The sequence below is a fragment of the Limnohabitans sp. Rim28 genome (genome assembly GCF_000293865.2).
Lineage (GTDB): Bacteria > Pseudomonadota > Gammaproteobacteria > Burkholderiales > Burkholderiaceae_C > Limnohabitans_A.
The window spans coordinates 171,169-226,962 of the sequence record NZ_ALKN02000004.1 but is presented as its reverse complement, the minus strand read 5'-3'; the positions used below and the strand labels follow the sequence as shown (position 1 = coordinate 226,962).

The window sequence follows — 55,794 nt, the reverse complement described above, 5'->3', positions numbered from 1 at the left end:
CGGGCACTTGCGGGTGACGGGCGGTTTCGGCCTCGGTGGTCACACCACCGCCGTAATACGGCACAGCAGCACTCAAGCCCGACAAAGTGCAGGCCGCACGCCAGGTCAGCAAACCGCCCCAGCAATAACCGACGATGCCCACCTTGCCACCCGACACTTGGGCTGCATGGTCAACGGCAGACTGAATGTCTTGCATCACACCCGGCGCAGGCAAGGCCTCTGCCGCGGTTTTGTAGCCAAAACCCTCGCCCATGTCGGCGTCGGTGTAACCCAGCTCCACCCCGGGCTTGACGCGGTGAAAAGCGGCTGGGGCCACAGCCAAATAGCCCTCAGCAGCGTAACCATCGGCCACCTGGCGAATGTGGCTGTTCACCCCAAAAATCTCCTGAATCACCACCACGGCGCCCTTGGGCGCACCCACAGGGTGCGCCACGTAAGCAGGCACCATGGTGCCATCTGCCGCTTTGAGCTCGATCATCGTTCCCATGCACATCTCCTGGTTGGTCAACACGCTTCAACGGGCCAATGCACGCTCGACAAATTCGAGTCGGTCTTGGCCCCAAAAAATCTCGCCCTCCACCACATAGCTGGGGGCACCAAAAACACCCGCATCGATGGCCGCCTGGGTGTAGCTTTCATACCGCTCCTGCACCGCTTGGCTGCGCGAAGCATCCATCCACTGAACCGGTAAGCCCTGCTCGCTGAGCAGTTCAGCCAGGACCTTGTCATCGGCCATGTTGCGCTCTTGGGCCCAACAGGCGGTCAAAATCGCACCGGCGATTTTCAGGGCGGCCAATGGGCCTTGGGCCAGATCGGCGGCAATGATCAAACGGGCCGAATCGTCCCCCCCCACCGGGAAATACTTGGGCTTGAGGTTCAATGGCACATTCAGGTGCTGGCTAAACCGTTGCAACTCCACCAAGCGGTAGGCTTGGCGCTGCGGGGCTCGCTGACCCAAAGGCAACCCACCCGAAATCGGGAAGACCTTGCCCCCTAAGTCGATGGGCATGACGCGCACGGTGGCGCCGGTGCGGTGCACGATGTCGGCCAAGCGCTGGTGGCCCAAATAAGCCCAGGGGCTTTGCGGGGCGAGGTAATAGTCCACTGTGCGACCCATGGTGTCTCCTTGTGCGTTGTGTAATCTGGGCTGTGCGGTTTTAACCGCAACAAACCATTTTTGCAGGAGACACACGATGAACAAGGTCTTGTTGGTGACCGGTGGCAGTCGGGGAATCGGGGCCGCCACAGCCCTTTTGGCCGCCCAGCAGGGCTGGACGGTGGCCGTGAACTACACCGCCAACTCGCTCGCTGCCGATGAGGTGGTGCGCCAAATTCGCAGTGCAGGCGGCAATGCCATCGCGGTCCAGGCCGATGTGGCCGACGAAGCGCAGGTCATGCGCATGTACGAACACATCGACGCCAAGCTGGGCCGCCTGTCGGGCCTGGTCAACAACGCGGGCGTGGTCGACGTCTATGCCCGCGTGGCCGACATGAGTGTCGCGCGCTTGAAACGCATGTTCGACATCAACGTGATGGGCAGCCTGATTTGCGCCCGCGAAGCCGTGCGCCGCATGAGCACCCGCTACGGCGGTGAAGGCGGCAGCATCGTCAACGTTTCGAGTGCCGCCTCCCGTCTGGGATCGCCCGGCCAGTATGTGGACTACGCCTCGGCCAAAGGGGCGATTGACGCCTTCACCTTGGGCCTGGCCAAAGAGGTGGCGGCAGAAGGCGTGCGCGTCAACGCCGTGCGCCCGGGCTTGATCGACACCGAAATCCACGCCTCTGGCGGCCTGCCGGACCGCGTGAAAGACCTGCAGCACCTGGTGCCCATGCAACGCGGCGGCACCGCCGACGAGGTGGCGCAAAGCATTGTCTGGCTCTTGTCTGACGCCGCCAGCTACACCACCATGAGTTTGATTGACGTCTCCGGGGGCCGTTGATGGCCGGGATCAAATACTTTTGGGAAGACATGGCCGTGGGCCAAGTGCGCGATCTGGGCACCATCACGCCCACCCGCGAAGAGATCATTGCCTTTGCCACCCAGTTTGACCCTCAGCCCTTTCACCTGGACGACGAAGCGGCCAAAGCCTCGGTGTTTGGCGCCTTGTCGGCCAGCGGCTGGCACACCTGTTCGATGGCCATGCGGCTGATGGTGACCAACTTCCTGTGCGAAACCTCCAGCCTGGGCTCACCGGGGCTGGAGGGCATCAAGTGGCTCAAGCCGGTTTATCCGGGCGACATCCTGCGCCTGCAAAGCACCGTGCTGGAGACCAAGCCCATGGGCAAGCGCCCCGATGTGGGCATGACGCGCAACCTGTGGGAAATGTTCAACCAGCACGGCGACAAAGTGCTGCACATGGAAGGCTGGGGCATGTTCCGCCGCCGCACACCGGCCACCACGGCCCCACCCTGAAGCCTGCACAATGCGGTGATGGACTTCAAACCGCTCATCACCCTGCTGGCCATCGTCAACCCCTTGGCCATCGTCCCGTTTTTCATCCACTACACGCAGGGCTTTAGCCACGCGCAGCGGCAACGCACCATTTGGGTGTCGTCTTTCAGCGCTTTCGTGGTGATCGCCGCCAGCGCCCTGCTGGGTCTGCAAATACTGGCGTTTTTCGGCATCTCGCTGGCCAGCTTTCAAGTGGGCGGCGGCATGCTGTTGCTGACAGCGGCCTTGTCCATGCTCAACGCCCAGCCCGCCGAAGCCCGCGCCAACGCCGATGAGGTGCACGACGCCGAAGCCAAAGCCGCCATGGGGGCCAGCATCGCTGTGGTGCCGCTGACCATCCCCCTGCTGACGGGCCCGGCCACCATGTCCACCGTGGTGATTTACGCCGAAAAAGCCAAAGACTTTGCCCAACTGGCCACCCTGGTGGGCTACGGCGTGGTGATCGCGCTGGCCACGGCCTTGTGCTTCTCCTTGGCCACCCCGATTGCCCGCATTCTGGGCAAAACCGGCATCAACGTCATGACGCGGCTCATGGGTTTGATTTTGGCGGCACTGGCCGTGGAAGTGATGGCCGACGGGCTGCACAAGCTGTTTCCAGTGCTGGCCGGACACTGACCACTAAGCGAACCCCTGCACCAAGCCATTGCGCAAAGCGTCCACCAAGGCCGTCACGGCCCGGGGCACATGCGGTGCATAGGGCCGGATGGCGTAAATGGTTTCAGCGAAAGCACCCACCGGTTTCCACTGGGGCAACACCTGCGCCAGTTTGCCTTGTCGCAAGGCGGCTTGGGCACTGAAGTCGGGCAGCAGGGCAATGCCTGCGCCGGCCAAGGCGGCTTCGCGCAGCGCCTCACTGTTGTTGGCCGCCAAATTGCCCATGACCGGGACCGTGATGCGCTCATCACCCTCTGTGGGGTGTCGCGGCTCAAAGGTCCAAACGGGGGTGTCTTGTGAGCGGGGGTAATGCAGGCAATTGTGGGCCTGCAGGTCCGCAGGGGTTTGCGGTTCGCCCTGTTTGCGCAAATAGGCGCGGGTGGCCACCAGCACCGATTCGGTCGCGCACAGCGCCCAAGCCACATGGGTATCGGGCGGGCGGGCCGTGTGGCGGATCGCCAGATCGAAGCCCTCGGTGGTCAAGGCACTCAAACGGTCAGACATGTCCAACTCGATGCGCACGTCGGGATAGTCCTTCAAGAAGTCGGCGAGCAAAGGCACGAGTTGCTGGCGCGCAAAGGCGACCGGCGCGGTCACGCGCAACAAACCGCTGGGCTGCTCGGCCAGGTCGCGCACCTGGGCAAAACTCTGCTCGATTTGCTCAAACGAAGCACGGGTCTCGTCCACCAGTTTTTGCCCCGCTTCGGTCAGCCGCAGGCTGCGGGTGGTGCGCTGGACCAGGGTGACCTTGGCCGCACGCTCCAGCTCGGCAATGCGCTGGCTCATGGCGGCCTTGCTCACGCCCAGGCGGGCGGCGGCGGCCGTGTAGCTGCCTTGCTGTGCGAGCACGCTCAGCCAGTGCAGATGGGTCCAGAGGGTGTTGATCTTTTGCTCTTCCATGTACGCATTGTTCACTATTTTGAACAATCAATTCAGTTTTAGGATCTTGTGACGGGTGGCGAGGGTGCCTACACTTGCCACGCTGCACAAAACATTCGCGCCCAGACGCGCGCTCCCACATTCCCAACGAAAGTCCCCAATGAGCATTTCCCAAATCGGTCATTACATGGGCGGCCAAGTGGCCGCAGGCACTTCGGGCCGCAGCCAGAGCGTGACCAACCCCGCCACCGGTGCCGTGACCGGCAACGTGGCCTTGGCCAACACATCGGAAGTGGCCCGGGCCGTGGCCGCTGCCCAAGCCGCATTCCCCGCTTGGTCCGACACGCCGCCCCTTCGCCGCGCCCGCGTGATGTTCAAGTTTCTCGAGTTGCTGAACCTGCACAAGGACGAGCTGGCCCACATGATCACCGCCGAGCATGGCAAGGTCTTCACCGACGCGCAAGGCGAAGTGAGCCGCGGCATCGACATCGTGGAATTTGCCACAGGCATTCCGCAGTTGCTCAAGGGCGACTTCACCGACCAGGTGTCGACCGGCATCGACAATTGGACCCTGCGCCAGCCCCTGGGCGTGGTGGCGGGCATCACGCCGTTCAACTTCCCCGTGATGGTGCCCATGTGGATGTTCCCCGTCGCCATTGCCGCGGGCAACACCTTCATCCTCAAACCCAGCCCCACCGACCCGACGCCTTCGCTGTTCATGGCCGAGTTGCTGAAAAAAGCCGGTTTGCCCGACGGCGTGTTCAACGTGGTGCAAGGCGACAAAGAAGCCGTGGACGCCTTGCTGGAGCACCCCGATGTGAAAGCCATCAGCTTCGTCGGCTCCACCCCGATCGCCAACTACATTTATGAGACAGGCGCCCACCATGGCAAGCGCGTGCAGGCCTTGGGCGGCGCGAAAAACCATTTGGTGGTCATGCCCGACGCCGACATCGACCAGACCGTGGACGCCTTGATCGGTGCGGGTTACGGCTCAGCCGGTGAGCGTTGCATGGCGATTTCCGTGGCAGTGCTGGTGGGCGATGTGGCCGACAAAATCATCCCGAAACTGATCGAACGCACCAAGACCTTGAAGGTCCTCAACGGCGAAAACCTCGCCGCCGAAATGGGCCCCATCGTCACCGACGCAGCGCGTCAACGCATCAAGGGCTACATCGACGCCGGCGTGGCCGAAGGCGCCAAGCTCTTGATCGACGGCCGCGAGTTTGATGGCGCCAAGGCGGGTGCCGGTTGCGAGCAAGGTTTCTGGCTCGGCGGCACGCTGTTTGACCACGTCACCACCGACATGAAGATCTACAAAGAAGAAATCTTTGGCCCGGTCTTGAGTTGCGTGCGCGTGCCCGACTTTGCCACCGCGGTGCAGATCATCAACGACCACGAATTTGGCAACGGCGTCTCCTGCTTCACCCGCGATGGCAACGTGGCGCGTGAGTTTGCGCGCCGCATCCAAGTGGGCATGGTGGGCATCAACGTGCCCATCCCCGTGCCCATGGCCTGGCACGGCTTTGGCGGCTGGAAGCGCTCGCTGTTTGGCGACATGCACGCCTATGGCGAAGAGGGCGTGCGTTTTTACACCAAGCAAAAGTCCATCATGCAGCGCTGGCCCGAGAGCATTGGCAAAGGCGCGGAGTTTGTGATGCCCACGGCCAAGTGAAGTGACTTCAAGAGCCGCATTTCTGTTTTCCGCGAAGGTGACTGGCCGGGGTCGCAGGGCCTCATCAGTCGCTTTGCGCCAGCAAATCGGCCCTACGGCCCCGTCCAGTCACCCTTGCTGCACTTGCTGGGCCTCCATGGCTGGTTGGCGTGCACAATCGTGAACCGAGAAGTCAAGGTCAAAACCATGAACGACAACAGCTTCGACTACATCATCATCGGCGCGGGCACAGCGGGGTGTTTGCTGGCCAACCGGCTCAGCGCCGACCCCAGCAAGCGGGTCTTGCTGGTGGAGGCGGGCAAAAAAGACAACTACCACTGGATCCACATTCCGGTGGGTTATTTGTACTGCATTGGCAATCCGCGCACAGATTGGCTTTATCAAACCGAACCGGCCGAGGGCTTGAATGGTCGCAGCCTGCGCTACCCGCGCGGCAAAGCGCTGGGTGGTTGCAGCAGCATCAACGGCATGATTTACATGCGCGGTCAATCGCGCGACTACGACCATTGGGCCGAAGTCACGGGAGACGATGCTTGGCGTTGGCGGCAGTGTTTGCCTGATTTCAAGGCGCACGAAAACCACCACAAGCTCGACGCCACTTTGTCGCATGAATTTGCCCGTCAGCATGGCGGTGCGCGCGATGCCTTTGCCCAATTGCACGGCCATGGTGGCGAGTGGCGCATCGAAAAGCAACGACTGCGCTGGGATGTGCTGGATGCTTTTGCCCAAGCTGCGGTGCAGGCTGGCATCCCGGCCACGCCGGACTTCAACACCGGCAACAACGAAGGTGTGGGCTATTTTGAGGTGAACCAAAAAGACGGCTGGCGCTGGAACGCCTCCAAAGCATTTTTGCGACCCGCGCAGCAGCGCCCCAACCTGACGGTCTGGACCGAAACCCGGGTGCAAGCCCTGCAACTGGCGCCCCAGCCTGATGGTCGCATGCGCTGCGAAGGTGCCACGTTGTTGCGGCAAGGACAAACGCTCAACGCATCTGCCAAAGCCGAGGTGATCTTGAGCGCGGGCAGCATCGGTTCGGTGCAAATTTTGCAACTCTCGGGCATTGGCCCAGCAGCGTTGCTGCGGGCCAAAGGTGTCCCCGTGTTGGTCGATCTGCCGGGCGTGGGCGCTAACTTGCAAGACCATTTGCAAATTCGCACGGTTTACAAAGTGCGCAACACCACCACCCTCAACACCTTGGCCAGCAGCCTGTGGGGAAAAGCCAAAATCGGCCTGGAGTACGCCCTCAAGCGCACTGGCCCCATGAGCATGGCACCCAGCCAGTTGGGGGCCTTCACCCGCAGTGACCCGAGCCGTGCCTGGCCCAACATCCAGTACCACGTCCAGCCCCTGAGCTTGGACGCTTTTGGCGAACCCCTGCACAGCTTTCCAGCCATCACGGCCAGCGTGTGCAATTTGAATCCCACCAGCCGAGGCACCGTCCAGATCAAGACGCCTCACTTTGAAGACGCCCCCGCCATTGCACCCAATTACCTGGCCACCGACGAGGACCGCAAAGTGGCCGCCGACAGCCTGCGGGTGACGCGCCGCATCATGGCGCAAACAGCCATGGCGCCTTTTTCTCCCGAAGAATTCAAGCCCGGCGTGCAGTACCAAACCGACGAAGAGCTGGCCAAGCTGGCCGGTGACATTGCGAGCACCATCTTTCACCCGGTGGGCACCACCCGCATGGGCCGCGATGACGACCCGATGGCGGTGGTCAATGCGCGTTTGCAAGTGCGCGGGGTGACCGGCTTGCGCGTGGTCGACGCCGGTGTCATGCCCACCATCACCAGCGGCAACACCAACAGCCCGACGCTCATGGTGGCAGAGAAAGCCGCTCAGTGGATCGTGGCCGATGCCGCCCTGACGGCCTGAGCCAGCACGCCATCGGGTCCAAACAGGGATTTACCCCCGGATCGGGAAATCCCTGAGAAAAACCGCCACCGGCATCCCTTACATTGCAACAACTCGGTGCACAGCAGTATCTGCATCTTGAGGGCCGAGGAGACAACTCGAACCCCGAAGAACTCGAACATCACCCAACATCCGAACGAGATGTACTTTCCCAAGCGTCGCGCAAGCGGCGCTTTTTTTTGCCTGCTGATCAGCGACTGTGCGACAGGCCTTGCGCCCTTGGGGTGACACAATCCTTGCCATGGATTTATTGATTGTGACGCTGGCCTCGCTGCTGGCAGGCTTGGTGGACTCGATCGTGGGCGGCGGCGGCCTGATTTTGCTACCGGCCTTGTTTGCCACCTTTCCGGGCGCACCCCCCGCGACTTTGTTTGGCACCAACAAAAGCGCCTCTATTTGGGGCACTGCTTTTGCGACTCTCCAATACAGCCGCAAGGTGGTGATGCCTTGGCGCTCCTTGCTGCCTGCAGCAGGTGCGGGCCTGGTGGGCTCGGTGATCGGGGCATGGGTGGTCACGCAAGTCGACCCCGCCTTGTTTCGCAAGGCGCTGCCCGTCATGCTGGTCGCCTTGCTGGTCTACACACTGGCCAAAAAGGACATGGGCCGCGAGCACGCACCCCGCTTTACCGGCCGAAAAGAGATTTGGGTCGCCTCTGGCATTGGCTTGACGATCGGGTTTTACGATGGGTTTTTTGGTCCCGGAACGGGCAGTTTTTTGGTGTTTGCCTATGTGCGTTGGCTGGGCTATGACTTCTTGAACGCCTCTGCCTCGGCCAAATTCATCAATGTGGCGACCAATTTTTCAGCCCTCATGCTGTTCGCCTACCAAGGCCATGTCTGGTGGCATTTGGCGCTGGCCATGGCGGTGGCCAACATCGTGGGCAGCTTGATCGGCACGCGCTTGGCGCTCAAACACGGCTCGGGCTTTGTGCGCCAAGTCTTCATCTTCGTGGTCTTGGCCTTGATCTGCAAAACCGCCTACGACACTTGGTTCAAGTGATGACGACCACTCGGCTCAGCGCATGCGCCATTTGATTTGCCCGGCATATTGGGCCAAAGCCACGCCCAGCAAGGTCACGCCCGCCCCGGCAATCTTGATCCAGGTATAGTGCTCGCCAGACAGCGCCCAAGCAAAAAGGCCCGCCATCGGCGGCATGAGGTACATGAGGGGCGCAGACCGGGCCACCCCCCGCACCGTGTTGATCCAACCCCAGGCCAGCCAGCCCAAAAAGGCCGACACCAACACCGACCAAAACAAGCCCACCCAAGCCCAAAAATCGAGCAGCGACCAGTTGGCCTCCAGCCCAGCAGGCACCGACAGCAGCATCACTGGCAAACCACCCAACAAGGTCGCATAGCCCATGGTCAGCACAGGCCCATGCCGTTGCATCACAGGCCTTACCGCCACCGTGTAGTAAGAAAAAAGAGATGCAGCGACCAACAACACCAAGTCACCGCCACCCGCCCGCCAGTTGCCCCCCAACAGTTTGTCGGACAAGAACATCAAAACGCCGCCGAAAGCCAATGTGACCCCCGCTATTTGCGCGCTCGTCAAACGCTCTAGGCCCTGTACGCGCAAGATCAGCAAAGTGAAGATCGGGCCACAGGCCAAAATGACCGAGCTGGAAAACGCCGTGGACCAATGGATGCCGTAAGTCACCAGACCCACGTGCAAAGAATGGCCAATGAAACCCAGCCAGGCCATGTGCATCCAGTCCTTGCGCGGCAAGGGAGGCAGCCAAGCGCCCATGCGCCAACGCATCAGCAGCAAGGCACACACGGGCATGATGAGGTAACGCGCCCACAAAAAACCACCTGGCGTGATCAGGTCAAACAGGTACTTTTGCAGGGTGAAATTGCCGCCCCAGATGACGATCAAGACCAGCGCCACCACCAAGGCACGTTGGTCATGGGGGTGCGGTGGGGTGCGGTAGGGCATGAAAACAATTGTGCGGCCAAGCGCAAGGGGGCCATGTCCCCCGCGCAGCAAACTTTCAGTCGGCCACCACCACAGGCACCCGCGGCGCCAACGCGCACATGAGCTCATAGCCCACGGTGCCTGCCTTTTGTGCCACCTCATCGATGCTGAGCACCGGGCCCGAAACCGACCGTCCCCAAAGCGTGACGGTACTGCCCACACCGGCATCCGGAAAGGGGCTCAAATCCACGGTCAACATGTCCATGCTGACCCGCCCCACCGTACGGCCGCGCTGCCCATTCACCAGTACCGGCGTGCCGGTGGGGCAGATGCGCGGATAGCCATCGGCATAACCACAGGCCACCACACCGATGCGCATGGCCCCATCGGCCACAAAGCTGGAGCCATAGCCCACACTGTCGCCCGCTTGCAGTGACTGCACCGCAATGACCTGGGCATTCAAACTCATGACTGGCTGCAAATGCCAATCGCTCGCGTTGTTTTCAGGAAAGTCGGGCGAACTGCCATACACCGCGATACCAGGGCGAATCCAATCGGCCTTCACGGCCCCGTCCTGCGCATGGCGCAGCGCTGCAGCGCTGTTGCTCAAACTGCGTTCACCGGGTAAATCACGGGTGGCTTCTTCAAAAAGGGCCATTTGCGCGGCGATGCCTTTGGGGCCGTCGGCATCGCTGAAATGGGTCATGAGCGAAATTTCATCCACCTGAGGCAAAGCGTTCAAGCGCGTCCAGGCCGAACGAAAGCGCTGGGGAGCAAAGCCCAGCCGGTTCATGCCAGAGTTCATTTTCAGAAAAATACGGTGCGGCTCGTGCGTCTTGTGAAGCGCCAACATGTCGATCTGCTCGTCGCAATGCACCGTGTGCCACAGGTTCAGACGCGAGCACAGTTCAAGATCGCGCGCCTCAAAGGCCCCCTCCAAAAGCAAGATCGGACCGCGCCAACCCAAAGCACGCACGCGCTGGGCCTCGCTCAAGTCCAGCAGGGCAAATCCGTCGGCACCACGCAGCCCCTCAAACACATGCTCAATGCCATGCCCATACGCATTGGCCTTGACCACCGCCCAAACTTGCGCATCAGGGGCGGCCAGGCGCACCCGGTTCAGGTTGTGGCGCAAGGCTTGAGGGTGAATGGTGGCTTGTATCGGGCGGGGCATGGGTGTGCAAAAGGACTGACGAACACACGCAAGTGTGCCAGCAAAGTCCCCCCCTGCAAGCGGCCCGACGAGCCCTGTCAAATCGACCCCAAAGTGTGGGACCACAGCGACCTGACCCGTCTCTGGAAGGGGCTTACAAATGCTTTACACTGGCGCGCAGCCTGCTGAGCCCCTGCATTTCGCCAGGGGTTTTTTTAAGCGGCCAAACCTTGAAATCCATGGAAGTTTTTGAGTTTCTGATGCCCATCTTCACCCAATACGGCTATTTGGCTGTATTTGTGATGTTGCTCATTTGCGGTTTTGGTGTACCCGTTCCTGAGGATGTGACCCTGGTCACAGGCGGCGTGATCGCAGGTTTGGGGCATGCCGATGTGCACACCATGTTTGCCGTGGGCATGGCGGGCGTGATGGTGGGTGATGGTCTGATGTTCACTTTGGGCCGCCTGTATGGCGAGCGCATTGCCAAACTGCCCGGTTTTCGCAGAATCCTCACACCCGAGCGCTTTGCCCGTGCACAAGAAGCTTTTGAAAAATACGGCAAATGGGTCATGTTCGTGGCCCGCTTTCTGCCCGGTTTGCGCACGCCGGTGTTTTTCTCAGCCGGCATGAGCCGCCGTGTGAGCTTCGGCACCTGGTTCTTCATGGACGGCTTTGCAGCCCTGATCAGCGTGCCGATCTGGGTCTACCTGGGTTACTTTGGTGCGCAAAACTGGGACTGGATGTTTGGCGTGCTGCGCCAGTTCCAGCATGGCATTTTTGCCCTGCTGGGCATCGGCCTGGCCTGGCTGGTTTGGCGCTGGTGGCGCAAGCGCCAAGCCACGCTGGCGGCGGCCAAAGCCTCAGGCGACGCCTCCTGATCTGCCCTCCATGGGCAACACCTCCCCCAAAAGCCTGGCGGTCGCCGGGCTCCTGTTCAACGCTTTTGTTTGGGGCGTGTGCTGGTGGCCCTTCAAACAGCTCGAAGCACAAGGTCTGCATCCACTGTGGGCCACGGCGCTGGTTTACGCCTTTGTCTTCGTGTCCATCGCCCTTTGGCTTTGGCGCAGTGGGCAACTTCAGAGCTGGCGCGGCCACCCCGGGCTGTGGCTCTTGTTGCTCGCCTCGGGCCTGACCAATGTCGGCTTCAACTGGGCTGTGACCGTGGGCGACGTGGTGCGCGTGGTGTTGTTGTTTTATCTGATGCCCGCTTGGTCGGTGCTGGTGGCCTGGTGGCTGCTGGGTGAAAAGCCCACACCCATGGCCCTGGTGCGCTTGGTGCTGGCGCTGGCCGGTTTGTTCATCGTGCTCAAAACCCCCGAAACGCCTTGGCCGGTGCCCGAAAGCCTGGCCGATGGGCTGGCGCTGATGGGCGGCCTGACTTTTGCCATCACCAACGCCTTGCTGCTCAAGCTCAAGGACAGCCCCAGCGCATCGCGCACCCTGGCCATGTTTGGCGGCGGCGCGGTCATGGCCACGCTGGCAGCGATTGCGGGTTTGGCCACAGGGGTGGTGGCCATCGGCGCGGCCCCCACTTGGGGCTGGCTGCCCCTGGTGGCCTTGCTGAGCCTCTCGTTTTTGTTGGGCAACTTGGCGCTGCAATACGGCGCTGCCCGACTTGCAGCCCACACGACGGCCCTGGTCATGCTGTCCGAGGTGCTGTTTGCCAGCGTGTCCTCGGTCTTGCTGGGCGCCTCCAGCTGGGACAGCCGCACCCTGATCGGCGGGGCCCTCATTATGTTAGCGGCAGCTTTGTCGGTGATTGGCTATAGTTCAAAGAAAGGCTGAAACTCTAGAGCGTTCTAGCCGACTGTTGCGCCAACACTGCGGAGGATTGTGATGTCTAAATGGCTTATTTTTGGAATCGGCTTTCTGACGCACGCATGGGCGTTTGCGCAGGTGGTGAGCGTCGAATTCAAAGAGAAAGGGTTTTTGTTCAGTGATGCGCCAACCCTCAGTTTTTTATGGCCAGCCAAACAAGCCAAAGCCACGTTGGTCTTTATCCCCGGCGGAGAGGGCCGAATTGGCCTAACCCCTGATCGTAAAAACTTAGGTGGCTTTTACGGAAATACGCTCAAGCCATTAAGTGATGAAAAATTAAGCCGTGGCGCCTTCAATGTGGTGGTTTTTGACTCGCCCATTAACCTTCCAGGAATCGATTACCCCACTTCACGACAAGCCAATGAACATCTGCTCCGTATAGAAAGTGTCGTTCGTCACTTCAAGGATATGTACTCGCTGCCTGTCTGGATCATGGGCCATAGCAATGGGGCTGTGAGCATCACTGAGTTTTACAAAGCGCTTCAGAAGTCACAAAAAGAGGACCTGATCGCCGGGGCCATTTTTAGCGCAGCTCGTCATGGTGCAGACTTTAACGATAAGACCAAAATACCCATCCTTTTTTTAGCCCATGAGCGGGAGCAGTGTTCTAAAACATTGCCAGCAAGAACCAAAGCGGTTTATGACCAACAACAAAAAACGAACCCTTCGAGAACGGAATATGTCTTGATAAAAGGCGGTGAAGCGCAGCCTCAAAATCCCTGCAGCTCAGGATTTCATATGTTTTTCGGCGCATCGGAGGAGGCATATACCGCCATCGAACAATTCGCTTTCAACCCGTCAAATTGATGGCCTAACCAGCAAACAAGTCGCAGCCCGATTCCACCAACCCTGACCGCTAAGCACACCATGAGCCTCTACGACCTCGAAGCCCAAAGCATCGACCATCAAACCGTGCCCCTGTCGCGCTACAAGGGCCAAGTGATGCTGATCGTCAACACCGCCAGCGCCTGCGGCTTCACGCCCCAGTTCACCGGCCTGGAAAAGCTGCACAAATCCTATGCCGACCAAGGCTTGGCCGTGCTGGGCTTTCCCTGCAACCAGTTCGCCAGCCAAGACCCGGGCGACGACACGCAAATTGCCAACTTCTGCCAGAAAAACTACGGCGTGAGCTTTCAGATGATGAGCAAGGTCAAAGTCAATGGCGACGGTGCCCACCCGCTTTACCAATGGCTCACCGCCGAAGCGCCCGGCATTTTGGGCAGCAAGGCCATCAAATGGAACTTCACCAAGTTTCTGGTGGGGCGCGATGGGCGTGTGATCAAGCGCTATGCACCGCAGGATGCGCCCGAGAAAATCGCCAAGGACATTGAGGCAGCGCTGGCGGCTTGACCTGTTGCCCGAACTGGGCCTGCGCCATCTCGGGCCTGAGCCCGTTCAGGCCTGCCAAGTCAATACGGCCAACCAGAGCAACACAACTGCACCGCCCCACACCAGCACCCGCGTGCGCAGGCGCAGCACTTCCACGGTGCTGATCAGGCGCGCATTTTGTTCGGCCAACTCGGCCAGGGTTTCGGTGAGTTCGCGCTGGGTCTGGGCTTGGCGCTCGATCTGGCCTTGCGCAGCGATCAGGGCATTTTTGAGTTCGCCCAGACTCGGCACCGCGCTCACAGGGGTGGTTGCGGGGGTGCCCGCTTGACCGGTAGGCTGAGCGGGTTGACGGTCCATCAGCTTGCGTGCAGCCTTGAGCACCGAAGGCGCGTGTTCGATCACGTCGCCCCAGGGAATCACTTTGAGCGCCATCAACCAAGGTATCGCCATCGTCAAGTCCTGTGAGTGCGCTTTGCAAGCGCGGTATGCCATTGAGCGTTGAATACTACATCTGCCAGCATTTCCGTGCGGCTGGATACGGGTCTTGTCGGATGGGCGAAAGGACTTGGAGACGCGATCAAGAGCCGCTGATCGCCTCGTCCAGCAACTCCACCCAATGCCGCACCGGCAGGCCACTGCCGCTTTGCAGGTGCGTGATGCAGCCGATGTTGGCGCTGATGACGCCTTGGGGCTGCAGCGCATTCAGGTGACCCAGCTTGCGGTCGCGCAGCTGCTTGGACAGATCCGGGTTGAGCACGCTGTAAGTGCCGGCCGAGCCGCAGCACAGGTGCGACTCGTTGGCGGTGACCTTGATCTGAAAGCCCAGATCTCTCAAATGCTTTTCCACACCGCCTTTGAGTTGCTGGCCATGTTGCAGCGTGCAAGGCGGGTGGTAGGCCTGCAGGCCTGCGGCTTGCAGCGCCTCAGGTTTGATCTTGGCTTGGAGCAAAGGCACCAGCTCGGGCAGCAGCTCGCTCAGGTCTTTCGTCAGCGCGCCGATGCGGGCGGCTTTGTCGGCGTAAAGCGAATCGTCTTTGAGCACATGGCCGTAGTCCTTGACCATCACGCCGCAGCCCGAAGCGTTCATCACAATCGCCTCGACCTCGCCCGATTCGACCAGTGGCCACCAGGCGTCGATGTTGGCGCGCATGTGGTCTTTGCCGCCATCGTGGTCGTTCAGGTGGAATTTGAGCGCGCCGCAGCAACCGGCTTTGGGAGCCGTCACAGCCTGGATGCCTGCGGCATCGAGCACGCGGGCGGTGGCGGTGTTGATGTTGGGGCTCATGCTCGGCTGAACGCAGCCGGCCAGCATCAGCACCTTGCGGGCGTGCTGCGCCGTGGGCCAGGCACCGGCGTCTTGCGGCGCGGGCACTTTGGCCTTCAGGCTTTCGGGCAGCAGGCCGCGCACCATCTGGCCCATCTTCATGGCCGGGGCAAACAGGGGCGAAGGCAGGCCTTCTTTCAGCGCCCAGCGCACCAGCTTTTCACCAGCAGGGCGCTCGACTTTGGCGTCCACCAGCTTGCGGCCAATGTCCACCAAGTGGCCGTATTGCACGCCACTCGGGCATGTGCTTTCGCAGTTGCGGCAGGTGAGGCACCGGTCCAGGTGCATCTGGGTTTTGCGGGTGGGCGTTTCGCCTTCCAGCACCTGCTTCATCAGGTAAATGCGGCCACGCGGGCCGTCCAACTCGTCGCCCAGCAGCTGGTAGGTGGGGCAAGTGGCGGTGCAAAAGCCGCAGTGCACGCACTTGCGCAGAATCGCTTCGGCCGCCAGGCCATCGGGGGTGTTTTGGTATTCGGGGGCGAGCTTGGTTTGCATGACGATTCGCCTCAGAGGGGGTGCATGCGACCGGTGGCGAACACGCCTTTCGGGTCGAACTGCTTTTGCAATTGTTGCTGGATGCGTTGCTGGACGGCGTCCAGCGGGGTGTTCACGCCGGCGATTTTGTCCAGCTCGGCATGTGCGGCGCTGGCACGGAACAGGGTGGCGTGGCCACCCACCGATTGCGCCAGCCCACGCAAGGCCAAGGCCGCAGAAGCGGGTGCCCACAACCAGCGCTGTGCACCTTGCCATTCGATGTATTGGGCATACGGCAAGTCCAGCACCGGCGCGGTTTGCGGCACCGACAGGCGCCAGAGGCAGTCATCCGGGCTGGGCGCGTCAAAAAACGGCAGCGTCTGCTCGGCGCTGGCACGCCAGTCTTGCGCGGCTTCGGCCTTGTCCATGGCCTGCACCTGAGCGCCCAGCGCCAGCGCATCGGCACCCATCCGGGCCATGGCCGACTGCACCGCGGCCACCGCACCGCGCAGACGCACAAACAAATAATCGGCCTCCGGCTGGGCCGTGGGGTCGCGCACCCAGGCGCTGGCATTCAAAGGCAGGGGCTGCCCGCCCCAGCGGTGCAACAAATTCAGCGCGGGGCCCTGGGCCAGGCCCGCGATCATCAGCGTGGCTTCGGCCGGGGCCACCGGCAAGACCTTGAGGCTGACCTCGGTGATCAGGCCCAGCGTGCCCCAGCTGCCGGCCATGAGGCGGCTCACGTCGTAACCGGCCACGTTTTTCATGACCTGGCCGCCAAACGTCAGGTGCTCACCCAAGCCGTTGATGAAACGGGCACCCAAAATAAAGTCACGCACAGCGCCAGCGGTGGCGCGGGCTGGGCCGCTCAGGCCTGCAGCCACCATGCCGCCCACGGTCGAATGGGGTCCGAAGTGCGGTGGCTCAAACGCCAGGCACTGGCCTTTTTCGGCTAGGGCGGCTTCCAGTTCGGCCAGCGGCGTGCCGCAGCGCGCCGTGACCACCAGCTCACTGGGCTCGTAACTGACGATACCCGCATAAGCCCGGGTGTCCAGCACCTCACCCGTGAGGCTTTGGCCCCAAAAATCTTTGCTGCCGCCGCCGCGCAAACGCAGCACACGGCCATCCGCACCCGCCTGGCGCACGGCATCGGTGAGGGAATTGAGTAGAGCTTCCATGGTCAAAGATGGTAACGCCCACGCCCTGACGCGTGCGTGAATTTTTTGAACGGGCAGGTTGTGGGAAATTGCGCGGGTCATGCCCGATAAACATTCACCGGCACCCCCGCCACCTCCACCCGCATCGCCCACACACACCCTGCACCGGGGTAGTGCGCCAGCTCTTGCTCACTGCGGCCATGGCGGGCGGTGGTGATGAACAGGGTTTTCAGGTCCGCACCGCCAAAGCAGGGCATGGTGGGGCACAGGGCCGGGGTGGGCACTTCGGCCAGCACTTGCCCGCTGGGCGCGATGCGCAGCAGGCGCCCGCCTTCGTATTGGGCGGACCAGTAGCAACCTTCTGCGTCCACCGCCGCGCCGTCGGGTCGGCCGCCGTAGGGCGTGGCGCCTCCCCAGGCCCAGCCTGCGGATTTAGGAATGGCTTGGTAGAACACGCGGGGGTGGCTGAGTTGGCCGCTTGCGGTATCAAAGTCAAAAGCCCGCACCTGGTGCGCAGCGGTGTCGGCCCAGTAGGCGGTGCGGCTGTCGGGTGACCAGGCCAGGCCATTGGCAGTGACCACGCCACCATGTGCCTCGTCTTTGGTGTCACCCAACATGGCGTGCAGACCTTGGCCGTCCAGCCTGAACAGCGCACCCAACGCCTGGTCTTTGGGTTCGTACAAGCTGCCCACCCAAAAGCGGCCTTGGGCGTCGCACTTGCCATCGTTGAAACGTTGCTTGCTGGTGTCGTAGGGCGCTGCCGCCAGCAGCTGCAAGGGGCCGCCCCATTCGCGTGCAAGGTAAATGCCATCGCGCAAGGCCATGATCAAACCGCCACCTTGCACAGGCGCAATGCAACCGGGCTCTTGCGTCAAAGGCCAGTACTCCACCGGGCCTTGCGCCTGCAGGCCCTGCACCGCCACACGCGCGATGCGCCGACCCGGAATGTCCACCCAATACAGATGCTGCTCTTGCGGGTGCCAAAAGGGCGATTCGCCCAAGCCATCGGGCTCGGTGGTGATGGCGGTCCAAGTGGGTGAAGACAAGGCGGGTGCGTGCATGCAATCCATTGTGCCCGAGCGACCCCCCAAAGAAACAGCCCGCAAGGCCGAAGCTTTGCGGGCTGATGAGGGGGTGGCTTGCGCCACCCTTTGCAATGAAACTTGTCGTATCCGGTTTTTAGCCGTGGTAGGCCGACTCGCCGTGAGAAGCGATGTCCAGACCTTCGCGCTCTTCTTCTTCGGTGACACGCAGACCAATGGTCAAGTCAACGATCTTGAAGGCGACCACCGAGACCACACCCGACCAAACGATGGTCAGCAGCACGGCTTTGGCCTGTGTCCAAACTTGCGCAGCGATGGAGTAAGCATCAGGGGCAATCATGGCCACCGTGACCCAGTCACCCACGGCGCTGGGGCCACCCAGGGCGGGCGAGTTGAACACACCGGTCAACAAGGCACCGACGATACCGCCCACGCCGTGCACACCGAACACATCCAAGGAGTCGTCAGCACCCAGCATCTTCTTGAGGCCGTTCACGCCCCACAGGCAAGCAAAGCCAGCCACGATGCCAATCACCAGACCACCGCCGATGCCCACGTTGCCTGCGGCTGGGGTGATGGCGACCAAACCGGCCACCGCACCCGAGGCGGCACCCAACATGGAGGCTTTGCCACGCATCAGCGCTTCACCCACGCACCAGGCCAGCACAGCACCGGCTGTCGCGACCAAGGTGTTGATGAAGGCGAGAGCCGCGAAGCCGTTGGCTTCCAGAGCCGAGCCAGCGTTGAAACCGAACCAACCCACCCACAGCAAGGACGCACCCACCATGGTCAAAGTCAGGCTGTGGGGGGCCATGGCTTCACGGCCATAACCCACGCGCTTGCCCACCATGAAGGCACCGACCAAACCGGCCACAGCGGCGTTGATGTGCACCACCGTACCGCCCGCGAAGTCCAGAGCACCCCACTGCCAGATCAGACCGGCTTTGCTGGTCATTTCATCGGCCACTTCCTTGGCGGTGTAGGCGTCAGGGCCCATCCAGAACCAGACCATGTGGGCAATGGGCAGGTAGCTGAAGGTGAACCACAACACCATGAAAGCCAGCACAGCAGAGAACTTGATGCGTTCGGCAAAGGCACCGACGATCAGGGCACAGGTGATGCCCGCAAACGTGGCCTGGAAGGCAGCGAAGGAAATCTCGGGAATGACCACGCCCTTGCTGAAAGTAGCGGCGTTGGCAAAAGTGCCCGCGGCGTTGTCCCAGATGCCTTTCATGAACAAGCGGTCAAAGCCACCGATGAAGGCATTGCCTTCGGTGAACGCCAGGCTGTAGCCGTAGATGAACCACAGCACGGTGATCATCGAGAAGGTGACCACAACCTGCATCAGCACCGACAGCATGTTTTTGCTGCGCACCAAGCCGCCGTAGAACAGGGCCAGGCCCGGAATGACCATCAGGATCACCAAGATGGTGGAGATCATCATCCAAGCGGTATCGCCCTTGTTAGGCACCAGCGCTGGCGCGGCTTCTGCCGCAGCCGTTGCTGCTGCAGCGGGCGCGGCAGGTGACGGTGCTGCATCGGCCGGTTTGGCTTCTGCGGCGGGCGCGGCCACGGCAGCGGGTGCGGTCTGTGCGGTGGCCACAGAAGCCGTGCCGAACACACCCAGACCCAAACTCAGGCCCAAGGCCAGGGTAGCGAGTAGTTTTTTCATTTGTCGACTCTCTTTCTGATTCATCAAAGGGCTTCGGCGCCGGTTTCACCGGTGCGGATGCGAACCACTTGCTCGAGGTCGTACACAAAGATCTTGCCGTCGCCGATCTTGCCGGTGCGGGCACCAGCTTCGACGGCTTCGATGACGCGCTCGACGAGTTCGTCAGACACAGCGGCTTCGATCTTGACTTTGGGCAAAAAGTCGACCACGTATTCCGCACCGCGGTACAGCTCGGTGTGGCCCTTTTGACGACCAAAGCCTTTGACTTCGGTCACGGTGATGCCCTGCACGCCGATGCCCGAAAGTGCTTCACGCACTTCGTCCAGCTTGAAGGGTTTGATGATGGCGGTCACCAGTTTCATGATGGTTCCTTGATCTGAATGGATGAAATCAGAAGGTGTACTTCAGGCCCACGACGGCGCCCGTCTTGCCGTTGTATTTGCCCTTCAAGCTGTAAAAACCTTCATCGGCATTGGTGCCGACAGCTGCAACGGTGGCACTCAAACCATTGCCCAGATCTTTGGCAAGGGTCAAGGCGTAATCTGTGTAAGAAGCATTGGCCACGTTTTTCACACTCTGGTATCCAACGTGCGGCGTCAATGTCAATCCGTTACCCATGTCAAAGGCAGCACTCAAATCAACGTAATAGCTGTTTTTGCTGTTGGCATTGCCGAACAGATTGGAGATGGCGTGCGAGTATTTCGCGGTGAAGACACCGTACGTCACGGCACCATAAACCTCATTGGTGTTCGCGTTGGCACCGCTGGCCGAAGCGTAGTTGTTGCTCAGGTACTCGTAACGCAGAAAGCCGACGTCATAAGCCAAGTCTCCAACCGTTGACTTGTAGCCACCGTAGAGGTCGATCTCGGTAGAACCTTTGGTCGCGCCAGGGGTGTCCTTGATCCACTTGATGCTCGAACCCCAAGCGCCGACATAAAAGCCGCTCTTGTCAGCGTAGTCAAAACCACCCTGCACCGCTGGCGCCAGACGCGACTGGGAAATACCGCGGTAACGGTAATCCGAAACCACACCCGCATTGAAGGACAAAGTGCTCTCGGCGGCTTGCGCCTGGGCCACACCGGTCACGGACAACAGCGACAAAGTCAGCAAGGAAGGAACGAGGATGTTTTTCATGAGGGGCTCCAAAAAAAGAAAAGGACAAACCATCAAAGCAGGGAGCGTGCCAACTTGGGCTATACGCTCTATTCGGGCTTATCCCCGTGCACTCTGGCCCTGTGCATGCTTGAATGGCATTCCAACAAGTTCTGCGCGTTCAGACTGCGCGACAGGGCACATAAAGCGCACCAAATCAGGGCGGGGAGGGCATATGAGTCTCAGTTTGGTGCACAGCCGCGCCTTGGTTGGCCTGCAAGCGCCCGCCGTCACCGTCGAGGTGCACATGGCCAACGGGCTGCCCAGCTTCACGCTGGTGGGGCTGGCCGATGTCGAAGTCAAAGAAGCCCGTGAGCGGGTGCGATCGGCGCTGCAAAACAGTGGCCTCGACTTTCCGCACAACCAGCGCATCACCGTCAACCTGGCCCCCGCCGACTTGCCCAAAGACTCGGGCCGACTGGACTTGCCGATTGCACTGGGCATCCTGGCGGCCAGTGGACAAATCGATGCCAACAAACTGGCGGGCCACGAGTTTGCAGGGGAGCTGTCGCTGTCGGGCGAGCTGCGCCCGGTGCGCGGCGCTTTGGCGATGAGCCTGGTGTTGCGACAACAAAAAGTGCGTACCCGGCTGGTGCTGCCACCGGGCAGCGCCGAAGAAGCCGCCCTGGTGCCCGATGCCGAAGTCTTTCGCGCCAAGCATTTGTTGGATGTGGTGCAGCAGTTTTTACCGCCGTCCAACGAAGCACCGCCCGAGCCCAGCGACGGCTGGGCGCGCATGGCCGCCACCACGCCCACGGCCCCCCCGCGTTATGCCGACCTGGCGGATGTGAAAGGCCAAGCGGGCGTCAAGCGCGTGCTGGAAATTGCTGCCGCCGGTGGGCACTCGCTGCTCATGCTCGGGCCACCCGGTTCGGGCAAGTCCATGTTGGCGCAGCGCTTTGCGGGGTTGCTGCCACCCATGTCCACGGAAGAAGCGTTGGAATCGGCCGCGATGGCCAGCCTGGCCGGACGCTTTGATCTGAGCCGATGGGCGCAACGCCCCACAGGTCAGCCGCACCATTCGGCCAGCGCGGTGGCTTTGGTGGGCGGCGGCTCACCGCCCCGCCCAGGCGAAATCTCGCTGGCCCACCATGGCGTGCTGTTTCTGGACGAACTCCCCGAGTTCCCGCGAGCGGCATTGGAAGCGCTGCGCGAACCGCTGGAAACCGGCAGCATCACCATTGCACGAGCGGCAAGGCGGGCCGAATTCCCGGCACGCTTTCAATTGATCGCGGCCATGAACCCCTGCCCCTGCGGCTATCTGGGCAGCGTCACCAGGTCGTGCCGCTGCACGCCCGACCAAGTCAGCCGCTACCAGGGCAAGCTGAGTGGCCCGCTGCTCGACCGGATTGACCTGCACATCGAAGTGCCCAGCCTGGGCGCGCACGATCTGTTGAACGCGCCGCCCGGCGAAAGCACCGGGCAAATTGCGGCGCGCAGTTTGGCCGCACGCGAACGCGCCATCGCCCGGCAAAACTGCACCAATGCCGAACTGCAAGGCCAAGCCATCGATGCACAGGCACGGCTTGAAGACAGCGCCACCGCTTTGCTTCAAAGGGCCGCCGACAAACTGGGCTGGAGCGGGCGCAGCACCCACCGCAGCCTCAAGGTGGCGCGCACCATTGCCGATTTGGCAGGCTGTGACACCATCGCTGCCGCCCATGTGGCCGAAGCCATCCAGTACCGGCGGGTGCTCAATGGGCCCTGACAGGCCTTGAACGGCTGAGACACACGCGGCCTGGGCGCGCTCCGATAATGGGCACATGCCCGATGCGCGCCAGCACTCTCCTCAAGCCAAAGCACTGGGGCCTTTCAGCGTCTGGCTGTCGCTGCCCCAACTGATCACTTGGGGCAGTGTTTTCTACACTTTCTCCTTGCTCATGACACCTTTAGAGGCCGAGCTGGGCATGGGCCGGGCCGAGTCCTCATTGGCTTTCAGCTTGGCGCTGCTGGCCGAAGGCCTGATGGCCTACCCCGTGGGACGCTGGATCGATGCAGGGCACGAGCGGCGTGTGATGACGCTGGGCTCATTGTGGGTGGGTCTGGGGTTGGTGGGCCACAGCTGGGTGACGTCAGTGGCGGGCTTTTATGCCGCATGGATTTGGTTGGGCTTAGGGATGGCGGCCACGCTCTACAACCCGGCTTTTACGGTGGTCACGCGACGCTTTCCGCAGGATTTTCGGCGCGCCATCATCACCCTCACTTTTTTGGGCGGGCTGGCCAGCACCGTGTTCATTCCACTGTTTGCCTGGTGGATGGCACTGTGGGGCTGGCGGCAAGCACTTTGGGCGCTGGCAGGCTTGCAGTTTTTGGTGTGCTTGCCCGTACACGCTTGGCTGCTGCAAGGTGCGCCGCATTCCGCACCGCTGTCGTCCAAAAACCCAGATCGCCTGAGCTTGGACCCCGCACAGCACAAGAAAGACCCCGCCCTGAGCGTGCGCGAGCACTTGCACCATGCACCGTTTTGGCTGCTGGCTTTGTTCATGGTGCTGACCATGGCCGTGACCTCGGCTTTGCCCGCCCACATGATCGCCTTGCTGCAAGAGTCAGGGCTGTCCCCGGTTTGGGTTTTGGCCATACCCGCGTCGATTGGTGTGATCCAGGTGCTGGGGCGCTTGGTTTTGTTTGTCTTTGAGCGCCAATGGGACGTGCATGCCGCCAACCGCTGGATAACGGCTTTGATCCCCGCAGGCTTGTTGGCCTTGCTGATCGGCGGACTGACCCCTTTGGCGGCGCTGGTGTTTGTGCTGCTTTACGGTCTGGGCAATGGCATGAACACCATCGTCAAAGGCACGGCCATGGCGCAGTATGTGAGCCGTGCGCATGTGGGGCAACTCAATGGCCTGCTGGGTTTGCCCATCGCTTTGGCCCGGGCTACCGCGCCCTTGATTTTGGGTCTGCTGTGGTCACCGGAACATGGCTACGCCTTGGCGCTGTGGTGGCTATTGGCCGCCAGCTTGATGGGGACTGCCGCACTTTGGGCCGCGCAACGCTCTGCCCTGAAGACGCGGCGCTGAAGGCATCTCTTAAGCCAACGCGATCAGCGGTTCAGTGGCGCCTTATATCTATATCGGCATATATAACCAATTAAAAAATCGTTCCCATGTCTTTGGCGTCTGACCACAATCGCGCCATCTTTTGTCTTTTTGTTCAGGAACGCCCCCATGAAGCACCTTTCTGCCCTGGTTCTGGCCTTGTCGGCCACCGCCTTCTCTGCGTCCGCTTTGGCCGCACAACCGCTGCTCAGCCCCGCCGAACTGCAAGCCAAACTGTCTGACGCCAACGTGCGCGTGATCGACATCCGCGACCCCAAGTCGTATGCGGCCAACCACATTCCTGGCGCCCTCAATGCGCCTTATGGCACTTGGCGCGGCCCGGCCAGCAACCCCGGCGAATTGCCCGCCTTGCCCAAATTGACCACCTTGGTGCAAAGCCTGGGCCTGTCCCCCAGCACCCACGCGGTGATTGTGTCCAGCGGTGCAGATGCCACCGACTTTGGGGCCTCGGCCCGGGTGTACTGGACGCTCAAAGTGCTGGGCCTCAAAGAGCTGTCGGTGCTGAACGGCGGCGTGAAGGCTTGGGCCACCACGGGTTTGCCGCAAAACAACCAGGCCGTGAAAGTGGCGGCCAGCAGCTTCCAGCCGCAAATCGACAAGAGCTTGATCGCCACCAAGGAAGAGCTGGTGGCCCGCGTGAAGTCGGGTGACGCCGCCTTGATCGATGCACGCCCGGCCGACTTCTTCAAGGGCGACACCCGCCACGTGGCCGCCAGCGTGCCTGGCACCTTGCAAGGTGCGGTGAACGTCGAACACGACAAATGGTTTGCCCCCGGCACCTCCACCTTTGTGAGCGCCGACCAGGCCCAGAAAGTGGCCGCTTCCAGCCCCATCGATCCGGCCAAAGAGACCGTGTCCTTTTGCAACACCGGCCACTGGGCTGCGACCAACTGGTTTGCCATGTCCGAAGTGCTGGGCCAGAAAAACGTGAAGCTGTATGCGGGCTCCATGGTGGAATGGTCCAAAGACCCCAACGGCCTGCCCATGGCCAACGTGCCCAGCCGCCCCAAGCAGCTGATGATCGACGCCAAGTTCTGGGCCGAGAAAACCTTCAAATAAATTCAGGACATGAAACGCCTTCCTTTGGCGGCCTTGCTGGCCGCCTTTTTCGTCTTTTTAGCGTTGTCCGTGTCCATCCGACAAGCCGTGCTGATGGGGGTGGGCGTGGGCATGGGCGCGGCTTTGGCCGGCGCCCGCTTTGGTTTCACGACCGGCTGGCGTCAGCTGATTGAGCAGCGCAACCCACAAGGCGTTGTCGGGCAGGTGCTGTTGCTGGCCTTGGCCAGCTTGGCAGCTTTGCCGCTGCTGGGCCATTTTCCTGAACTGCACGCGGCCCTGGGGCCACCCAGCGTGAGCCTGCTGGTGGGCGCTTTCGTGTTCGGGCTGACCATGCAGATTGCCGACGGCTGCGGCTCGGGCAGTTTGTACAAAGCGGGTTTGGGCGTGCCGCTCAACATGGGCATCTTGCCGCTGTTCGCCTTGGGCAGCTTCTTGGGCTCGGTCCACCTGGACAGCTGGCTGTCGCTGGGCCAAACGGCCCCGGTCAGTTTTTCTGCCGAATACGGCACAGGCGGCGCACTGGCCCTGACGCTGGCTTTGCTGGCCGCCGTGCTGGTGGCGGTGCGCCTGTGGGTGGGCGCTGGCCAAAACTGGCTGGACAAACGCTGGATTGGGGGCGCCGTGGCGCTGGCGGTGTTGGCCACCCTCAATTTGTTGCTGGCTGGCCAGCCTTGGGGCGTGGTGTACGGCTTTGGCCTCTGGGCCGCCAAGGTGTCGGTGGCGCTGGGCGCGTTCGATCCCACAGCCAATGCCTTTTGGGGCCAGGCAGGCAACGCACAGCGCCTGACCCAAACCGTGTTCATGGACGTGACCACCATCACCAACATCGGTATCTTGGGCGGCGCGCTGTGGGTTTCAGCCAAGGCGCCGGCAGGCAGCAAGTCGCTCACCACCCAGCAATGGGTGATTGGCTTGGTGGCCGGTTTCGTCATGGGTTACAGCTCACGCTTGGCATTTGGTTGCAACATCGGCGCCATGCTCAGCGGCATCTCGACCGGCAGTTTGCACGGCTGGCTTTGGGTACCCCTGGCCTTTGCCGGCACGCTCATTGGCGTGCGCGTGCGTCGCCACTACCAGTTTTGAAGGAGCACCGCATGAGCCACACACACAAGTTGCAAGCGGTTTTCTGGCTGGCCCTGAGCGCTTTTTTGGCCTGGGACTTTCTGGCCTCTGACCCGGTGGATCTGCGCAACGAACCGCCCCTGATTGCCGCAGGCTCCGGCCAGGCGAGCAGCGGGGGGCATTGCTCGATGGCGAAGTGAATCAACTGCCGATCAACGCGTCAACCAGCGCCGCGCTGCAAAACTGAGCGCATCCACACAGGCCACCATGAGCAGCATCGCGCCCAAAATGGTGGCCGTTTTGTTCATGTGGAACAGGCCCATATGGAAAGACAGCATCTGGCCCAAACCCCCAGCGCCCACCACGCCCAACACAGCGGCGGCGCGGATGTTGTTTTCCCATCGGTACAGCGTGTAGCTCATGAGCTGCGGCAAGACCTGGGGCAAGGTGGCATAAAAGAACACACGCAGCGGACCAAGGCCTTGCGTGCGCAAGGCGTCGCCAGGCCCGGTGGGGATGTTCTCCATCGCCTCGGCAAACAAGCGCCCCAGCACGCCGCTGGTGTGCAGTGCCAACGCCAAAGTGCCCGCCATGGGCCCCAGGCCCGCAGAGATCAACAGCAACGCAGCCCACACCAACTCAGGAATGGCGCGCAGGGCATTGAGCAACCAGCGCGTGGGGCTGCGCAGCCAAGCCGGGTCTTGAGCGGACATGCGGCTGGCGGGCACAGCCAGCGCCAGGCCCAGCGCCGCCGCCATCACGGTGCCCAGCGCCGACATGGCCAGGGTTTCCCAAGCGGCCCAAGCCACTTTCTTCACAAAAACGGACGACAAATCAGGCGGGAAAAATTCCGCCACAAAGCGGCCCATGCTGCGCGCAGCCTCCATCGATGCAAAAGCGGCCCAGTCCAAATCGAGCGATACAAAACTGGCCACCACCAACAGCAGCAAGGCCACTGTGAACCAACAGGCGCGGCAACGGGCGTCAAACAAGGGCGGCGGTAATTTGTAGGGCGGGTTGGCCGCTTCGCGTGCAAAAGGCTTCATGCCAAGGCCTTTCGCAACCAAGCACTCACGCGGTCGGCCAGGGCCACCAGCGCGATGAACACCAGCAGCAAGGTGGCCACTTCACCGCCATTGAACATCTTCATCGAGTTGTCCAACTGCTGGCCCAAACCGCCCGCGCCCACAAAGCCCAACACCACCGAGGATCGGATGGCGCATTCCCAGCGGTACACCGTGTAAGACGCCAGCTCGGCCGCATGGCTGGGCAGCAGCGCATACACAAAAGCCTGCAGGCGGCCACTGCCGTTGCGCATCAGGGTTTGGGTGGCGTGGCTCTCGCCGCTTTCCAGAATTTCGGCGTACACCTTGCCCAGCATGCCGCCATAGGTCAGGGCAATCGCCAGTACGCCCGCCGTGGGCCCCAAGCCCACCACACGCACAAACACCAAGGCCCACACCAGCTCGGGCACGCTGCGCAGCACGATCAAGCTGGCCCGCACGCACCAACGCACCACAGCAGGCCAGCGGTCCATGCGCCCCGACAAGGCCGAGAGCGACAACACGCGGGTGGCCATCAGGCTCAAGGGCACGGCCAGCACCAGCGCCAGCGTGACACCCGCCGTGGCCATGGCCACGGTGCGCCAGGTTTCGCGCACCACCATGTCGATGAATTCGGCGTTGTGCACCAGCGGCCAAAAGCTGGCCACAAAGTCGGCCGTGACCTTGCGGTTCTCGGGCGCCCAGAGCACCCAGGGCCGGAACTCGGTGGCCACGCCCAGTGGCCACAGCAACACCAGCGCCAGGCTCAGCCAAAACACCCGAGATAAAAACGCCGGGTCTCGCGCAGGCGCACCCGGACGCGGGCTGACCGGTGGCCAAGCAGCAGGCTGCGCATCGGGCATTCGGGAAACGGTGGCAGACATGTCGCGTGCTTGGGCTTCAGGGGGCAGTGCGCGTCAGCGGCAATGCATCACGGCCGGCGCGGTCGCTGCCGGGGCCGGCTCGTCCACGCCGATCGGCGCTTCGCCGCGCAACTCGTGTTCGTGCTGGTCGTACAAATGCGCCAAATGCTCGCGGCTGACTTGTGCAGACGGCAAGTCAAACACCAACTGCCCATCGCGCAGGCCAATGATGCGCGGGAAGTGCGCCAGCGCCATGTCCACCTGGTGCAAAGTGGCCACCAGCGTGACTTGGCGCTCGGCCGCCAGGCCCACCAAGGCCGTCATGGCCATGCGGGCGCGCATGGGGTCAAGGGCCGACAGCGGCTCGTCAATCAGCCACAGGCTGGCCGGGGCCAGCAGGGCGCGGGCCAAACCCACGCGCTGGCGTTCGCCGCCCGACAGTCGATCGACCCGCTCGAACAATTTGTCAGCCAAATCAAAGTGCACCAGCGCTTCGTAAGCGGCTGGGATGTCGGTGGGGTAAAAAAGTGAGCGCAGACTCGCCCACAAACCCATGACAGGCAATCGCCCAGCCAGCACCGAGGTCACCACGCGCTGGCGCGGCGGCAAAGGCGGCACCTGCGGGGCCAAAAACAACTGGCCGCGCAAAGCGCGCAAAGCGCCAGGCGATTGCGCCCAAGGGTTCACGCCCGAGAGCTGAAGCGTGCCCTGGGTGGGCCGCTGGGCGCAAGCCAACACCTGCAGCAAGGTCGTCTTGCCCGCGCCCGAGGGGCCAATGATGGCCACCTGTTCGCCAGCGGCCAGTTGCAGGTTCAGGGCTCGCAAAGCGGCTGGCGCGCCAGGCAGCGCGGCCGGGTGGCGCGCCTCCAAAGACTGCAGATCGATGTTCACTGCGAAAAGGCTCAGGCTTTAGAGCAACCCTGCACTGCGGGCCGCCGACTCCAAGCCCTTGTAGTTCTCGGGCATGGTGGCGATGTAGCGGGTGGCGCGGTTGAGCTTCAAGATCTCGGCGTGTTCGGGGTTGGCGGGGTTCAGGGCCAGCAAGGCCGCTTTGATTTTTTCGCGCAAATCGGCGGGCATGTCGGCATGCACCGACCAGTTGTAGTTGAAGTAAGGCGCGGTGGTGAAGAACACGTTCACGTCTTGCGTGTTGACCTTGTTCTCTGACACGAACTTGCGCCACACCGTGATGTCCAGCGCAGCAGCGTCGACCTTGCCGCTGACCACTGAAGCGATGGTGGCGTCGTGCGCGCCGCTGTAGGCGATGCGCTTGAAGTCTTTTTCAGGGTCGATGTTGGCTTGCAGCAAAAAGCTGCGCGGCATCAGGTGGCCCGAGGTGCTGCTTTGTGAGCCGAACGAGACCTGCTTGCCTTTCATGTCGGTCAAGCTTTTGATGCCCGAGTTGGTCTTGGCAATGAACACCGATTGGAAACGTGTGTCTTCTTCGCGCTGGGCGATGGGCACGATCTTGCCGCCCGAGCGGATGCTGGCTTGTACAAAGGTGAAGCCACCAAACCAGACCACGTCCACTTTCTTGTTCACCAAAGACTCCACCGCAGCGGGGTAATCGGTCACAGGCGTGAACACCACCTTCATGCCCAGTTGCTTTTCCAGGTAATTGGCCAGCGGGGTGAATTTGCGCACCTGCTCGGTGGCGGCTTCCTCAGGGATGGTGGTCACGCGCAGCGTGGTTTGGGCTTGCGCGGAGGCCATGGAAAACTGCAGCACAAAAGCTGCCGACATGGCCAGAAAGCTGGAGCGCCAATTTTTTTGAAAGGTAAACATCATGGTGTGTTGAAAAGAAAGAAGGATTTGATTAAACAGCGAAACCAAAAACCAGGTGCCTGAATGCCAGCGATACCACTTGCGGCCCGGTGGACAGGCCGGCGTGTTGGCCATGGATTCATTCAGTTTGGCACATGAAAGTGGTCTTCGGCGGATTGTTGAATCAGCCAATCGGCGAAACGGTCACCCGCATCAAAGGGGGGCGCGTCCTTGTGCCGACACAAAAAATAACCTCGCCCACAGGAGACCTCTGTGTCAAAGGGCTTGACCAATTCGCCCTTGATGAGTTCAAGCTGAACCAGGCAAGCAGGCACAACGGCGACGCCCATGCCGGATTTGGCCGCCACGATCAGGTTCATGGTCAGATCAAAGCTGGGCCCCAAGCGGGGCGTGAAAGGCACGCCTGCCGCATCAAACCACCTGGCCCAGTTGTCCGGAAAATTGGTGTGCCCCAGCAAGGTGGCCGAATGCAGATCTTTCGGCTTGCGAAATCGTTTTTTAAGTTCAGGTGTACAGACTGGCACCAGCTCACGCCCCAGCAAGTAGCGTGTGTCCACATGGTCAGGCCATTTTCGGTAGGGACGTTTGACCTCAATCCAAAAATCAACGTCATCCCGGGTGAAGTCCTCGTCGTGCCTGAATTGCCTCATCTCAATGTTCACATCGGGATGAATCTGCCGAAGCTGCTGGAGCCGGGGCAAAAACCACTGGATACCCAAAGTGGGAATCACACTGATTCGGACAGGGCGAGATTGCAGGGCATTTCCGAAACTCTCAAAAGCCGATTCCAGCGCCAAGACGGGGCGCTGTATCAATTTGCTGAGTTCGACACCCCGCTCGGTCAACACCACACCCGCTGAATTTCTGTCAAAGAGCCTGACGCCGCCCAGGTGCTCTTCCAGTCGCTGCACGGCCTTGCTCACAGCGGCTTGCGTCACACACAGCTGCTCTGCCGCACCTTTGAAACTTTTCACGCGGCACACCGCCAAAAACGCGTGCATCTCAACCATGGAAGGGGACCGAACTTTCATGGCTTGGTTTATAACATTAGGTTATCGAGTGCGATGACTTTGTCGTTTGTAGAGAGCAACTGTTCTGACTAACCTCAGTGCTTTCATCCAGAAAGCACCTCATGCAACTCAACCGACGCCAAGTGATGGGCCTGGCCGCAGCCGGCGCCTTGACGCCCCTGCACCCAGCCTTGGCCCAAGCGGGCTATCCATCCAAGCCCATCACCTTGGTGGTGCCTTTTGCGCCGGGTGGGGCCGTGGACAACTCGGGACGCCTGATGGCCGAACGCTTGAGCCGGGTCCTGAAAGTCCCGGTGATTGTGGACAACAAAGCCGGTGCAGGCGGTGCCATTGGTTCGAGTTTTGCGGCCAAAGCGGCGCCCGATGGCTACACCTTGGTGGTGACGTCGCAAAGCACGCATGTGGTCAATCCTGCGGTCAACCCCAAATTGCCTTACGACGCGCTCAAAGACTTTGCCCCCATCACCTTGATCGACCGCTTGGCCAACGTTTTGCTGGTCAACAAGGATCTGCCCGTCAAAACTTTTGCCGATTTGCTGAAGTACGCCCAGGCCAATCCCGACAAGCTGAGCTATGCCAGTGCGGGCATCGGCTCGGTGTCCCATCTGAGCATGGAGTTGATGAAGGTTCAGGCGAAATTGCCGATGGCGCACATTGCCTACCGTGGGGCCGGCCCTGCGCTCGTGGACTTGCTTTCCGGTCAAGTTCAGCTGACTTGGAACAACCTGTCTTCCAACATGAGCAACATCCGCAACGGCAATCTGCGGGCCTTGGCCGTCGCCGCACCGCAACGCGTGCCTCAACTGCCAGATGTCCCCACGTTTGGCGAGCTCAAATTGCCCGATCTGAACCTCACATCCTGGACAGGGCTTGCCGCCCCCGCCAACACCCCCGAGCCCATCGTTCAACTGCTGTACAGGACTGTGCGCGGGATTCTGAACGAGCCTGCCACCCAGTCGGTCTGGACGGACAAGGGCATGATGGTGCCCGAGGACATATCGCCTGCCGCCTACCGCACTGAAATCGGGGATCGGATCCAGTTTTACCAGCGCATCGCCAAAGCCAACAACATCGTCGCGGAATGAGCGATTCCTTGTCATCACCGTCCGTGCAGCCCTTTCAGTACACGCGCATTGAGCACTTGACGCCTCATGCGGATGAGTTAACACGCATCCGCAAACACCTTCACCAGCACCCTGAGCTGGCTTTTGCGGAGCACCAAACCTCCAACTTCATGGCGCAAAAGCTCGAAGAGTTCGGGTATGCGGTGACCAGAGGCATTGGCGGTACCGGTTTGGTGGGCACGCTGAAAAATGGCACGGGCACCAAGCGTCTGGGCATTCGTGCCGACATGGATGCCTTGCCAATCCACGAGTGCACAGGCGCAGCGCATGCGAGCACCGTTGCGGGTCGCATGCATGCCTGTGGCCACGATGGGCACATGACCATGCTGCTGGGCGCTGCAAAGCGGCTGGCCGAACACCGGAATTTTTCGGGCACCCTGAACCTGATCTTTCAGCCCGCCGAAGAGAAAGGCTTTGACAGCGGCGCCAAGGCCATGGTCCAAGACGGACTCTTCGACCGATTCCCGTGCGATGCGGTCTTTGCCATGCACAACCACCCAGGGGCCGCGCAAGGCCGAATTTTGTTGCGCCGCGGTGCATTCATGGCAGCGGGCGACCGCGTGTTCGTGAAAATCTTGGGCGTTGGCGGGCATGCAGCAAGGCCGCACTTGGCTGCCGATCCACTCGTCGCTGCTGCGGCCATCGTCACCTCTTTGCAAACTGTGGTGGCCAGAAATGTCGACCCGGCTGAAACGGCCGTGGTCACCGTCGGGCGTTTTCGGTCAGGCGACGCCCTGAACGTGATTCCCGAGATGGCCGAGATCGGCATCAGCGTCCGGTCGTTTTCTCCTGCCGTTCGCGCACTGCTGAAAAAACGGATCACCGAGATCATCACGGGCATCGCGCAAGCGCACGACACCCAAGCCGACATCCAATACATCGAAGGCTATCCGGTCTTGATCAACACGCCAGAAGCCGTCGACCTGGCCGCGCAAGTGGCGCAGGATTTGATGGGCCCCGATGCGGTTGAGCTCGAACATCCGCAACTCACAGGCAGTGAAGACTTTGCCTACATGCTCCAGGCCTGTCCCGGCGCGCTGGTCAGGATCGGCAACGGCCCATTGGAGAAAGGCCGGGGTCTGCACAACCCGGGCTACGATTTCAACGATGCCAATCTTCCCTGTGGCGCCGCGTTCTGGTGCCAGTTGGCCGAGCGTTTTTTACGGTGACACCACGGATCAAAGCCTGCACGGACCTGACAAGGGATGTTGAACCCGCCCATGGCACGGGTTAGCATGGCCGCATGCGCACCCCCCAATTCATCCAGCTGTACCAGCACAACGCCGCCGCTGTGGCGCAAGAGCTCTTGCAGGGCTTGTGCGCCCCACAGGCCTACACCTCGCCCAAATACCTGTACGACGCGCTGGGCTCGCGACTGTTCGAGGCCATCACCGAGCTGCCCGAATACGACCTGACGCGCACCGAGGCGCTGCTCATGCGCCTGCACAGCGCCGACATGGCGCAGCACTTGCCCGCAGGTGCGTGCTGGGTGGACCTGGGTGCAGGCAACTGCGAAAAAGCCGGACGTCTGCTGGGCCCGATGCAGGCCGGTCGCTATGTGGCGGTGGACATTTCGGTGGACTTTGTGCGCCAAGCCCTGGACAGCCTGCAGCGCCAGCACCCGAGTCTGGCCATGACGGGCCTGGGCACTGACTTTTCCGGCGGGCTGGATTTACCAGACGCCTTGGGCTTGGACCCGGCGCAGCCGCGCGTGTTGTTTTACCCGGGCTCGAGCATCGGCAACTTCACACCCGATCAAGCTCTGGGCTTTTTGCAAAGCCTGCACAAGGCTTGCGGGTCAGCCATGGGCAGTGGCTTGCTGATCGGGGTGGATTTGGTCAAGGACGCGGCCGAATTGGAAGCGGCCTACGACGACGCCTTGGGCGTGACCGCCGCCTTTGACCTGAACTTGCTGCTGCACATCAACCGTTTGGTGGGCAGCAACTTTGCGGTGCGTGACTGGCGGCACCTGTCGCGTTTCAATGCGGCGCAGTCGCGGGTCGAGATGCACCTGCAGGCACGCCACGAACTCACCGTGCAGTGGCCAGGCGGCCAGCGACAGTTTGCACAGGGCGAGACCATCCACACCGAAAACGCTTGCAAATGGACGGTGCCCAACTTTGAAGCTTTGCTGCACTCAGCAGGCTTTGCCGGCACCCGCGCCTGGACCGATCCGGCCCAGCGTTTTGCCGTCTTGTGGGCGCAGGCCTGATGGGGCTTTAAAGCGCCACCGTGCGAAAGCCTGCAAAGATATCGCGCCGCTCGGGCACAAAAAAGTTGCGGTAACGCACATCGACCAGATGCTGCGACGTGGCGCGGCATGCGCCCTTGAGCACACGGTGACCCTGCCACCAAGGTTCTGAATATTCGCGGTAAGGGTGAGGCACAAAGCCCGGGTAAGGCGCGAAATCGCTCGCCGTCCATTCCCACACTTGGCCCCACGCAAAGCCCTCCAGCGCTGCAGCGCAAGTCCACTCAGCCTCGGTTGGCAAGCGCCTACCCGCCCATTGGCACCAAGCTTGCGCATCGTGGGCGTTGACATGCACCACGGGTGCGTCCATCGGCATGGCTTGCCAGCGGCCAAACACTTGGACCTGCCAATCACCTTGCACCCAGCGCACATGGGGTGGCAGGGCGTACCCCGTTGCTTGCAAGAAGGGCAGGTACTGCGCCCACGTCACGGCCTTGGCATCGATCTCGAACGCGGCCAAGGTCACCGCGTGCGCAGGGCATTCGTTGTCAAAGGCAAATCCAGGCCCGGCATGGCCCACAGTGCAGACTTGGGCGGGGATGGACAAAGCGCTATTCGGCAAAACAGGGCCGCCTTCCTGCACATGCCCCACACACAAGGTTTCGGGCAAAGCCACCCCCAGGTTTTGCGCCATGTAAACCGAAGCCTCGTTGTGCATGGCCTCGTGTTGCATCGCCAAGCGCCAAAAGTACAGCGCTTCGTCGCTGGCGTCGGGCGCAGCCCGCAACTGGGCCAAGCTGTGCGTCAATACGTCGGACAGGTAGCGCTGTGTGTGCTCAAAGTCGGGCAGGTTCAGCGACCAACGGCTGTCGTGCGCCACGTCACTGGAGTTGTACAGCGCATCGGCATGCGGCAAAAGCGAAGCTGCAAAACCATCGCCCGAAGAAGCGCTGCGTGTGCCTTCGTGGCGCTGGCGGTTGCGCACCGTCCACCACTCCTGAAACCACGCGATGTGGCCCCACTCCCAAAGTGGCGGGTTCATTTGGGGTGAAAGTGGCACCGACAAATCGGCCACCGCCGCCTGCCATGCCTGCATCAAGCCCAGCGTGCGTTGGCGCGTGACCATCAATGCAGCAAGCAGTGGCCCTGATCCCGATACGCGCGAAAAATTGGTCAACACCACCACAGGCTCAACAGATTTGGGGTCGAATCACCCCGAAAGTTCAAAGCGGTCGCGGAACGCAAATCGGCCCACCCAGACGTCAGGCCATGGGCTCGCCATTGCGGACACGGTGCACAGAAGCCACGTCCAGCACCCACACCAAACCATCTCCAAAATTGCCCGTGCCGCAAGAGCTGACGATGACATTGCGAATGGTTTCCACCATGTCGTCAGGACACAGCACACACACCATGTACTTCTCTGTGAAATCGGTCAGCTCGTCGCGCACAGAACGCTTGTCGATCGAAGCCGGGGCCGTGAAGCCCTGGGCACTGAACATGGACATGCCCGGGAAGTTGGGGATCGCACGCAAAGCTTCTCGCAGGCGATCACGGCGATTGGGGCGAATGATGGCGCGTACTTCTTTCATCAACTGTCTCCAAATTTAAGCTTCTTGTGGCACGTCGTCGAACCACCTGTAAAGCGCAGGCAAAACGACCAGTGTCAGTAATGTAGAGGAAATCAAACCGCCAATGACCACCACGGCCAAGGGACGTTGAACCTCTGAACCAGGGCCTGTAGCGAACAGGAAGGGCACCAAGGCCAGCAGCGCCACCGTGGCGGTCATGAGCACAGGCCGAAAGCGTTGTACACAACCCTCGCGCACCGCAGCGGCGACCGACATGCCGTCTTCGCGCAGTTTGCGAATGCTGCTGACCAGCACCACGCCGTTGAGCACCGCGATGCCCCACAAAGCGATGAAGCCCACGGATGCCGGAACGCTGATGTACTCACCAGAAACAAACAAGGCCAAGATGCCGCCAATCGATGCAAAGGGCAAAACCAAGATGATCAAGGTCGCCAATTTGACCGAATTGAACAGCATGAACAGCAAGAAGAAGATGGCCACAATGGTCAGCGGCACGATGATGGTGAGCGTTTCCATGGCGCGCTCCATGTTTTCAAACTGACCACCCCAAGACAGGTAGTAACCCTCTGGCAAGGTCAGTTCGGCATCGACGCGTTGCTGCACCTCTTGCACAAAGCCACCCAAGTCTCGACCACTCACGTTGGCACCCACCACCACGCGGCGTTTGCCAAACTCACGGCTGATCGTGGGCGGGCTGTCCAGCAACTCAATGCTGGCCACGGCCGACAAGGGGACCAAGGTGCCATCTCTGGTTTTCAAGGTCGTGTTGCGGATGGCTTGAATCGAATTGCGGTTTTCTTGTGGGTAGCGCACCACAATGGCAAAACGCCGCTGACCCTCGTACAACTGCCCCACTTCATTGCCCCCAAAAGCGGTTTCGATCAGGTCGTTCACGTCCGACACATTGATGCCATACCGAGCAATCGATTGCCGGTCGATTTCAATGGTCAAGGTTTGCTGCCCCGACAAGCGCTCCACACGCAAGTCGATCGCGCCGGGCACGGTGCTGGTGATGCGGGCGACCTCTTCGGAGATGCGCTTGAGTTCGGCCAAATCGTCACCAAACACCTTGATGGCCAACTGCGAACGCACGCCGGTCACCATTTCGTCCACCCGCTGTGCAATGGGTTGGTTCATGATCACCTGAACACCCGGCAAGACGGCCAGCGCTTTGCGAATGTCTTCTTCGATCTCGGTCTGGGTGCGCCCGGCTTCACGGTCGATCACCACGATCGGATCGGACTCATTGGGCCCGGCTGGATCGGCCAAGGATTCACCCCGGCCCAGCTTGGCCACCACCGATTTGACACCTGGCACTTGCGAGACGATTTTCATCGCCTCGTACTCCACATTGAGCGATTCCTCGAGTGAAATGCTGGGCACCCGAATGATCTGAGGAACGATGTTGCCCTCTTTCATGGTGGGGATGAAACTTTTGCCGAGCAGCGGAAACAAGGACAAAGAGCCCACCAACAAAGCCACGGCAATCGCGATCGTCTTCTTTTCAGCGCCCAAGGCCAAATGCAAAACCGTCAGGTAATGGCGCTTCAAAAAGGCGATCGGTTTGGTGTCGTGGTCGCTGCCACCGCGCAGCACATAGCTGCACAGCACAGGCGACAAAAACAGCGACACCACCAAAGACACCGCCAAGGCAATGGCGATGGTCAAGGCCAAAGGCGCAAACATCTTGCCTTCCATGCCCGTCAAGGTCATCAAGGGCAAGAACACCAAGATGATGATCGACATGCCATAGACCGTGGGCTTGGCGATTTCACTGGTGGCCTCCAGGATGGTGCGCAGTCTCGACGCTCGGCTGGGGCCGGCTTGCCCCAATTTGTGGAAGACGTTTTCAACCACCACCACCGTGCCATCGACCATCAGGCCGATCGCGATGGCCAAACCCCCGAGCGACATCAGGTTGGCCGACAAGCCCAACTGGTTCATCATCATGAATGTGACCAAAGGCGTGATCACGATGGTGGCCACCACCACCAAGCTGGAGCGCACATCGCCCAAGAACAGCAACAAGATGATGATGATGAACACAATGCCTTCCAGCAGCACCTTGGTCACCATCCACAGCGCCGAATCCACCAACTCGGTGCGGTCGTAAAAGGGCTCAATCTGCAAACCACCAGGCAACATGCCTTTTTGGTTGATCTCTTCAACCTTGGTCTTGACCCGGCCCACCACCTCTTTGGCGTTGGCGCCGCGCAGCATCATGACGATACCGGCCACCGCTTCGGTCTCGCCATTGCGCACCACCGCACCCTGGCGCACGGCAGCGCCCACCTGGACTTGCGCCACATCGCGCACGAACACAGGCACGTCGCCCGACTCTTTCAAGATGATGTTGCCGATGTCGTCGGCGGTTTGGATCAAGCCCACGCCACGGATCAGGTACTGCTCGGCCGAGGAGCGCAGCAGACCGCCGCCCGAGTTGGCGTTGTTGCGCTCAATCGATTCGAGCACCTCACGCAGCGACAAGCGGTAGTGGCGCAGGCGGTCCGGGTTGACCAGCACCTGGAATTGGCGCTCCAAGCCGCCCATCGAGTTGATCTCGGCCACGCCCGGAATCGAGCGCAACATGGGGCGCAGCACCCAGTCCTGGATGACGCGGCGCTCCATCAGCTCGTTGTCGGAGAGTTTGCGCTGACCATCGTCCGGGTGCACCAAGGTGTATTGGTAAACCTCGCCCAAACCGGTCGAGACTGGCCCCAAAACCGGCACCACCCCCTCGGGCATGCGCGGGGTGACTTCGAGCAACCGCTCCATCACCAGCTGGCGTGCAAAGTAAACATCGGTTTTGTCGGTGAACACGAGGGTGACCAGGGACAAGCCGGCGCGGTTGAGCGCGCGCATTTCGGTCAGGCCCGGCAAACCGGTCATCGCCACCTCCAGTGGCATGGTGACAAAGCGCTCCACCTCTTCGGGCGAACGGCCAGGCACCTCGGTGGCCACCTGAACTTGCACGTTGGTCACATCGGGGAACGCATCCACCGACAATTTCATGGCGGCGCGTCCGCCAAAACCGAGCAACACCAGCGCCACCACCAACACCAGCAAACGCTGGGTGAGGGCGGCGCGAATCAAAGACTTCAGCATGCGGTTGTTCCTTGTTACTGAAGTTCAGCGCGCTTGCGCTCGTTGTGCAAATGGAATGCCCCCTGGACCACCACCGGATCACCCAACTTGACCCCCTTGCGTACAGGCCTCAGCTCATCGTGTGCAGGGGCCAATTCAACCGGGGTGAAACGGAAAGTGCCTTCACCGACTTTCAGGTAAACGTGGTCGCGATCGCTCTCGCGGATGACCGCGTCTTGCGGCACCACCAACTCGCTGGTGGCCTCGCCCCGGATGCGCATGGTGGCCAGCATTTGGGGTTTCAGGTCACGGCTGAGGTTGTCCACTTGGGTGCGAAACGGCACCGTGCGCGTCTCGGGTGACACCGCATCGCCCACATAGATGATTCTTCCGGACAACTGGCGGTTGCCCAGGGCAGGCACTTCGATGTCCACCTGTTGACCCATGCGCACCGAGCGGGCTGTTTGCTCAGGCAAAGCACCGCTCACCCAGACATTGCCCAAATCGGCCACAGTAAACAGGTGGTCACCGGGTTGCACCACTTGGCCATTGCTGATTTTTCTCTCCAGCAGAACGCCCGACTGGGTGGCCAAAATGGGCGCATGGGATTGCAAAGCGCCTTGGTCGCGCAGCGCTTCCAAGGGGGCGCCCGCGATGCCCAGCAACTTGAGTTGGTCGCTCAGTGCGCGCATTTCGGCGCGGGCCACCGACAACTCGGACTCGCGGCGCTGCAATTCAGCGGCACCGATCACGTCGGCTTGAAAGAGTTGGCGCGCACGGTCGACGGCGCGCTCAGCCAAGCCGGCATTGGAGTGGGCGCGCAAAAAAGCCATCTGGGCTTGCGTCAACTCTGGGCTGGCAACCCGCGCCAAGGGTTGGCCCGCTTTGATGCGGTCACCCACCTCCACCAACAACTCGGTGACGCGGCCGGTGACCGAGGCGCCAATGCGGGTCACTTGGCGCTCATTGGCCTCGATTCGGCCAGGCACTTCTTGGATGGGGACAATGTTGCTCATGGCCGCATCGGCCACTTTGAAGCGGCTGGCCATGGAAGGCTCGACTTGAATTTGCAAAGGGTCGCCAGCGGGTTTGGCCGCCTCGGCCGCCACCGGTACAGACGGTTTGCCGCAGCCGGTCAAAACAAAGGCGCTCAAAACGGTGGACAACAAAAAGACACGCGTGCCCACAAGAGATTTGACATGGAGTGGCATAGGGATCATTTCACAGATGGGGTGGCATCAGCGGCATAACGGCCACTGAGTTGAACAAGGGTGATGCGAGCGACTTGCATCTGGTAACGGGCTTGCAACAGGTCTGCGCGCACGCTGCGCAAAACACGTTGGGCGTCCAGCACATCCAAAATGCCACGCTCGCCAAAGCGGTAGGCGGCTTCGGCCACACGCAAGGCCGATTCGGCCTCGCGAACAACGCCTTGGCTCAAGGCGTCGACACGCAAGCGGGACATTTCAAGCGACCGCCAAGCCAACAAGATTTGTTGGGTCATTTCGGCTTGTCGGCCTTCATAGCGTGTGCGCGCTCTTTCGAGCTCCGCCACCGCTTCGGCGATCGGGCCAGTGCGCTGGTCTAAAAGGGGGATCTGCACGCCGATGCCCCATTGCGACTGGCGCACTTGGGGGTCTGACATTTGCGAGTAACGCAGGTCCACCGAAGGCACCACGCTGGCACGCACGGACGCCAGCCGGGACTTGGCACGGTCCAACTCGTGCTGCAGGATCCTCAACTCCGGGTTGAACTGGCTGGCACTGGCTTGCAACTGCTCCAAGGTCTGGTTGAGCGCCCTTTCGCTGGGCGTGGGCGGCTTGAGCTTCCAGCGGGCAGGCAACTGCCCGGCCGCCAATCGGCTGATTTCAAGCAGCGTGTTGTCGGCGCGCAAAGCGGCGGTTTGCTGGCGCTCACGGGCGTTGATGACTTCGGAGTCGGCTTTGATCAGCTCATAGCGTGGCGCCTCGCCACTGCTGACCCGAACGCGCACCCGCTGCTGGACTTGTTCCAACAAGGTCAAGGACTCGGCAGCGGCCTCGGCTTCACCCTGATGCAGCAAGGCCTCAAAAATACGCATGCGCAACTGCGCCAACAGGTCATTGCGCACGTTGGCACGCTGCTGCTCGGCACTGGAAACACCGGCTTGCGCACTGTCCATGCGCGCTCTGCGCAATTGGGGGTTTTCAATGGGTTGGGTGAACGTCCAGCTTTGGCTCGAAGCAGAGCCCGAGCCCAACTGTTGCCAAGGCCCGCGTGACACGTCAATGCGCGGGTTGAGCAAAGCGCCGGCCGAGGTGACCGATGCCCGAGCGGCATCGACGGACTGGCCGGTGGCCCGCAGCAAGGGGTTGAACTGCAGAACCAGGGCCTCCAAACTGGCCGTGTCAAATTCTGGCAACTCGGCCGCACGGCTGAGGCCTGCGGTCTGCACTGCGCTGGCCGTGCTGCTGGGGGTCGAAGCCCAAGCCGGGCTGGCCCCTGTGCAAACGAGCACCGAGATGGCCAAACACGCCATGCTGTTCAAAGAATGTCTGTGCAGTGGCAGCGGTAAGCGCCTAGAGCGAATCATGAAAGGGTCCTGGGTGTAGAAGAATCGCAATCGAGCTTGATATTCTACAAAAAACGGAACGATCAAAGAAAACACTCAGATTTATCCGAAATCTAAAGGGGGAATTGAACGCAAAAAAGGGCGTTTTTCCCAAAGCCACTGCTCTTGACTGCGGTTTCAGAGCGCTCGGCTATAAATGGGCCATGAATCCCCTGCGCATCGTCATCGTCAGCCCCGCCTTGGCCGACGCCAACAACGGCAACTGGCAAACCGCGCGCCGCTGGCAACGCTTGCTGCAACCCCAGCAGGTGCGCATCGTGCGGCAATGGCCTGACGCGCAGGCCGATGGCGATGGTGTGATGCTGGCCCTGCACGCCCGCCGCTCGGCCGACTCGATTCAGGCCTGGCACGCGCGGCATGGCCAGCGCGGCTTGGGGCTGGTGCTGACCGGCACCGACCTGTACCGCGACATCGCGCACGACACGCAAGCACAGCGCTCGCTGACGCTGGCGCACAGCTTGGTGGTGCTGCAGGGCCTGGGCGTGCAAAGCCTGCCCAGCGAACACCAAGCCAAGGCCCGCGTGATTTTTCAATCGACCGGCACGCGACAAACACTGGCCAAAACCTCACGCCACTTGCGGGTGCTGATGGTGGGCCATTTGCGCGATGAAAAAGACCCTCTGACTTTGATGGCCGCAGCCCGTTTGTTGCCCGCAGGCAGCGGCATCCGGATCGACCACATTGGCGCGCCGCTGGATGCCGCACTGGGCCAGGCCGCACAAGCCACCCAAGCACAGTGCCCGCATTACCGCTGGCTGGGCGCCGTGCCCCACGCCCAAACCCTGCAACGCATCCAGCGCGCGCACCTGCTGGTGCACTGCAGCCGCATGGAAGGCGGTGCGCATGTGCTGATGGAAGCCATCTGCAGCGGCACCCCCGTGATGGCCTCGCGCATCGACGGCAATGTGGGCCTGCTGGGCACGGATTACGCGGGCTACTTCGAACCGGGTGATGCGCATGGCTTGGCCGAACAGCTGCTGGCTTGCCGCAACACCACCCGCGGCCCGGCGCTCATGGCTGAGCTTGAGCGCCAATGCGCTTTGCGTGCGCCCTTGTTTGACCCGCAAGCCGAACGCGCGGCCTTGCAGCGCTGGGTACAAGTGCTCAGCGCGTAAGACCGCTCAGCGCCGCAACACGGACAGCCACTGGGCTTGCGCTGGTGTGAGTGCCGCATCGGGCGTGAGCATGGCGCTGGCCAGCGCCTGGCGACTGGCCGGGTCCGGCTCGGGCAGGGGCTGCGACAACAAAGCATCGAGCACCTGCGCAGCTTTGCCCAAGGTCTTGCCATACAGCTCAAAAATACCGGACACACTGACGTGCTGGGAGGGGTCGTCCAACCAACAGTCGTAGTCGGTGACCAGACCCACGGTGGCGTAGGCCATCTGCGCTTCGCGGGCCAAGAAAACTTCCGGCACATTGGTCATGCCCACCAAGTGACAACCGGCTTGGCGCAGAAAATGGCTTTCGGCCTGCGTGCCCAGGCGCGGGCCTTCCACGCAGCCGTAGGTCAGGCCCCGGTGCACCGACAGGCCGCAGCGCTGAGCGGCCTGTGAGACGGCATCCACCAAGCCCGCACTGACGGGTTTGGCCGTGGACACATGGGCGGCCACGCCTTGCCCAAAGAAGGTGCGTTCACGCTGGCCCCGTGTCCAGTCAAAGTACTGCTCGGGCATGGCCATGTCGCCGGGCTTGACCTCCAGGCTCAAGCTGCCCACCGCCGAAAACCCGAGCAACTGGGTGGCCCCGGCCTGCTTGAGGGCAAAAATGTTGGCGCGGTAATTGACCTCGTGCGGCAACAAACGGTGGCCGCTGCCGTGGCGCGCCAAAAACAGCACTTCTTGACCGTGGTACTGACCGCGCAGCACATCGCCAGAAGCCTGCCCAAAGGAGGTGTTGCCCGGTATGCGCTGCGTGATGCGCAAGCCCGGAAGTTCGTAGAGGCCGGTGCCTCCGATGATGGCCAACATGCTCAAGTCTCCCCACGAATGACATCGGCTTCACGGTAGGCCGGACCTGCCGCGATGCGCGAAAAATAAGACGCGTGTGCGTCGGAACCCTCGGGCCACTGCTGCAAAAAGCGCGTTTGCGCTGCGACGGCAGGGGTCTCAATGGCAATGGCTTCGAGGTGCAGGCCGCTGGCTTGTACGTGGCAGCGGCGCTGCGGCCCCTCAAAAGGCGTCGTGGCGATGCGCGTGAGCAAGCCCGCCGCATCGCCTTGAAAGTTCGGCATGCCCGCCGCGCCGTTGTTGAGCACCCAGGCGCTGCGGGCACGGCCGGGCACGCTGAGCTGCTGAAATACCGGCAAGCAGGTGTGTGAGCTGGCAAAGACGTCCACTTGCGCCCGCTCAAACCAGCGCCGCACCACAGGCAGATGCGCCGGATCGCGCAGGTGTTCCTGTGCGAAGCCCCAACCGGCCAAAGATTGCGCGTCGCCGTGCACCAAGCCCACGCGCAGCGGACCCACCTGCGCCACGCGCCACATGGGCAAAGCAGCCAGCTGGACGCGTTGCTCGGGCGTGGTGGCCGTGCGCAATTGGGTCAGGATGCGGTTAGAACGCGAGACCACGTCTTGACCCACCCAATCGGGGTAGGCGCAGCCGCAGCCCGCCTCGGGATCGGGGTCGTCTTCGGCCAACTCGGTTTCGACATTGCCGCGCAAAGCCAGGTGCGACAAGACCGCCGCTTGCACCCGCGCGAAGATGGCCGGGTCGATGTCAAACCAGTGAAAGTCGCCGTTGAACACCAAGCGCTTGCGCCCGCGCTCTTGTTCAAACAAGTGCAACACCTCGTGCAGCGCCAACTCGTTGCCATACAAGCCGCCCACCACATAAAGGGTGTCCAGGCCGGTCAAGTCCGGGTCGGGGGCTGAGGTGAAAACGTCGGGGCCATAGTGGTAGTGCAGGGGACAGCTGCGGCCGGCTTGGGCGTCTGGGTTCATGGTGAAGGAACGGCTTGGAGCAGATGGGATCGGTTGGGCCAATCCGGCGGCAAATGGTGCAAATCAGTGGGCTCGTCCATGTCGTGTACCGGTGCCAGTTCACACCAGCGCAAACCGGCTTGATGGGTGCGAGTCCGGGTCTCGGCCATGACGCTGGCGGTACTCCAGACCATGCCCTCGAACAGCTCAGGCACGGGCTGGCGTAAGCCCACCAGCGCATAGCCCCCGTCGTGCGCGGGCACAAACACGGCGTCGTGCATCTGCAAGGCCTGTGCGGCTTGCTGCAGCACCGTGGCGTTCAGGCCGGGTGCATCGGTTCCCATGAGCAAGACCGCCGAATGGCGTGACAAGCCGCGCACCAAAGCGCGGTGCATGCGCGCCCCCAAATCGCCGTCGCCTTGAACGCTCAATGACAAATGGCCTTGGCGGGGGTCCTTGCCGATTTTCTGGGCGATGTGTTGTGCCTGGGCAAAGGCTGGGTGCGTGGTGTCGGGGCTGACGCACAATTCCAGCGCGTCCCACGGCACTTGCGCGGCCTGTTGTACCGCGTGCAAAAGCAGCTGCTGGGCCAAGCCCGCCGAGCCTTGGGGGCCCAAGGCCGGGATCATGCGGGTTTTGGCCAAACCCGCCACAGGTGCTTTGGCAAAAATGACCAGCGCAGTGCTCATCGGTAATCCCGAGCCAAGGTGTGCGCCGACTCACCGCGCCAATAACGCCAGCGCAAGCGCCACATCAACAGGATGGTGCGCCACACGCCGCGCTGCTCCCAACGCCGACCGGAGGTGACCACCCGCTGACGCAAGCAAGCCGCTGGGCCCACAGCGCGCAGGCGCTGAGACAGGTCAATGTCTTCCATCAGCGGCTGCAGCGCAAAGCCGCCCACCTGTGCGAAAACATCGCGGCGCACGAAGATGGCCTGATCGCCGGTGGCGATGCCTGTCCAGCGCGAACGCCAGTTCATCAGCCTGGCCACCACCGCCAGCATCCAGGGCCGCCCCGCAATGCGCACATCAAAGCGCCCCCAAACATGGCCCCGAGACAAGGCTTGCAGCAAGTGCACGTCGGCGCGCTCGGGCAGCGTGGTGTCGGCGTGCAAAAACAAAAGCACCTCACCCCAGCCCAGCGCGGCGCCGGCGTTCATTTGCAAAGCCCTGCCGCACGGGCCCTCAATGACGGCGTCGGCATGCGCTTGGGCCAAAGCCCGGGTGTCATCTTGGCTGCCACCGTCCACCACCACCACGCGCGCGCCGCGCTGGCGCAAAGGGGCCAAGGACTGCAACAGGGCCTCAATGCCCTGAGCCTCGTTCAGCACGGGCACCACGATGCACAAAGAACAAGACAATGGCGTGGACATGGGCGAGGGCATGAGGGTGACCGGCACACGGTTCTTTTAGGCAGATTGCGTCATGGGCGTCATGCCGGCTTTGTCCTCCAAAGCACCCCCGCAACTGCTGCCCTGACCCGCGGTGCAGCCATAGCAATGGTCTGCGATGGCGATCGCTTGGCCAGCGACATCCACCGTCAACAAGTCTTCAATTCGAGCGGGCTTGGGTCCTGACACAGGTGACGCCATGCCCAACATTTGGTTGAAATCGCAGTCGTACAACTGGCCTTGCCAATCCACACTGATCAGGGTTCTGCACATCACCGTGTGCAGGTTTTCAGGTCGGTAAGCGCTGCGCAGCAACTGCATGTAAGTGGCAAATTGGCCCTTGCTGACCAAGGTGCTGCCAAAACGCTGCACCGGCATGTTGGTCAAAGCGAACAGGTGGTTGAACCGAATGCCGAAATGCGCCAGCAACTCGCGCTTGTAGTCCGCTTCCAAGGCCTCTTGGGGCGGCGGCAAGGAGGGCCCTTGCGGGTTGTAGACCAAGTTCAAGACCAATTCGGGATGCGAAGCTTGGCCATACCCCAGAGCATTGAGCTGCTGCAAACCGGTCACGCTGCGCTCAAACACACCGTCGCCGCGTTGACGGTCCACGTTGGCAGGCGAATAGCACGGCAAGGAAGCCGTGACTTCGACTTGCTGTTCGGCCAAAAATTCGGCCAAGCCCTCTTGGCCGGGCTCACTCAAAATCGTCAGGTTGCATCGGTCGATGACCCGCACACCCAAAGCCCGAGCACGCACCACCAAAGACCGAAAGCCCTCATGGAGTTCGGGGGCCCCTCCCGTGAGGTCCAGGGTTTGGATGTTTCGGCGCGCCAACACCGCCAACACCGCTTCGATGGTGGCCGCATCCATCATTTCGGTCCGGTTGGGGCCGGCGCCCACATGGCAGTGCAGGCAACTTTGGTTGCACTTGTAGCCGAGATTGACCTGCAAGGTGTCCAGCGTTTGACGGCGAATCGCCGGAAAGTCGGTGACCTTCAAAAGGGGGAAGGTGGGGTGCATGAAAGAGGGTTCCTGGTCAAGATGGCTTGATTCTGAGTTCAATACGTTACATCAGATCAAAAGCTGACACTTGCCCCTGTTGAATCTGGTGGCACACTTCAGCAGTGGCTGTGATCCCAGCAGCCGGGCACCTCTGGGTGCATGTCAAACCCTGGACCCTCTGAGAATGCAATCTACCCCTCAACCCGTGCTGCGTGACTTGGTGTTGGTTGGCGGCGGCCACAGCCATGTGGGCGTGCTGCGCATGTTCGCCATGCAGCCTGAGCCAGGGGTTCGCCTCACCCTGATCTGCACCGACATCGACACGCCTTACTCGGGCATGTTGCCGGGCTACATCTCCGGTCATTACAGCTTTGACGAAGTCCACATCGACCTGGGCCGCTTGTGTGCCTTTGCTGGCGCACGCTTTTACCGTGATGCGGTGGTGGGCATTGACCGCCAAAATCAACGCGTGATCTGTGCCCACCGACCTCCGGTCGCTTACGACCTGTTGTCCATCAACACCGGATCGACGCCGCAGGTGCAAAACATCGAGGGCGCGCAAGCGCTGGCCACACCCGTCAAACCGATTGCACAGTTCAACCAACGCTGGCTGGCACTGCTGGACAAAGTCCGCCAATGGCCTTCGCACCGAGGTCGCATGACGATCGCGGTGGTGGGGGGCGGCGCGGGTGGTGTGGAGCTGGTCTTGTCCATGCAATACCGACTGCGCCATGAGCTCAAAGCATTGGGGCGCAACCCAGAAGACCTGAAATTTGTGCTGTTGACCTCCGGCGAATCCATCTTGCCGACCCACAACCCAGGTGTGCGCGCGCGGTTTGCACAAGTGCTGCAAGAACGCAACGTCGAAGTGCACCCCCATGCCGAGGTGGTTCAAGTCTCACCCGGTTGCCTGCACACGCGCAACGGCCGCACCTTTGACGCCGATGAGACCATGTGGGTCACGCAGGCGGGTGGCCCCGCTTGGCTGCAAAGCACGGGCCTGGCCTTGGATGCCCAAGGCTTCATCTTGGTCCATCCTCAGCTGCAGAGCTTGAACGATCCTTTGGTCTTTGCGGCGGGCGATGTAGCCTCTTTTGTCGATCGCCCCCTCGAAAAAGCCGGGGTTTTTGCGGTGCGCATGGCCAAACCCCTGGCCAACAATTTGCGGCGGAGTTTGCGTGGACAAAAGTTGTTGGCCTACACGCCACAACGCCACTGGCTGGCCTTGATCTCAACCGGCAACCGCTATGCCGTGGGCTCACGCGGTTCTTTGGGGTTTGGGGGTGATTGGGTGTGGCGCTGGAAAGACCGGATCGACCGGAACTTCATGCAGCGCTTCAACCAATTGCCCGCCATGGACAACGCGGGCCACCCCTCGGCCATGGCCCATGTGCAACAAGCCATGTACACCATGGGCCAAATGCTCAAAGACATTCAGGCCCAGGGCAAAGCGCCCACCACGCGTTTGAGCTTGACCTCCGAAGAATCGCTGCAAGCGATCTCGGCCATCGCCATGCGCTGCGGGGGGTGCGGCGCCAAAGTCGGGGCCAATATTTTGTCGAGGGCTTTGGGCAGCTTGCAGCCTGTGGCGCGGTCGGATGTCTTGATCGGCCTGCACTCGCCAGACGATGCGGCCGTGGTGCGCGTGCCGCCGGGCATGGCCGTGGTGCAAACGGTCGACTTCTTCAGGGCCTTCATCGACGACCCTTATTTGTTTGGCAAAGTGGCCGCCAATCACGCATTGGGCGATGTTTTTGCCATGGGCGCCGAGCCACAAACCGCCACCGCCGTGGTCACCGTGCCCCCGGGTCTGGAGAGCAAGGTGGAAGACCTGCTGACCCAAATGATGGGCGGGGCCATCGAGGTGCTGAACGCCGCAGGCTGCGCCTTGGTGGGCGGGCACACGGGCGAGGGCGCCGAGCTGGCTCTGGGCTTTGCCATCAACGGCCTGATCGATGAGAAGATGGACAGCGTGATGCGCAAGGGCGGCATGCAGCCCGGCGATGTGCTGCTGCTGACCAAGCCGATGGGCACAGGCACCTTGTTTGCGGCGCACGCACGCCATGCGGCAAAGGGCCGGTGGATCGATGCGGCGTTGCAGTCCATGGTGCTGTCCAACCAAACTGGCGCACAGGTTTTGCGTGCCCACGGCGCCACCGCCTGTACCGACCTGACCGGCTTTGGCCTGCTGGGCCACTTGGTCGAGATGACGCGACCCTCGGGCGTGGATGCCGAGCTGAACATGAGCACCTTGCCCCTGCTGGACGGTGCGGTGGACTGCGTGAAGGCGGGCATCGTCAGTTCTTTGCAACCGGCCAATGTGCGCCTGCGCCGCGCCCTGCGCAACGCTGACGAGTTCATCAACGACCCGCGCTATCCTCTGCTGTTTGACCCGCAAACCGCAGGCGGTCTGCTGGCCAGCGTGCCTGCCGCGCAAGCGGCGGCTTGTGTGCAAGCGCTCAAGGCCGCTGGCTATGTGCACACCGCCATCATCGGTCGCATCACCGCACAAGGTGAGGCCATCGAGCCGGTTTTGCTGAAAACCTGAGTGCCTTCAACGCCTGCCATTCATGACCACCGAACACATCACGCACCCCATCACACTGAATGCCGACCTGACCCAGCGCTGCATCGTGCACAGCCCCTCGCTGGATTGGGTGGACTCACCGTCATCCGGCGTGTCGCGCCGCATGCTGGAGCGCGACGGCGGCGAGGTGGCGCGCGCCACCTCCATCGTGCGTTATGCGCCCGGCTCGGCCTTTGCCAGCCACACCCACGGCGGGGGCGAAGAAATTTTGGTGCTCGAAGGCACGCTGCACGACGAGCACGGGGTCTACGGTCCGGGCACCTACATCCAGAACCCGGTGGGCAGCTCGCACACGCCGTCCTCACCCGAGGGCTGCACCCTGTTTGTGAAGCTGCGCCACCTGGACCCACGCGACAACGAACGCGTGGTCGTTGACACGCGCCGCAGCGCGTGGCGTCAGGGCATGGTGGAGGGCCTGAAGGTCTTGCCCCTGAACACCTTCGGGACTCAAAACACGGCTTTGGTGCGCTGGGCCCCGCAGACCTTTTTCAACCCGCACCGACATTGGGGTGGCGAAGAGATCTTGGTGGTCGAGGGCGTGTTCTCGGACGAACACGGCGACTACCCCGCAGGCAGTTGGCTGCGCAGCCCACACATGAGCCAGCACCAGCCGTTTAGCCGCGAGGGCTGTTTGATTCTGGTGAAAACAGGGCATCTGGTTTGATCATGACTTCATCCACAACCCCCATTCGCGCCGTCGTCTTTGACGCCTACGGCACGCTGTTCGATGTGTATTCGATCGGCGCTTTGGCCGAAAAACTCTACCCCGGCCAGGGCGCGGCCCTGTCGGTGCTGTGGCGCGACAAGCAAATCGAGTACACGCGCTTGATCTCGCTGAGCGACCCCAACCCCCAAGGCAGTCGTCATTACCAATCGTTTTGGGACATCACACGCGCTTCACTGCGTTATGCGCTGGCGCGTTTGGGCCTGGCGCACACCAGCGCCCATGAAGACGCGCTGATGGCGCAATACGCCGAGCTCTCGGCTTTCCCGGAAAACTTGGGCGTGCTGAAAGCCTTGCGCCAACGCGGCGTGGCCACCGCGATTTTGTCCAACGGCAGCCCCGAGATGCTGCAATCGGCCGTGCACAGTGCCCGCATGAGCGAGTTGCTCGATGCGGTGCTGTCGGTGGACAGCGTGCGCCAGTTCAAGACCACCCCCACAAGCTACCAAATCGTGACCGCCCACTTTGGATGGGCACCCGCCGAAGTGCTGTTTGTCTCGAGCAACGCCTGGGACGCGCTGGGCGCCACCTGGTTTGGCTTCACCACGCTGTGGGTCAACCGCCAGAGCCTGCCGCCTGAGGCCATCGGGCCTGCGCCACACCACACGGGCCGAGATTTGACCGAAGTGTTGAAGGTCCTGGGCTGAACCATGGGCAAGAACGCTGTTTGTCAGCGGCTTGCGCAGTTCGGGTTTTTAAAATGCGTTTTGCCGCACTGTCTTTTTGAAGATCACCCATGAGCCATCCATCTGCCCCATCTTTAGCCGCCCTGCTTGCACCCCACGGTGTTTTGCGCGTGGCCATCAACCTGGGCAACCCGGTGCTCGCCGGGCTCGACGCCGCAGGCGAGCCCTCAGGGATTTCGGCCGACCTGTCGCGCAAACTGGCGGCCCAACTGGGCCTGGGCATTGCATGGCGGGTGTTCAAAAAGGCCGATGAATCGGTGCATTGCGTGCGCGCCGACGAGGCCGACATGGGGTTTTTTGCCATCGACCCGGTGCGCGGCGAGGGTCTGCATTTTTCACCGCCCTATGTACAAATCGAAGGGGCCTACATGGTGCGCAGCGACTCGCCTCTGCAAAGCAACGACGAAGTTGACCAGGCCAACAACCGTGTGACGGTGGGCGCCGGCAGTGCTTACGATTTGTTTTTGACCCGTCACCTGAAAAACGCCCCCATCGTGCGCGCACCCAGCTCACCCGCCGTGGTCGATGTGTTCATGGCCCAGCAACTCGAAGTGGCTGCCGGCGTGAAGCAACAATTGGAAGCCGACGCGCAGCGCCTGCCGGGCGTGCGCCTGCTGCCGGGCCGCTTCATGGTCATCCACCAGGCCATGGGCATGCCCGCTCAGCGAAGCGAGACAGCGCGGCAATTTCTGAACGGTTTTGTGGAAGAGGCCAAACAATCAGGCTGGGTCGCCGAAGCCTTTGTGCGCCACCAGATCCAGGGGGCAGCCGTGGCCCCACCGGGCTATCCCGCACACGACTGATGTGCGTCTGATCAGGTGATAAATTGAGGCTTGATCATTCAACCCAAGAGACCGTCCGATGACCTCCCCCAAAACAGACCGCCTGCCCGAAATCCCGCGTGAACAAATGACCGAGGCACAGCGTGCGGCGGTGGACGAATTGGTCAGCGGGCCGCGCGGCAAACTCTCGGGGCCCTTTGTGCCTTTGATGCGAAGCCCCGAGCTGATGCGCCGCTTACAAAAGGTGGGTGAGTACCTGCGCTACGACAACACCGTCGGTCTGCACAACTCGGAATTTGCCGTTCTGGTGGTGGCACGCCACTGGTCTCAGCCGGTGGAATGGCACATCCACAAACCGATCGCCATCCAAGCCGGTGTGAGCGAAGAGACCTGCAACGCGATTGCCGAAGGCCGACGCCCACCGCACATGACGGCCGAAGAGACCGTGGTGTATGACTTCCTGCAAGAGTTGTTGCACAACCAATCGGTGAGCGACGTGACCTGGGCAGCTGCCCATCGGATGTTTGGCGACCAGGGCGTCATCGACATGACGGCACACTGCGGTTACTACAGCTTGTTGGCCATGGTCATGAACACCACGCGCCGCAGCGTGCCGGACGGCGCAGCGCCGGCGCTGGCACCCTTTCCAAATTAACAAGGACAGGGTTGGCTGGCAAACCCTGCTGTCACGCTGCCCTGAGCGGCAAGCCTATCAGCTCAGCCAAGGCTTGCAAACTCAGGCCATCCACCACGTCAATGACTTCCAGGCCATGGGGCGTGCAAGCCAGCGTGGCCAAGTCGGTGTAGACCCTTTTGACACAGCCAATGCCGGTCAAAGGGTAGCTGCAAGCTTGCACCAATTTGCTTTGGCCTTGCTTGGTCAGCAGGTCCATCATCACCCAGGTTTGCTTGGCCCCGATGGCCAAGTCCATGGCACCACCCACGGCCGGAATGGCGTCGGGCTCGCCCGTGTGCCAGTTGGCCAGATCGCCCGTGGCGCTGACTTGAAAAGCCCCCAACACACAGATGTCCAGGTGACCGCCGCGCATCATCGCAAAACTGTCGGCGTGGTGAAAAAACGCACCACCCGGGAGCAAGGTCACCGGTTGCTTGCCCGCATTGATCAGGTCGTAATCTTCCAGCCCTTTGGCCGGGGCTGGCCCCATGCCCAAGATGCCGTTTTCGCTGTGCAAAAGCACTTCGCGGCTGGCCGGGATGTGGTTGGCCACCAACGTGGGTTGGCCAATGCCCAAATTCACGGTGGCGCCTTCGGGAATGTCTTGCGCCACACGGGCGGCCAGTTCGTCTTTGCTGCGTCGGGTGTAAGTCATGCCTTGATGCCTCCGGCCTGGGTGGCCACGCGGTCGATTTTGACCACCGCTTGTACAAAAATACCGGGCGTGACCACCGTTTCGGGGTCCAGCTGGCCCAAGGCGACTTGCTCGTGCACTGTGGCCACGGTTTTGCGCGCTGCCATGGCCATGATGGGTCCGAAATTGCGCGCTGCCTTGCGGTACGTCAGATTGCCCCAGCGGTCGCCCCGCTCGGCCTTGATCAAAGCCAAATCGGCGTGAATAGGGGTTTCATAGACGTACATGCGGCCATCGATTTCGCGGGTTTCTTTGGGCGAACCATCGGCGTGCTTGGCCAAGTCGGTCCCGTAACCCGTGGGGGTGAAAAAGCCACCAATGCCTGCGCCCGCGGCCCGAATGCGCTCGGCCAAATTGCCCTGCGGTACCAACTCCAATTCAAGCTGGCCCGATCGGTACAGGCCATCAAAAACATAGGAATCAATTTGGCGTGGAAAGCTGCAAATGATTTTGCGCACCCGACCGGCTTTGAGCAAAGCGGCCAGGCCCTGCTCGGCATTGCCTGCATTGTTGTTGACCACGGTGAGGTCGCGCGCGCCTTGCGCAATCAAACCCTCAATCAGCTCATCGGGGATGCCGGCCGTGCCAAAGCCGCCGATCATGACCGTGGCCCCATCGGGGGTATCGGCCAGCGCCTCTGCGACTGAATCCACAAACTTGTTGATCATATGTTGCGTACCCCTTTTCAACCCTTGAGCATAGTCTGAGCTTATCGGTACTTTCAGAAACTTGTGGCGAGAAACAGGCACATTGGAGACTGATGACGTCCGAATCAGACCCAAAGGGTGTCGCGCACAAGGCAGCACATTTTTGCACTTTCGATCAGCATTTCACATCTTTGACAGGACCGAATATGTTCTCATTTTCGCAAGCGCTTGCACGCAAAAACCCCGTCCATCGCCGACGCTTTTTGAACCGAACACTGCTGAGCGGCCTTGGCTTGGTGCTGGCTTGGGGTGGTGCACATGCCCAATCCGCCTACCCGCAACGTCCGATTTTGATGGTGGTGCCACAAGCGGCCGGAGGCACCAATGACATTGTGGGGCGCTTGGTCAGCCAAAAGTTGTCCGAGGTTTTGGGCTCGCCCGTGGCGGTCGAGAATCGCCCTGGCGCCGGCGGCAACATCGGCACCCAGTTTGCGGCCAAAGCCCCCAAAGACGGCTACACCTTGCTGATGACCATCAGCAGCAGCCAGGCCATCAACCCGGCTTTGTACAAAACCCCCGGCTTTGACCCTGTGAAAGATTTCAAACCCGTCGCCTTGATTGGCTCGGTTCCCAATGTCTTGTTGGCCAACCCCAGTTTCGCCGGCAAAACAGTCCAAGACTTGATCACTGCAGCCAAGGCCAAACCGGGCCAGCTGCAATACGCCTCGGCGGGCAACGGCACGCTCAACCATTTGCTGGGTGAAATGCTCAACAGCATGGCGAGCATCCAGTTGCAACATGTGCCTTACAAAGGCGTCGCACCGGCCATGAACGATGTGCTGGGGGGTCAATTGCCCTTCGTGTTTGCCAGCTTGCCCGCCTCATTGAGTCACATCAAGGCCGGCAAGCTCAAAGCTCTGGCCGTGAGCAGCCCCAAACGCTCGCCGGCCCTGCCCGATGTTCCGGCGCTGGCCGAGGCTGTGCCCGGTTATGCAGGCACACTGTGGATCGGCTTGTTCAGCCCCGCGGGCGTGCCTGCCGATGTTTCTGCCAAGCTCAACGAAGCCATGGCCAAAACTTTGGCAGCCAAAGACCTGCGGGACAAGCTGGAACAACAAGGGGTTGAGTTGGCCGCCCCCACAACGCCTGAGCAATTTGCGGCACTTTTAAACGACGACATTGTCCGTTGGGGGCAAATCGTGAAGTCATCGGGTGCCTCCATCGACTGATCACCTTACCCGCCAAGACGATTGGCCACTTTTTCACACCACCATTGGAGACAATATGAAAACTTCTTTTAAATTGGCTTGGGTTGCTTTGACTTTGGCCTGCACGGCAGCAAGCGCGCAAAACTACCCCAACCGACCCATCACTTTGGTGGTGCCTTTTGCAGCAGGCGGCCCCACCGATGTCGTGGCCCGCATGATGGCCATTCCCATGGGCAGGTCGCTGGGGCAATCGGTGGTGGTTGAAAACGTCAACGGCGCAGGCGGCACCGTGGGCGCCACCAAAGTAGCGCGCTCCGCACCCAATGGTTACACCATCTTTTTGCACCACATGGGCATGGCCACGTCACCTGCCTTGTACAAAAAACTGAACTTCGACCCCCTGAACGACTTTGAGTACATCGGCCAAGTGCTGGATGTGCCCATGACACTGATCGCTCGCAAAGACATTCCGGCCAATAATCTGCAAGAGTTGATTGCGTACGTCAAAGCCAATGAAAGCAAAGTCTCACTCGCCGACGCAGGCCTTGGCGCCGTGTCCAACCTGTGCGGCCTGATGTTCAAAAGCGCCATTGGCATCAACATCAACACCATCCCTTACAAGGGCACCGGTCCCGCCATGAACGACCTGCTCGGCGGTCAAGTGGACATTCTGTGTGACCAGACCACGCAAACTGTGCCGATGATCAAAGATGGCCGGGTGAAAGTCTTCGGAGTGACCACCACCAAACGTTTGGCAGCATTGCCCAACGTACCCACTTTGGACGAGCAGGGACTCAAGGGCTTTGAAGTCAAGGTCTGGCACGGCATGTACGCCCCCAAGGGCACACCAGCACCCGTGCTGGCCCAGATCAACACCGCCATGCGCGCCGCCATGGCCGAACCATCCATCGTGCAGCGCCTGGGTGAACTCAGCTCTGAAATTCCAACGGTCGACAAAATGACGCCCAAAGGCCTGGAAGACCACCTGAAATCGGAAATCAACAAATGGGGCCCGGTGATCCGCAAAGCAGGCGTATCGGCTGACTGATCTGGTCATTCGTCTTCGGTGCCCGCCCTGCGCAGGGGCACCGAAGACGTCCACCACAAAGCCCCCTCTGGTCTTAAAAGCCCCTGGTTAATTGCCCTAATTAAGTGGTGAATGACGCAAATTACAATGCGCCGATGACCACCTTTGACCCAACAAGCACCGCCACAGGCACGCCACTGAACGCCCACACAGCCTGCCCTTGCTGCGGTGAACGTTCGGCACAAGTCATCGCCAACAAAGACGGTAAAACAGGTGACGCCTTGCTCACCGTGTCCTGCAACCGTTGCGGTTTGGGCCGCATCGACCCGCTGCCCAGCG

At 61.4% G+C, this 55,794-nt stretch carries 56 protein-coding genes (2 of these 56 cut by a window edge); 27 read left to right on the top strand and 29 right to left on the bottom strand.

Annotation, left to right across the window (positions count from 1 at the left end; all coding sequences use genetic code 11):
- Positions 1–487: the 5' portion of a dienelactone hydrolase family protein gene (locus B472_RS06775; protein ID WP_026039417.1), read on the bottom strand. It extends 203 nt beyond the left edge of the window; the window shows 487 of its 690 coding nt (coding positions 1–487); its start codon is at positions 485–487; its stop codon lies off the left edge, out of view.
- 27 nt (positions 488–514) lie between these two features.
- Positions 515–1,117 carry a 2-hydroxychromene-2-carboxylate isomerase gene (locus tag B472_RS06770; protein ID WP_019426266.1) on the bottom strand — a complete coding sequence of 201 codons (603 nt, stop codon included), beginning with the start codon at positions 1,115–1,117 and terminating at the stop codon, positions 515–517.
- A 76-nt stretch (positions 1,118–1,193) separates the two neighbouring features.
- Here B472_RS06770 and B472_RS06765 point away from each other — a divergent pair, with 76 nt between their 5' ends.
- Genes B472_RS06765 through B472_RS06755 form a run of 3 tightly spaced genes read left to right on the top strand, consistent with a single transcriptional unit; the run spans position 1,194 to position 3,067 of the window.
- Positions 1,194–1,940: an SDR family oxidoreductase gene (locus B472_RS06765; RefSeq protein ID WP_019426265.1), complete on the top strand. Its 747-nt coding sequence runs from the start codon at positions 1,194–1,196 to the stop codon at positions 1,938–1,940.
- Positions 1,940–2,413 carry a MaoC family dehydratase gene (locus B472_RS06760; protein ID WP_019426264.1) on the top strand — a complete coding sequence of 158 codons (474 nt, stop codon included), beginning with the start codon at positions 1,940–1,942 and terminating at the stop codon, positions 2,411–2,413. Before B472_RS06765 ends, B472_RS06760 begins: the two co-directional genes overlap by 1 nt.
- An 18-nt stretch (positions 2,414–2,431) precedes the next feature.
- On the top strand, positions 2,432–3,067 hold the full coding sequence (locus B472_RS06755; protein ID WP_019426263.1) for a MarC family protein: 636 nt from the start codon (positions 2,432–2,434) through the stop codon (positions 3,065–3,067).
- A gap of 3 nt (positions 3,068–3,070) precedes the next feature.
- Here B472_RS06755 and B472_RS06750 read toward each other — a convergent pair whose 3' ends face one another.
- Complete coding sequence (locus B472_RS06750) at positions 3,071–4,006, bottom strand: LysR family transcriptional regulator (protein WP_019426262.1); 936 nt, start codon at positions 4,004–4,006, stop codon at positions 3,071–3,073.
- A gap of 139 nt (positions 4,007–4,145) precedes the next feature.
- On the opposite strand from B472_RS06750, the gene B472_RS06745 reads away from it, so the two are divergent.
- The 3 genes from B472_RS06745 to B472_RS06735 all read left to right on the top strand — a co-directional run bounded on the left by B472_RS06745 (position 4,146) and on the right by B472_RS06735 (position 8,571).
- Complete coding sequence (locus tag B472_RS06745; RefSeq protein WP_019426261.1) at positions 4,146–5,657, top strand: CoA-acylating methylmalonate-semialdehyde dehydrogenase; 1,512 nt, start codon at positions 4,146–4,148, stop codon at positions 5,655–5,657.
- A gap of 186 nt (positions 5,658–5,843) precedes the next feature.
- Positions 5,844–7,532 carry a GMC family oxidoreductase gene (locus B472_RS06740; RefSeq protein ID WP_026039416.1) on the top strand — a complete coding sequence of 563 codons (1,689 nt, stop codon included), beginning with the start codon at positions 5,844–5,846 and terminating at the stop codon, positions 7,530–7,532.
- A gap of 280 nt (positions 7,533–7,812) precedes the next feature.
- Positions 7,813–8,571, top strand: coding sequence for a TSUP family transporter (locus B472_RS06735; RefSeq protein WP_026039415.1), 759 nt, complete (start codon positions 7,813–7,815; stop codon positions 8,569–8,571).
- A 15-nt stretch (positions 8,572–8,586) separates the two neighbouring features.
- Here B472_RS06735 and B472_RS06730 read toward each other — a convergent pair whose 3' ends face one another.
- Together B472_RS06730 and alr are read right to left on the bottom strand one after the other, a co-directional pair.
- Positions 8,587–9,510 carry a DMT family transporter gene (locus tag B472_RS06730; RefSeq protein WP_019426258.1) on the bottom strand — a complete coding sequence of 308 codons (924 nt, stop codon included), beginning with the start codon at positions 9,508–9,510 and terminating at the stop codon, positions 8,587–8,589.
- Positions 9,511–9,565: 55 nt separating this feature from the next.
- Positions 9,566–10,663: an alanine racemase gene (alr, locus tag B472_RS06725; protein ID WP_019426257.1), complete on the bottom strand. Its 1,098-nt coding sequence runs from the start codon at positions 10,661–10,663 to the stop codon at positions 9,566–9,568.
- A 239-nt stretch (positions 10,664–10,902) separates the two neighbouring features.
- Here alr and B472_RS06720 point away from each other — a divergent pair, with 239 nt between their 5' ends.
- From B472_RS06720 to B472_RS06705, 4 genes are read left to right on the top strand one after another with little or no spacing between them, the layout of a single operon-like run.
- Complete coding sequence (locus B472_RS06720; RefSeq protein ID WP_238147397.1) at positions 10,903–11,520, top strand: DedA family protein; 618 nt, start codon at positions 10,903–10,905, stop codon at positions 11,518–11,520.
- 10 nt (positions 11,521–11,530) lie between these two features.
- Positions 11,531–12,427, top strand: coding sequence for a DMT family transporter (locus B472_RS06715; RefSeq protein WP_019426255.1), 897 nt, complete (start codon positions 11,531–11,533; stop codon positions 12,425–12,427).
- A 51-nt stretch (positions 12,428–12,478) separates the two neighbouring features.
- Positions 12,479–13,267, top strand: coding sequence for an alpha/beta hydrolase (locus B472_RS06710; protein ID WP_019426254.1), 789 nt, complete (start codon positions 12,479–12,481; stop codon positions 13,265–13,267).
- 60 nt (positions 13,268–13,327) lie between these two features.
- On the top strand, positions 13,328–13,810 hold the full coding sequence (locus B472_RS06705; protein WP_019426253.1) for a glutathione peroxidase: 483 nt from the start codon (positions 13,328–13,330) through the stop codon (positions 13,808–13,810).
- Between the two features lie 45 nt (positions 13,811–13,855).
- On the opposite strand, the gene B472_RS06700 is transcribed toward B472_RS06705, so the two are convergent.
- The 7 genes from B472_RS06700 to B472_RS06670 all read right to left on the bottom strand — a co-directional run bounded on the left by B472_RS06700 (position 13,856) and on the right by B472_RS06670 (position 20,593).
- On the bottom strand, positions 13,856–14,239 hold the full coding sequence (locus tag B472_RS06700) for a hypothetical protein (protein WP_040505855.1): 384 nt from the start codon (positions 14,237–14,239) through the stop codon (positions 13,856–13,858).
- A 127-nt stretch (positions 14,240–14,366) separates the two neighbouring features.
- The gene (gene glcF, locus B472_RS06695) at positions 14,367–15,608 is read right to left on the bottom strand and encodes a glycolate oxidase subunit GlcF (protein WP_019426251.1); all 1,242 of its coding nucleotides are present in this window, start codon (positions 15,606–15,608) and stop codon (positions 14,367–14,369) included.
- Positions 15,609–15,619: 11 nt separating this feature from the next.
- Positions 15,620–16,765: a glycolate oxidase subunit GlcE gene (gene glcE / locus B472_RS06690; RefSeq protein ID WP_019426250.1), complete on the bottom strand. Its 1,146-nt coding sequence runs from the start codon at positions 16,763–16,765 to the stop codon at positions 15,620–15,622.
- Positions 16,766–16,842: 77 nt separating this feature from the next.
- Positions 16,843–17,805 carry an SMP-30/gluconolactonase/LRE family protein gene (locus tag B472_RS06685; RefSeq protein ID WP_040505854.1) on the bottom strand — a complete coding sequence of 321 codons (963 nt, stop codon included), beginning with the start codon at positions 17,803–17,805 and terminating at the stop codon, positions 16,843–16,845.
- 118 nt (positions 17,806–17,923) lie between these two features.
- Entirely contained in the window at positions 17,924–19,459 is a 1,536-nt protein-coding gene (locus tag B472_RS06680; RefSeq protein WP_019426248.1) for an ammonium transporter, read from the bottom strand.
- A 23-nt stretch (positions 19,460–19,482) separates the two neighbouring features.
- Positions 19,483–19,821: a P-II family nitrogen regulator gene (gene glnK / locus B472_RS06675; protein WP_019426247.1), complete on the bottom strand. Its 339-nt coding sequence runs from the start codon at positions 19,819–19,821 to the stop codon at positions 19,483–19,485.
- A 28-nt stretch (positions 19,822–19,849) separates the two neighbouring features.
- Complete coding sequence (locus B472_RS06670) at positions 19,850–20,593, bottom strand: TorF family putative porin (RefSeq protein WP_019426246.1); 744 nt, start codon at positions 20,591–20,593, stop codon at positions 19,850–19,852.
- A gap of 193 nt (positions 20,594–20,786) precedes the next feature.
- Here B472_RS06670 and B472_RS06665 point away from each other — a divergent pair, with 193 nt between their 5' ends.
- The 5 genes from B472_RS06665 to B472_RS17220 all read left to right on the top strand — a co-directional run bounded on the left by B472_RS06665 (position 20,787) and on the right by B472_RS17220 (position 25,988).
- Positions 20,787–22,319 carry a YifB family Mg chelatase-like AAA ATPase gene (locus B472_RS06665; RefSeq protein ID WP_026039413.1) on the top strand — a complete coding sequence of 511 codons (1,533 nt, stop codon included), beginning with the start codon at positions 20,787–20,789 and terminating at the stop codon, positions 22,317–22,319.
- Between the two features lie 55 nt (positions 22,320–22,374).
- Positions 22,375–23,628, top strand: a complete 1,254-nt coding sequence (locus B472_RS06660) for an MFS transporter (RefSeq protein WP_019426244.1) — start codon at positions 22,375–22,377, stop codon at positions 23,626–23,628.
- Positions 23,629–23,775: 147 nt separating this feature from the next.
- Entirely contained in the window at positions 23,776–24,726 is a 951-nt protein-coding gene (locus B472_RS06655; protein ID WP_019426243.1) for a sulfurtransferase, read from the top strand.
- A gap of 9 nt (positions 24,727–24,735) precedes the next feature.
- On the top strand, positions 24,736–25,809 hold the full coding sequence (locus B472_RS06650; RefSeq protein ID WP_019426242.1) for a YeeE/YedE thiosulfate transporter family protein: 1,074 nt from the start codon (positions 24,736–24,738) through the stop codon (positions 25,807–25,809).
- Between the two features lie 11 nt (positions 25,810–25,820).
- A complete protein-coding gene (locus tag B472_RS17220; RefSeq protein WP_019426241.1) occupies positions 25,821–25,988 on the top strand; it encodes a hypothetical protein in 168 nt (55 codons plus the stop codon).
- Between the two features lie 12 nt (positions 25,989–26,000).
- Here the strand turns inward: B472_RS17220 and phnE are convergent, their stop codons facing one another.
- From phnE to B472_RS06625, 5 genes are all read right to left on the bottom strand, one after another.
- Complete coding sequence (phnE, locus tag B472_RS06645) at positions 26,001–26,834, bottom strand: phosphonate ABC transporter, permease protein PhnE (protein WP_019426240.1); 834 nt, start codon at positions 26,832–26,834, stop codon at positions 26,001–26,003.
- Complete coding sequence (locus tag B472_RS06640; protein WP_026039412.1) at positions 26,831–27,694, bottom strand: ABC transporter permease; 864 nt, start codon at positions 27,692–27,694, stop codon at positions 26,831–26,833. Before B472_RS06640 ends, phnE begins: the two co-directional genes overlap by 4 nt.
- Before the next feature lie 54 nt (positions 27,695–27,748).
- Complete coding sequence (locus tag B472_RS06635) at positions 27,749–28,585, bottom strand: phosphonate ABC transporter ATP-binding protein (RefSeq protein ID WP_019426238.1); 837 nt, start codon at positions 28,583–28,585, stop codon at positions 27,749–27,751.
- Between the two features lie 18 nt (positions 28,586–28,603).
- Positions 28,604–29,437, bottom strand: coding sequence for a putative selenate ABC transporter substrate-binding protein (locus B472_RS06630; RefSeq protein WP_026039411.1), 834 nt, complete (start codon positions 29,435–29,437; stop codon positions 28,604–28,606).
- A gap of 164 nt (positions 29,438–29,601) precedes the next feature.
- Positions 29,602–30,510: a LysR substrate-binding domain-containing protein gene (locus B472_RS06625; protein ID WP_026039410.1), complete on the bottom strand. Its 909-nt coding sequence runs from the start codon at positions 30,508–30,510 to the stop codon at positions 29,602–29,604.
- Between the two features lie 101 nt (positions 30,511–30,611).
- On the opposite strand from B472_RS06625, the gene B472_RS06620 reads away from it, so the two are divergent.
- The 3 genes from B472_RS06620 to egtD all read left to right on the top strand — a co-directional run bounded on the left by B472_RS06620 (position 30,612) and on the right by egtD (position 33,846).
- A complete protein-coding gene (locus tag B472_RS06620) occupies positions 30,612–31,595 on the top strand; it encodes a tripartite tricarboxylate transporter substrate binding protein (RefSeq protein ID WP_019426235.1) in 984 nt (327 codons plus the stop codon).
- Entirely contained in the window at positions 31,592–32,803 is a 1,212-nt protein-coding gene (locus tag B472_RS06615; RefSeq protein WP_116798607.1) for a M20 aminoacylase family protein, read from the top strand. The genes B472_RS06620 and B472_RS06615 overlap by 4 nt, the downstream gene beginning before the upstream one ends.
- A 74-nt stretch (positions 32,804–32,877) precedes the next feature.
- Positions 32,878–33,846: an L-histidine N(alpha)-methyltransferase gene (gene egtD, locus B472_RS06610; RefSeq protein ID WP_019426233.1), complete on the top strand. Its 969-nt coding sequence runs from the start codon at positions 32,878–32,880 to the stop codon at positions 33,844–33,846.
- 7 nt (positions 33,847–33,853) lie between these two features.
- Here egtD and senA read toward each other — a convergent pair whose 3' ends face one another.
- From senA to B472_RS06585, 5 genes are all read right to left on the bottom strand, one after another.
- Entirely contained in the window at positions 33,854–35,005 is a 1,152-nt protein-coding gene (gene senA / locus B472_RS06605; protein ID WP_238147396.1) for a selenoneine synthase SenA, read from the bottom strand.
- Positions 35,006–35,087: 82 nt separating this feature from the next.
- On the bottom strand, positions 35,088–35,417 hold the full coding sequence (locus tag B472_RS06600; RefSeq protein WP_019426231.1) for a P-II family nitrogen regulator: 330 nt from the start codon (positions 35,415–35,417) through the stop codon (positions 35,088–35,090).
- Between the two features lie 15 nt (positions 35,418–35,432).
- On the bottom strand, positions 35,433–38,522 hold the full coding sequence (locus B472_RS06595) for an efflux RND transporter permease subunit (protein ID WP_019426230.1): 3,090 nt from the start codon (positions 38,520–38,522) through the stop codon (positions 35,433–35,435).
- Positions 38,523–38,536: 14 nt separating this feature from the next.
- A complete protein-coding gene (locus B472_RS06590; protein ID WP_019426229.1) occupies positions 38,537–39,712 on the bottom strand; it encodes an efflux RND transporter periplasmic adaptor subunit in 1,176 nt (391 codons plus the stop codon).
- A 5-nt stretch (positions 39,713–39,717) separates the two neighbouring features.
- Entirely contained in the window at positions 39,718–41,073 is a 1,356-nt protein-coding gene (locus B472_RS06585; protein WP_238147395.1) for a TolC family protein, read from the bottom strand.
- Between the two features lie 182 nt (positions 41,074–41,255).
- Here B472_RS06585 and senB point away from each other — a divergent pair, with 182 nt between their 5' ends.
- Positions 41,256–42,227, top strand: a complete 972-nt coding sequence (gene senB / locus B472_RS06580) for a selenoneine biosynthesis selenosugar synthase SenB (protein WP_050995429.1) — start codon at positions 41,256–41,258, stop codon at positions 42,225–42,227.
- A gap of 6 nt (positions 42,228–42,233) precedes the next feature.
- Here senB and B472_RS06575 read toward each other — a convergent pair whose 3' ends face one another.
- Genes B472_RS06575 through arsS form a run of 5 tightly spaced genes read right to left on the bottom strand, consistent with a single transcriptional unit; the run spans position 42,234 to position 46,442 of the window.
- A complete protein-coding gene (locus B472_RS06575; RefSeq protein ID WP_019426226.1) occupies positions 42,234–43,079 on the bottom strand; it encodes an MTAP family purine nucleoside phosphorylase in 846 nt (281 codons plus the stop codon).
- Between the two features lie 2 nt (positions 43,080–43,081).
- The gene (locus tag B472_RS06570; protein WP_019426225.1) at positions 43,082–44,050 is read right to left on the bottom strand and encodes a hypothetical protein; all 969 of its coding nucleotides are present in this window, start codon (positions 44,048–44,050) and stop codon (positions 43,082–43,084) included.
- Positions 44,047–44,718, bottom strand: coding sequence for a TIGR04282 family arsenosugar biosynthesis glycosyltransferase (locus tag B472_RS06565; protein WP_019426224.1), 672 nt, complete (start codon positions 44,716–44,718; stop codon positions 44,047–44,049). The genes B472_RS06570 and B472_RS06565 overlap by 4 nt, the downstream gene beginning before the upstream one ends.
- Positions 44,715–45,404, bottom strand: a complete 690-nt coding sequence (locus B472_RS06560) for a TIGR04283 family arsenosugar biosynthesis glycosyltransferase (RefSeq protein ID WP_026039408.1) — start codon at positions 45,402–45,404, stop codon at positions 44,715–44,717. Before B472_RS06560 ends, B472_RS06565 begins: the two co-directional genes overlap by 4 nt.
- A gap of 36 nt (positions 45,405–45,440) precedes the next feature.
- Positions 45,441–46,442, bottom strand: a complete 1,002-nt coding sequence (gene arsS, locus B472_RS06555; RefSeq protein ID WP_019426222.1) for an arsenosugar biosynthesis radical SAM (seleno)protein ArsS — start codon at positions 46,440–46,442, stop codon at positions 45,441–45,443.
- 166 nt (positions 46,443–46,608) lie between these two features.
- Here arsS and selD point away from each other — a divergent pair, with 166 nt between their 5' ends.
- The 5 genes from selD to B472_RS06530 all read left to right on the top strand — a co-directional run bounded on the left by selD (position 46,609) and on the right by B472_RS06530 (position 51,858).
- Entirely contained in the window at positions 46,609–48,972 is a 2,364-nt protein-coding gene (gene selD / locus B472_RS06550) for a selenide, water dikinase SelD (RefSeq protein WP_019426221.1), read from the top strand.
- Between the two features lie 22 nt (positions 48,973–48,994).
- Positions 48,995–49,675, top strand: coding sequence for a cupin domain-containing protein (locus B472_RS06545; RefSeq protein WP_019426220.1), 681 nt, complete (start codon positions 48,995–48,997; stop codon positions 49,673–49,675).
- 2 nt (positions 49,676–49,677) lie between these two features.
- On the top strand, positions 49,678–50,382 hold the full coding sequence (locus B472_RS06540; RefSeq protein WP_040505833.1) for a haloacid dehalogenase type II: 705 nt from the start codon (positions 49,678–49,680) through the stop codon (positions 50,380–50,382).
- Between the two features lie 89 nt (positions 50,383–50,471).
- Entirely contained in the window at positions 50,472–51,224 is a 753-nt protein-coding gene (locus tag B472_RS06535) for an ABC transporter substrate-binding protein (protein WP_019426218.1), read from the top strand.
- 58 nt (positions 51,225–51,282) lie between these two features.
- Positions 51,283–51,858, top strand: coding sequence for a carboxymuconolactone decarboxylase family protein (locus B472_RS06530; RefSeq protein WP_019426217.1), 576 nt, complete (start codon positions 51,283–51,285; stop codon positions 51,856–51,858).
- A gap of 31 nt (positions 51,859–51,889) precedes the next feature.
- Here the strand turns inward: B472_RS06530 and B472_RS06525 are convergent, their stop codons facing one another.
- Together B472_RS06525 and B472_RS06520 are read right to left on the bottom strand one after the other, a co-directional pair.
- On the bottom strand, positions 51,890–52,534 hold the full coding sequence (locus B472_RS06525) for a 3-oxoacid CoA-transferase subunit B (protein WP_019426216.1): 645 nt from the start codon (positions 52,532–52,534) through the stop codon (positions 51,890–51,892).
- Positions 52,531–53,241, bottom strand: a complete 711-nt coding sequence (locus B472_RS06520; protein ID WP_019426215.1) for a 3-oxoacid CoA-transferase subunit A — start codon at positions 53,239–53,241, stop codon at positions 52,531–52,533. Before B472_RS06520 ends, B472_RS06525 begins: the two co-directional genes overlap by 4 nt.
- 185 nt (positions 53,242–53,426) lie before the next feature.
- On the opposite strand from B472_RS06520, the gene B472_RS06515 reads away from it, so the two are divergent.
- The 3 genes from B472_RS06515 to B472_RS06505 form a co-directional block, all read left to right on the top strand.
- Positions 53,427–54,449 carry a tripartite tricarboxylate transporter substrate binding protein gene (locus B472_RS06515; RefSeq protein WP_019426214.1) on the top strand — a complete coding sequence of 341 codons (1,023 nt, stop codon included), beginning with the start codon at positions 53,427–53,429 and terminating at the stop codon, positions 54,447–54,449.
- Between the two features lie 55 nt (positions 54,450–54,504).
- On the top strand, positions 54,505–55,476 hold the full coding sequence (locus tag B472_RS06510) for a tripartite tricarboxylate transporter substrate binding protein BugD (RefSeq protein ID WP_019426213.1): 972 nt from the start codon (positions 54,505–54,507) through the stop codon (positions 55,474–55,476).
- 134 nt (positions 55,477–55,610) lie between these two features.
- Positions 55,611–55,794, top strand: partial view of a class I SAM-dependent methyltransferase gene (locus B472_RS06505; RefSeq protein ID WP_133176076.1) — the beginning only. The gene runs 851 nt beyond the window's last position; the window shows 184 of its 1,035 coding nt (coding positions 1–184); it begins with the start codon at positions 55,611–55,613; its stop codon lies beyond the right edge, outside the window.

Bases quoted from the DNA above. Each gene is read 5' to 3' on its own strand.
- B472_RS06620 (WP_019426235.1), top strand. From the start codon at position 30,612: ATGCAACTCAACCGACGCCAAGTGATGGGCCTGGCCGCAGCCGGCGCC.
- B472_RS06520 (WP_019426215.1), bottom strand. From the start codon at position 53,241: ATGATCAACAAGTTTGTGGATTCAGTCGCAGAGGCGCTGGCCGATACC.
- B472_RS06540 (WP_040505833.1), top strand. From the start codon at position 49,678: ATGACTTCATCCACAACCCCCATTCGCGCCGTCGTCTTTGACGCCTAC.
- B472_RS06630 (WP_026039411.1), bottom strand. From the start codon at position 29,437: ATGTCGGCAGCTTTTGTGCTGCAGTTTTCCATGGCCTCCGCGCAAGCC.
- senB (WP_050995429.1), top strand. From the start codon at position 41,256: ATGAATCCCCTGCGCATCGTCATCGTCAGCCCCGCCTTGGCCGACGCC.
- egtD (WP_019426233.1), top strand. From the start codon at position 32,878: ATGCGCACCCCCCAATTCATCCAGCTGTACCAGCACAACGCCGCCGCT.
- B472_RS06590 (WP_019426229.1), bottom strand. From the start codon at position 39,712: ATGCCACTCCATGTCAAATCTCTTGTGGGCACGCGTGTCTTTTTGTTG.
- B472_RS06585 (WP_238147395.1), bottom strand. From the start codon at position 41,073: ATGATTCGCTCTAGGCGCTTACCGCTGCCACTGCACAGACATTCTTTG.
- B472_RS06680 (WP_019426248.1), bottom strand. From the start codon at position 19,459: ATGAAAAAACTACTCGCTACCCTGGCCTTGGGCCTGAGTTTGGGTCTG.
- B472_RS06685 (WP_040505854.1), bottom strand. From the start codon at position 17,805: ATGCACGCACCCGCCTTGTCTTCACCCACTTGGACCGCCATCACCACC.
- B472_RS06515 (WP_019426214.1), top strand. From the start codon at position 53,427: ATGTTCTCATTTTCGCAAGCGCTTGCACGCAAAAACCCCGTCCATCGC.
- B472_RS06755 (WP_019426263.1), top strand. From the start codon at position 2,432: ATGGACTTCAAACCGCTCATCACCCTGCTGGCCATCGTCAACCCCTTG.
- B472_RS06545 (WP_019426220.1), top strand. From the start codon at position 48,995: ATGACCACCGAACACATCACGCACCCCATCACACTGAATGCCGACCTG.
- B472_RS06720 (WP_238147397.1), top strand. From the start codon at position 10,903: ATGCCCATCTTCACCCAATACGGCTATTTGGCTGTATTTGTGATGTTG.
- B472_RS06745 (WP_019426261.1), top strand. From the start codon at position 4,146: ATGAGCATTTCCCAAATCGGTCATTACATGGGCGGCCAAGTGGCCGCA.
- phnE (WP_019426240.1), bottom strand. From the start codon at position 26,834: ATGAAGCCTTTTGCACGCGAAGCGGCCAACCCGCCCTACAAATTACCG.
- B472_RS06655 (WP_019426243.1), top strand. From the start codon at position 23,776: ATGAAGCACCTTTCTGCCCTGGTTCTGGCCTTGTCGGCCACCGCCTTC.
- B472_RS06670 (WP_019426246.1), bottom strand. From the start codon at position 20,593: ATGAAAAACATCCTCGTTCCTTCCTTGCTGACTTTGTCGCTGTTGTCC.
- B472_RS06660 (WP_019426244.1), top strand. From the start codon at position 22,375: ATGCCCGATGCGCGCCAGCACTCTCCTCAAGCCAAAGCACTGGGGCCT.
- B472_RS06615 (WP_116798607.1), top strand. From the start codon at position 31,592: ATGAGCGATTCCTTGTCATCACCGTCCGTGCAGCCCTTTCAGTACACG.
- B472_RS06650 (WP_019426242.1), top strand. From the start codon at position 24,736: ATGAAACGCCTTCCTTTGGCGGCCTTGCTGGCCGCCTTTTTCGTCTTT.
- B472_RS06560 (WP_026039408.1), bottom strand. From the start codon at position 45,404: ATGTCCACGCCATTGTCTTGTTCTTTGTGCATCGTGGTGCCCGTGCTG.
- B472_RS06730 (WP_019426258.1), bottom strand. From the start codon at position 9,510: ATGCCCTACCGCACCCCACCGCACCCCCATGACCAACGTGCCTTGGTG.
- B472_RS06600 (WP_019426231.1), bottom strand. From the start codon at position 35,417: ATGAAAGAAGTACGCGCCATCATTCGCCCCAATCGCCGTGATCGCCTG.
- B472_RS06665 (WP_026039413.1), top strand. From the start codon at position 20,787: ATGAGTCTCAGTTTGGTGCACAGCCGCGCCTTGGTTGGCCTGCAAGCG.
- B472_RS06700 (WP_040505855.1), bottom strand. From the start codon at position 14,239: ATGGCGATACCTTGGTTGATGGCGCTCAAAGTGATTCCCTGGGGCGAC.
- B472_RS06565 (WP_019426224.1), bottom strand. From the start codon at position 44,718: ATGAGCACTGCGCTGGTCATTTTTGCCAAAGCACCTGTGGCGGGTTTG.
- B472_RS06710 (WP_019426254.1), top strand. From the start codon at position 12,479: ATGTCTAAATGGCTTATTTTTGGAATCGGCTTTCTGACGCACGCATGG.
- B472_RS06760 (WP_019426264.1), top strand. From the start codon at position 1,940: ATGGCCGGGATCAAATACTTTTGGGAAGACATGGCCGTGGGCCAAGTG.
- selD (WP_019426221.1), top strand. From the start codon at position 46,609: ATGCAATCTACCCCTCAACCCGTGCTGCGTGACTTGGTGTTGGTTGGC.
- B472_RS06525 (WP_019426216.1), bottom strand. From the start codon at position 52,534: ATGACTTACACCCGACGCAGCAAAGACGAACTGGCCGCCCGTGTGGCG.
- B472_RS06575 (WP_019426226.1), bottom strand. From the start codon at position 43,079: ATGTTGGCCATCATCGGAGGCACCGGCCTCTACGAACTTCCGGGCTTG.
- B472_RS06735 (WP_026039415.1), top strand. From the start codon at position 7,813: ATGGATTTATTGATTGTGACGCTGGCCTCGCTGCTGGCAGGCTTGGTG.
- B472_RS06570 (WP_019426225.1), bottom strand. From the start codon at position 44,050: ATGAACCCAGACGCCCAAGCCGGCCGCAGCTGTCCCCTGCACTACCAC.
- B472_RS06740 (WP_026039416.1), top strand. From the start codon at position 5,844: ATGAACGACAACAGCTTCGACTACATCATCATCGGCGCGGGCACAGCG.
- B472_RS06595 (WP_019426230.1), bottom strand. From the start codon at position 38,522: ATGCTGAAGTCTTTGATTCGCGCCGCCCTCACCCAGCGTTTGCTGGTG.
- glcF (WP_019426251.1), bottom strand. From the start codon at position 15,608: ATGCAAACCAAGCTCGCCCCCGAATACCAAAACACCCCCGATGGCCTG.
- B472_RS06625 (WP_026039410.1), bottom strand. From the start codon at position 30,510: ATGAAAGTTCGGTCCCCTTCCATGGTTGAGATGCACGCGTTTTTGGCG.
- B472_RS06535 (WP_019426218.1), top strand. From the start codon at position 50,472: ATGAGCCATCCATCTGCCCCATCTTTAGCCGCCCTGCTTGCACCCCAC.
- B472_RS06705 (WP_019426253.1), top strand. From the start codon at position 13,328: ATGAGCCTCTACGACCTCGAAGCCCAAAGCATCGACCATCAAACCGTG.
- arsS (WP_019426222.1), bottom strand. From the start codon at position 46,442: ATGCACCCCACCTTCCCCCTTTTGAAGGTCACCGACTTTCCGGCGATT.
- B472_RS06510 (WP_019426213.1), top strand. From the start codon at position 54,505: ATGAAAACTTCTTTTAAATTGGCTTGGGTTGCTTTGACTTTGGCCTGC.
- glnK (WP_019426247.1), bottom strand. From the start codon at position 19,821: ATGAAACTGGTGACCGCCATCATCAAACCCTTCAAGCTGGACGAAGTG.
- alr (WP_019426257.1), bottom strand. From the start codon at position 10,663: ATGCCCCGCCCGATACAAGCCACCATTCACCCTCAAGCCTTGCGCCAC.
- B472_RS17220 (WP_019426241.1), top strand. From the start codon at position 25,821: ATGAGCCACACACACAAGTTGCAAGCGGTTTTCTGGCTGGCCCTGAGC.
- B472_RS06640 (WP_026039412.1), bottom strand. From the start codon at position 27,694: ATGCCCGATGCGCAGCCTGCTGCTTGGCCACCGGTCAGCCCGCGTCCG.
- B472_RS06715 (WP_019426255.1), top strand. From the start codon at position 11,531: ATGGGCAACACCTCCCCCAAAAGCCTGGCGGTCGCCGGGCTCCTGTTC.
- glcE (WP_019426250.1), bottom strand. From the start codon at position 16,765: ATGGAAGCTCTACTCAATTCCCTCACCGATGCCGTGCGCCAGGCGGGT.
- B472_RS06750 (WP_019426262.1), bottom strand. From the start codon at position 4,006: ATGGAAGAGCAAAAGATCAACACCCTCTGGACCCATCTGCACTGGCTG.
- B472_RS06770 (WP_019426266.1), bottom strand. From the start codon at position 1,117: ATGGGTCGCACAGTGGACTATTACCTCGCCCCGCAAAGCCCCTGGGCT.
- B472_RS06765 (WP_019426265.1), top strand. From the start codon at position 1,194: ATGAACAAGGTCTTGTTGGTGACCGGTGGCAGTCGGGGAATCGGGGCC.
- B472_RS06530 (WP_019426217.1), top strand. From the start codon at position 51,283: ATGACCTCCCCCAAAACAGACCGCCTGCCCGAAATCCCGCGTGAACAA.